51 protein-coding genes and 1 pseudogene are annotated in these 57,038 nt (G+C 67.9%); 27 read left to right on the top strand and 25 right to left on the bottom strand.

Annotated features, from left to right (window positions below; all coding sequences use genetic code 11):
• Positions 1–101: 101 nt before the first annotated feature.
• On the top strand, positions 102–581 hold the full coding sequence (locus ABGB01_RS41625) for a hypothetical protein (protein WP_347779468.1): 480 nt from the start codon (positions 102–104) through the stop codon (positions 579–581).
• Between the two features lie 260 nt (positions 582–841).
• On the opposite strand, the gene ABGB01_RS41630 is transcribed toward ABGB01_RS41625, so the two are convergent.
• On the bottom strand, positions 842–1,336 hold the full coding sequence (locus tag ABGB01_RS41630; protein WP_347779470.1) for a helix-turn-helix domain-containing protein: 495 nt from the start codon (positions 1,334–1,336) through the stop codon (positions 842–844).
• Between the two features lie 106 nt (positions 1,337–1,442).
• Here ABGB01_RS41630 and ABGB01_RS41635 point away from each other — a divergent pair, with 106 nt between their 5' ends.
• A complete protein-coding gene (locus ABGB01_RS41635; protein WP_347779472.1) occupies positions 1,443–2,861 on the top strand; it encodes an MFS transporter in 1,419 nt (472 codons plus the stop codon).
• Positions 2,862–2,877: 16 nt separating this feature from the next.
• On the top strand, positions 2,878–3,363 hold the full coding sequence (locus tag ABGB01_RS41640; RefSeq protein ID WP_347779473.1) for a pyridoxamine 5'-phosphate oxidase family protein: 486 nt from the start codon (positions 2,878–2,880) through the stop codon (positions 3,361–3,363).
• 82 nt (positions 3,364–3,445) lie between these two features.
• Here the strand turns inward: ABGB01_RS41640 and ABGB01_RS41645 are convergent, their stop codons facing one another.
• The gene (locus tag ABGB01_RS41645; RefSeq protein ID WP_347779475.1) at positions 3,446–3,802 is read right to left on the bottom strand and encodes a DUF664 domain-containing protein; all 357 of its coding nucleotides are present in this window, start codon (positions 3,800–3,802) and stop codon (positions 3,446–3,448) included.
• Positions 3,803–3,850: 48 nt separating this feature from the next.
• Positions 3,851–4,939, bottom strand: coding sequence for a serine hydrolase domain-containing protein (locus ABGB01_RS41650; protein WP_347779477.1), 1,089 nt, complete (start codon positions 4,937–4,939; stop codon positions 3,851–3,853).
• A 202-nt stretch (positions 4,940–5,141) separates the two neighbouring features.
• Between ABGB01_RS41650 and dacB the strand changes: the two genes are divergently transcribed.
• Positions 5,142–6,743, top strand: coding sequence for a D-alanyl-D-alanine carboxypeptidase/D-alanyl-D-alanine-endopeptidase (gene dacB, locus ABGB01_RS41655; protein WP_347779478.1), 1,602 nt, complete (start codon positions 5,142–5,144; stop codon positions 6,741–6,743).
• A gap of 461 nt (positions 6,744–7,204) precedes the next feature.
• Here the strand turns inward: dacB and ABGB01_RS41660 are convergent, their stop codons facing one another.
• Positions 7,205–7,873 carry a response regulator gene (locus ABGB01_RS41660; protein ID WP_347779480.1) on the bottom strand — a complete coding sequence of 223 codons (669 nt, stop codon included), beginning with the start codon at positions 7,871–7,873 and terminating at the stop codon, positions 7,205–7,207.
• Positions 7,874–8,452: 579 nt separating this feature from the next.
• On the opposite strand from ABGB01_RS41660, the gene ABGB01_RS41665 reads away from it, so the two are divergent.
• Positions 8,453–9,802 carry a potassium transporter TrkG gene (locus ABGB01_RS41665; protein WP_347779481.1) on the top strand — a complete coding sequence of 450 codons (1,350 nt, stop codon included), beginning with the start codon at positions 8,453–8,455 and terminating at the stop codon, positions 9,800–9,802.
• A 193-nt stretch (positions 9,803–9,995) separates the two neighbouring features.
• On the opposite strand, the gene ABGB01_RS41670 is transcribed toward ABGB01_RS41665, so the two are convergent.
• The gene (locus ABGB01_RS41670) at positions 9,996–10,409 is read right to left on the bottom strand and encodes a RidA family protein (RefSeq protein ID WP_347779483.1); all 414 of its coding nucleotides are present in this window, start codon (positions 10,407–10,409) and stop codon (positions 9,996–9,998) included.
• 72 nt (positions 10,410–10,481) lie between these two features.
• On the opposite strand from ABGB01_RS41670, the gene ABGB01_RS41675 reads away from it, so the two are divergent.
• Positions 10,482–11,375 (top strand): LysR family transcriptional regulator, encoded by an 894-nt coding sequence (locus tag ABGB01_RS41675; RefSeq protein WP_347779484.1) that lies wholly within the window; start codon positions 10,482–10,484, stop codon positions 11,373–11,375.
• Between the two features lie 126 nt (positions 11,376–11,501).
• On the opposite strand, the gene ABGB01_RS41680 is transcribed toward ABGB01_RS41675, so the two are convergent.
• The 5 genes from ABGB01_RS41680 to ABGB01_RS41700 form a co-directional block, all read right to left on the bottom strand.
• On the bottom strand, positions 11,502–12,560 hold the full coding sequence (locus ABGB01_RS41680) for a DUF6461 domain-containing protein (protein ID WP_347779486.1): 1,059 nt from the start codon (positions 12,558–12,560) through the stop codon (positions 11,502–11,504).
• A 59-nt stretch (positions 12,561–12,619) separates the two neighbouring features.
• Complete coding sequence (locus ABGB01_RS41685) at positions 12,620–12,844, bottom strand: hypothetical protein (protein ID WP_347779488.1); 225 nt, start codon at positions 12,842–12,844, stop codon at positions 12,620–12,622.
• Between the two features lie 222 nt (positions 12,845–13,066).
• Entirely contained in the window at positions 13,067–13,819 is a 753-nt protein-coding gene (locus tag ABGB01_RS41690) for an SDR family oxidoreductase (protein ID WP_347779489.1), read from the bottom strand.
• Between the two features lie 26 nt (positions 13,820–13,845).
• Positions 13,846–14,715, bottom strand: a complete 870-nt coding sequence (locus ABGB01_RS41695) for a helix-turn-helix transcriptional regulator (protein ID WP_347779490.1) — start codon at positions 14,713–14,715, stop codon at positions 13,846–13,848.
• A gap of 108 nt (positions 14,716–14,823) precedes the next feature.
• Positions 14,824–15,678 carry an SAM-dependent methyltransferase gene (locus tag ABGB01_RS41700; RefSeq protein ID WP_347779491.1) on the bottom strand — a complete coding sequence of 285 codons (855 nt, stop codon included), beginning with the start codon at positions 15,676–15,678 and terminating at the stop codon, positions 14,824–14,826.
• Between the two features lie 836 nt (positions 15,679–16,514).
• Between ABGB01_RS41700 and ABGB01_RS41705 the strand changes: the two genes are divergently transcribed.
• Both ABGB01_RS41705 and ABGB01_RS41710 read left to right on the top strand, forming a co-directional pair.
• Positions 16,515–17,006 (top strand): hypothetical protein, encoded by a 492-nt coding sequence (locus tag ABGB01_RS41705; protein WP_347779493.1) that lies wholly within the window; start codon positions 16,515–16,517, stop codon positions 17,004–17,006.
• Between the two features lie 78 nt (positions 17,007–17,084).
• On the top strand, positions 17,085–17,741 hold the full coding sequence (locus ABGB01_RS41710) for a hypothetical protein (RefSeq protein ID WP_347779495.1): 657 nt from the start codon (positions 17,085–17,087) through the stop codon (positions 17,739–17,741).
• Between the two features lie 367 nt (positions 17,742–18,108).
• On the opposite strand, the gene ABGB01_RS41715 is transcribed toward ABGB01_RS41710, so the two are convergent.
• Positions 18,109–18,603 carry a nuclear transport factor 2 family protein gene (locus tag ABGB01_RS41715; RefSeq protein ID WP_347779497.1) on the bottom strand — a complete coding sequence of 165 codons (495 nt, stop codon included), beginning with the start codon at positions 18,601–18,603 and terminating at the stop codon, positions 18,109–18,111.
• 725 nt (positions 18,604–19,328) lie between these two features.
• On the opposite strand from ABGB01_RS41715, the pseudogene ABGB01_RS41720 reads away from it, so the two are divergent.
• A pseudogene (locus ABGB01_RS41720) lies at positions 19,329–19,508 on the top strand (transposase family protein); the annotation flags it as partial.
• 138 nt (positions 19,509–19,646) lie between these two features.
• Here ABGB01_RS41720 and ABGB01_RS41725 read toward each other — a convergent pair.
• The 4 genes from ABGB01_RS41725 to ABGB01_RS41740 all read right to left on the bottom strand — a co-directional run bounded on the left by ABGB01_RS41725 (position 19,647) and on the right by ABGB01_RS41740 (position 22,744).
• Entirely contained in the window at positions 19,647–19,787 is a 141-nt protein-coding gene (locus ABGB01_RS41725) for a hypothetical protein (protein ID WP_347779498.1), read from the bottom strand.
• Positions 19,788–19,882: 95 nt separating this feature from the next.
• Positions 19,883–21,097 carry an aminopeptidase gene (locus ABGB01_RS41730; protein WP_347779499.1) on the bottom strand — a complete coding sequence of 405 codons (1,215 nt, stop codon included), beginning with the start codon at positions 21,095–21,097 and terminating at the stop codon, positions 19,883–19,885.
• Positions 21,078–22,232 (bottom strand): MFS transporter, encoded by a 1,155-nt coding sequence (locus tag ABGB01_RS41735; protein ID WP_347779500.1) that lies wholly within the window; start codon positions 22,230–22,232, stop codon positions 21,078–21,080. The genes ABGB01_RS41730 and ABGB01_RS41735 overlap by 20 nt, the downstream gene beginning before the upstream one ends.
• A complete protein-coding gene (locus tag ABGB01_RS41740) occupies positions 22,232–22,744 on the bottom strand; it encodes a helix-turn-helix domain-containing protein (protein WP_347779502.1) in 513 nt (170 codons plus the stop codon). The genes ABGB01_RS41735 and ABGB01_RS41740 overlap by 1 nt, the downstream gene beginning before the upstream one ends.
• Positions 22,745–22,928: 184 nt before the next feature.
• On the opposite strand from ABGB01_RS41740, the gene ABGB01_RS41745 reads away from it, so the two are divergent.
• Positions 22,929–23,672, top strand: coding sequence for an MBL fold metallo-hydrolase (locus ABGB01_RS41745; protein ID WP_347779503.1), 744 nt, complete (start codon positions 22,929–22,931; stop codon positions 23,670–23,672).
• 84 nt (positions 23,673–23,756) lie between these two features.
• On the opposite strand, the gene ABGB01_RS41750 is transcribed toward ABGB01_RS41745, so the two are convergent.
• Both ABGB01_RS41750 and ABGB01_RS41755 read right to left on the bottom strand, forming a co-directional pair.
• Positions 23,757–24,386: a response regulator transcription factor gene (locus tag ABGB01_RS41750; protein ID WP_347779505.1), complete on the bottom strand. Its 630-nt coding sequence runs from the start codon at positions 24,384–24,386 to the stop codon at positions 23,757–23,759.
• Positions 24,326–25,423: a histidine kinase gene (locus ABGB01_RS41755; protein ID WP_347779540.1), complete on the bottom strand. Its 1,098-nt coding sequence runs from the start codon at positions 25,421–25,423 to the stop codon at positions 24,326–24,328. Before ABGB01_RS41755 ends, ABGB01_RS41750 begins: the two co-directional genes overlap by 61 nt.
• Positions 25,424–25,553: 130 nt before the next feature.
• Between ABGB01_RS41755 and ABGB01_RS41760 the strand changes: the two genes are divergently transcribed.
• Positions 25,554–26,531 carry a hypothetical protein gene (locus ABGB01_RS41760; protein WP_347779507.1) on the top strand — a complete coding sequence of 326 codons (978 nt, stop codon included), beginning with the start codon at positions 25,554–25,556 and terminating at the stop codon, positions 26,529–26,531.
• Between the two features lie 997 nt (positions 26,532–27,528).
• Here the strand turns inward: ABGB01_RS41760 and ABGB01_RS41765 are convergent.
• On the bottom strand, positions 27,529–29,373 hold the full coding sequence (locus tag ABGB01_RS41765; RefSeq protein ID WP_347779541.1) for a vWA domain-containing protein: 1,845 nt from the start codon (positions 29,371–29,373) through the stop codon (positions 27,529–27,531).
• A 756-nt stretch (positions 29,374–30,129) separates the two neighbouring features.
• Between ABGB01_RS41765 and ABGB01_RS41770 the strand changes: the two genes are divergently transcribed.
• The 3 genes from ABGB01_RS41770 to ABGB01_RS41780 all read left to right on the top strand — a co-directional run bounded on the left by ABGB01_RS41770 (position 30,130) and on the right by ABGB01_RS41780 (position 33,662).
• Positions 30,130–31,401, top strand: coding sequence for an MFS transporter (locus ABGB01_RS41770; RefSeq protein ID WP_347779509.1), 1,272 nt, complete (start codon positions 30,130–30,132; stop codon positions 31,399–31,401).
• 118 nt (positions 31,402–31,519) lie between these two features.
• Complete coding sequence (locus ABGB01_RS41775; RefSeq protein WP_347779511.1) at positions 31,520–33,055, top strand: MFS transporter; 1,536 nt, start codon at positions 31,520–31,522, stop codon at positions 33,053–33,055.
• A gap of 28 nt (positions 33,056–33,083) precedes the next feature.
• A complete protein-coding gene (locus ABGB01_RS41780; protein WP_347779513.1) occupies positions 33,084–33,662 on the top strand; it encodes a TetR family transcriptional regulator in 579 nt (192 codons plus the stop codon).
• Positions 33,663–33,679: 17 nt separating this feature from the next.
• On the opposite strand, the gene ABGB01_RS41785 is transcribed toward ABGB01_RS41780, so the two are convergent.
• Both ABGB01_RS41785 and ABGB01_RS41790 read right to left on the bottom strand, forming a co-directional pair.
• Positions 33,680–34,429, bottom strand: coding sequence for an acyltransferase family protein (locus tag ABGB01_RS41785; RefSeq protein ID WP_347779543.1), 750 nt, complete (start codon positions 34,427–34,429; stop codon positions 33,680–33,682).
• A 24-nt stretch (positions 34,430–34,453) separates the two neighbouring features.
• Positions 34,454–35,458, bottom strand: coding sequence for a LacI family DNA-binding transcriptional regulator (locus ABGB01_RS41790; protein WP_347779515.1), 1,005 nt, complete (start codon positions 35,456–35,458; stop codon positions 34,454–34,456).
• A gap of 79 nt (positions 35,459–35,537) precedes the next feature.
• Between ABGB01_RS41790 and ABGB01_RS41795 the strand changes: the two genes are divergently transcribed.
• From ABGB01_RS41795 to ABGB01_RS41820, 6 genes are all read left to right on the top strand, one after another.
• Entirely contained in the window at positions 35,538–36,827 is a 1,290-nt protein-coding gene (locus ABGB01_RS41795; protein ID WP_347779517.1) for a polysaccharide pyruvyl transferase family protein, read from the top strand.
• Positions 36,820–37,731, top strand: coding sequence for an ABC transporter permease subunit (locus ABGB01_RS41800; protein WP_347779519.1), 912 nt, complete (start codon positions 36,820–36,822; stop codon positions 37,729–37,731). Before ABGB01_RS41795 ends, ABGB01_RS41800 begins: the two co-directional genes overlap by 8 nt.
• Before the next feature lie 98 nt (positions 37,732–37,829).
• Positions 37,830–38,699 carry a carbohydrate ABC transporter permease gene (locus tag ABGB01_RS41805; protein WP_347779520.1) on the top strand — a complete coding sequence of 290 codons (870 nt, stop codon included), beginning with the start codon at positions 37,830–37,832 and terminating at the stop codon, positions 38,697–38,699.
• A gap of 33 nt (positions 38,700–38,732) precedes the next feature.
• The gene (locus ABGB01_RS41810) at positions 38,733–40,355 is read left to right on the top strand and encodes an extracellular solute-binding protein (RefSeq protein ID WP_347779522.1); all 1,623 of its coding nucleotides are present in this window, start codon (positions 38,733–38,735) and stop codon (positions 40,353–40,355) included.
• A 99-nt stretch (positions 40,356–40,454) separates the two neighbouring features.
• Positions 40,455–43,817 carry an alginate lyase family protein gene (locus tag ABGB01_RS41815; protein ID WP_347779524.1) on the top strand — a complete coding sequence of 1,121 codons (3,363 nt, stop codon included), beginning with the start codon at positions 40,455–40,457 and terminating at the stop codon, positions 43,815–43,817.
• 499 nt (positions 43,818–44,316) lie between these two features.
• The gene (locus ABGB01_RS41820; RefSeq protein WP_347779526.1) at positions 44,317–44,574 is read left to right on the top strand and encodes a response regulator transcription factor; all 258 of its coding nucleotides are present in this window, start codon (positions 44,317–44,319) and stop codon (positions 44,572–44,574) included.
• Between the two features lie 246 nt (positions 44,575–44,820).
• On the opposite strand, the gene ABGB01_RS41825 is transcribed toward ABGB01_RS41820, so the two are convergent.
• The 3 genes from ABGB01_RS41825 to ABGB01_RS41835 all read right to left on the bottom strand — a co-directional run bounded on the left by ABGB01_RS41825 (position 44,821) and on the right by ABGB01_RS41835 (position 47,062).
• On the bottom strand, positions 44,821–45,642 hold the full coding sequence (locus ABGB01_RS41825) for an alpha/beta hydrolase (protein WP_347779527.1): 822 nt from the start codon (positions 45,640–45,642) through the stop codon (positions 44,821–44,823).
• Between the two features lie 19 nt (positions 45,643–45,661).
• Positions 45,662–46,231 (bottom strand): DJ-1/PfpI family protein, encoded by a 570-nt coding sequence (locus tag ABGB01_RS41830; RefSeq protein WP_138666282.1) that lies wholly within the window; start codon positions 46,229–46,231, stop codon positions 45,662–45,664.
• Positions 46,232–46,318: 87 nt separating this feature from the next.
• Positions 46,319–47,062: a GntR family transcriptional regulator gene (locus tag ABGB01_RS41835; protein WP_347779528.1), complete on the bottom strand. Its 744-nt coding sequence runs from the start codon at positions 47,060–47,062 to the stop codon at positions 46,319–46,321.
• Positions 47,063–47,498: 436 nt separating this feature from the next.
• On the opposite strand from ABGB01_RS41835, the gene ABGB01_RS41840 reads away from it, so the two are divergent.
• From ABGB01_RS41840 to ABGB01_RS41870, 7 genes are all read left to right on the top strand, one after another.
• The gene (locus ABGB01_RS41840) at positions 47,499–48,869 is read left to right on the top strand and encodes an extracellular solute-binding protein (protein ID WP_347779530.1); all 1,371 of its coding nucleotides are present in this window, start codon (positions 47,499–47,501) and stop codon (positions 48,867–48,869) included.
• A 101-nt stretch (positions 48,870–48,970) separates the two neighbouring features.
• A complete protein-coding gene (locus tag ABGB01_RS41845; RefSeq protein ID WP_347779532.1) occupies positions 48,971–49,816 on the top strand; it encodes a sugar ABC transporter permease in 846 nt (281 codons plus the stop codon).
• The gene (locus ABGB01_RS41850; RefSeq protein ID WP_347779533.1) at positions 49,816–50,727 is read left to right on the top strand and encodes a carbohydrate ABC transporter permease; all 912 of its coding nucleotides are present in this window, start codon (positions 49,816–49,818) and stop codon (positions 50,725–50,727) included. Before ABGB01_RS41845 ends, ABGB01_RS41850 begins: the two co-directional genes overlap by 1 nt.
• Positions 50,727–51,794, top strand: coding sequence for an ATP-binding cassette domain-containing protein (locus ABGB01_RS41855; RefSeq protein ID WP_347779534.1), 1,068 nt, complete (start codon positions 50,727–50,729; stop codon positions 51,792–51,794). The genes ABGB01_RS41850 and ABGB01_RS41855 overlap by 1 nt, the downstream gene beginning before the upstream one ends.
• Positions 51,794–52,870, top strand: a complete 1,077-nt coding sequence (locus tag ABGB01_RS41860) for an ABC transporter ATP-binding protein (protein ID WP_347779535.1) — start codon at positions 51,794–51,796, stop codon at positions 52,868–52,870. The genes ABGB01_RS41855 and ABGB01_RS41860 overlap by 1 nt, the downstream gene beginning before the upstream one ends.
• A gap of 271 nt (positions 52,871–53,141) precedes the next feature.
• Positions 53,142–54,602 carry an NAD-dependent succinate-semialdehyde dehydrogenase gene (locus ABGB01_RS41865; protein WP_347779536.1) on the top strand — a complete coding sequence of 487 codons (1,461 nt, stop codon included), beginning with the start codon at positions 53,142–53,144 and terminating at the stop codon, positions 54,600–54,602.
• Positions 54,603–54,859: 257 nt separating this feature from the next.
• Complete coding sequence (locus ABGB01_RS41870; RefSeq protein WP_347619561.1) at positions 54,860–56,098, top strand: iron-containing alcohol dehydrogenase; 1,239 nt, start codon at positions 54,860–54,862, stop codon at positions 56,096–56,098.
• Positions 56,099–56,237: 139 nt separating this feature from the next.
• Here ABGB01_RS41870 and ABGB01_RS41875 read toward each other — a convergent pair whose 3' ends face one another.
• Both ABGB01_RS41875 and ABGB01_RS41880 read right to left on the bottom strand, forming a co-directional pair.
• Positions 56,238–56,372 (bottom strand): hypothetical protein, encoded by a 135-nt coding sequence (locus ABGB01_RS41875; protein WP_347779538.1) that lies wholly within the window; start codon positions 56,370–56,372, stop codon positions 56,238–56,240.
• A 161-nt stretch (positions 56,373–56,533) separates the two neighbouring features.
• Positions 56,534–56,779 (bottom strand): hypothetical protein, encoded by a 246-nt coding sequence (locus ABGB01_RS41880; RefSeq protein WP_347779539.1) that lies wholly within the window; start codon positions 56,777–56,779, stop codon positions 56,534–56,536.
• Positions 56,780–57,038: the final 259 nt, after the last annotated feature.

Here is a 57,038-nt window from a genome sequence, read left to right on the forward strand (position 1 = left end):
GACTGAGCACCACCACGACACCATGAGCACCAGACCCCGTCAGGCCATCGCCTGGCGGGGTCGTTCATGTCGTCCACATAGACACCACGAACGCCGCCTACATGCCCATCTTCAGCGTCGCCCTACAACTGTGGGAGAAGCGCTCCGAACGGTTCTTCTCCCGCATGGGGCTCACCGGGGCACAGTTCGCCGCCCACAACCAGAAGGCCCACGCGGACGGGTACGTACCGGTCTCGATTGATGTGTACGGTACGCCGTCGGATCCTCGGTACGTCGCGGTCTGGCGGCAGAGCCAGGGAGGCGGATGGTACTACTCGTACGGAAAGTCGTCCGCCGGGCACAAGAAGTTCTTCGACGAGCGCACCGCCGAGGGGTTTCGCCCGACGGCGGTGGCGGTGGGCCCGGGAGGGGCGCGGTTCGCCGCGATCTACCGCAAGGACGGTGTCCGGCCCTGGTACCACTCCATCGACACCTCCGGCTCCGCCTACCAGCGCAGGTTCGACAGCCTGGTGGCGCGCGGCCTGCGCCCGGTGCAGGTGAACGTCGAGGACGGCGTGCACGCCTCGGTCTGGATCGGCTGACCATTGGGACAAGAACCCGGCTTGTACCGGGGCGGGAGAGGAAACCGCTACCACTGGGACGGCACCAAGCGGGACCGGAAGGACGGCGGTGCCGGTCGCCACGGCCTGAACCCTGGCGACCGGCCGGCCCGGCCGCCCAGCCGGCGGCCGGATCAGCCGGACCCGCGACCACCTTCCGGAGACGCGGGTTGTGCGGGCGTGATCGGCCTGGTGGCCGTCGTCATCCTGATCGTCTGCCGCCGCTCGGGGAGCGGTGGCGGTCAGCCCCTGCCTGATAGGGCCACGTGGGCGATGGCCTGGCGTTCGGCCTCCAGGCGTTCCGCGGTCTCCCGTTCGGCCACGACTTTCCTGTCGTAGGCGGCGCGAGCGGCTGCGATGGCGTTCTGGTGCTCCTCGGTCCAGATGACGAGGGCGTTGATGGTGCTGTGCAGGGTCGCGCCCATCGGGGTCAGCTCGTAGTCCACACGTGGCGGGACGGTGGGATGCACGGTCCGGCTCACCAGCCCGTCGCGTTCCAGATGCCGCAGCGTACGGGTCAGCATGCGCTGGCTGACCCCATCGATCGCGCGGCTCAGCTCGCTGAAGCGCAGGCTCCGCTTGTCGAGCAGCGCGATGATCAGAAGCGACCACTTGTCGGCGATGCGGTCGAGAATATGCCGCACCTCACACTCCGCGCGCTGGTCCCACTGGAGAACGTCCTCGTCGATGCCGGTATCACCGCAGTAACCGAGGGACTTGAAAGTGCCGTCTTCCATGCTCATCGATAGTGCCTGACGATGCTGTCACTTACAAGAAGGAACCAAGAGGCCATTGGGGAACCGTCTGCGGATCGGTTCTCCGATGCAGAGAGGTTGGACTCCGATGTCGGATTCCGTCAGCGGGCCCGCACGCATGACAGCGCGTGCGTGGGGCGTGTTGCTGGTGTTGTGCGCCGCGATCTTCCTGGAGGGGATCGACGTGGCGATGCTGAACGTGGCGCTGCCGTCGATCCGCGCCGACCTGGGGTTGTCCACCGGGATGCTCAGCGGCGTGGTCAGCGCCTACGTGCTCGGCTACGGCGGGTTCATGTTGCTGGGCGGCCGCGCCGCCGACCTGCTGGGACACCGGCGGATGTTCGTGGTGTGGCTGAGTGTCTTCCTGCTCTTCTCCGGGCTCGGCGGGTTCGCCACCGAAGGCTGGATGTTGCTGGCCGCGCGGTTCGTCACGGGGGTGGCAGCCGCGTTCATGGCGCCGGCCGGGCTGGCGCTGATCACCTCCAACTTTCCCGAGGGCCGCCTACGCACCAAGGCGCTGGGCGTGTACGCGGGGACGGCGGCGGGCGGGTTCTCGCTCGGGCTGGTCGCCGGCGGCGTGCTCACCTCGTTCGGCTGGCGGTGGGTGTTCTTCGCGCCGGTCATCCTGTCCGCGCTGATCCTGGTGGCGGCGCTGGCCCTGCTGCGCGACACCGGCGGCAAGCGGGCTCGGGGCAGCTTCGACCTGGCGGGGTCGCTGTCCATCACCGGTGCCATGTTGCTCCTGGTGTACGGCGTGGTCCGGCTGGAGCACCCCAGTGACGGGCCTCTCCTGACTGTTGCGACGTTCGTCGCCGGGCTGGCGCTGCTCGGGCTGTTCGTCGCGATCGAACGGCGATCGTCGTCACCGCTGGTGCGGCTGGGTATCCTGCGCAAGGCGTCGCTCGTGCGCGTCAACGTGGCGGCGCTGCTGTTCCTGGTGGCGTTCGCCGGCTTCCAGTTCCTGGCCACCCTGTACTTCCAGGAGGTGCGCGGCTGGAGCACGATGCAGACCGGCCTGGCCATGCTGGTGATCGGGATCGACACGGTGCTCGCGCCCACGCTGACGCCACGCCTGGTCAACCGCTTCGGAAACGCGCGAGTCCTGTTCGGCGGCATCGTGCTCGCGGCGGTCGCGTACGCGCTGTTTCTGCCCGTCGGCATGGACTGGGCCTACACCGCCATGCTCCCGGCGTTGCTCCTGCTCGGTCTGGCTTTCGCGCTGGCGTACGGCCCGCTGACCATGGCCGCGACCGAGGGCGTCGAGGAGGAGGAGCACGGTCTGGCGGGCGGTCTGCTCTACACGGCCATGCAGTTCGGCATGGCGCTCGGGCTGTCGGCCGTCACCGCGGTCAGCGTTTCCGCCGGAACCGGTCTGGACGCGCTGCGGACCGCACTGGTGGTCCCGCTGGTGGCGGCGCTGCTCGGCGCGGCAGTCATGGCCTTCGGCCTGCGGACCCCCGTTGGCTCCCCCGAACCGGCCCAAGAGTCCACCCCCGCCACCGTTTAGCAGCAGGGAGACGATATTGACCGAACACGTGACGTCGTTCGCCGACATCAAGGATCAGTTCGACGCCTACATCGGCGACATCGTGTACGCGACCATGACCACGGTCGACCAGAAGGGACGACCCCGCGCGCGAGTACTGATCCCCGTCTGGGAGAACGTCGACGGCCGGCCGCTAGGCTGGCTCGCCACCTACAGGACACCGGTCAAGGCCGCCCACCTGGCGGGCAACCCGCACAGCACGTTCTCCTACTGGACGCCCCGGCAGAACGCGGTGAGCGTCGACACCGTCGCCACCTGGGCCGACGACCTGGAGACCAAGTACCACGTGTGGGACCTCTATCGGCGTACGAGCCCGCAGGGGGCCGGCTACAACCTGGGCAACTTCTGGACCGACCCGGGCGACCCCAAGCTGCACGTACTGCGGCTGGAGCCGTGGCGCGTACAAGTGATCAGGGGCAGCGACCTGCACAGCAGAATCTGGTACGCGCCGGGGAAACGCTGAGCGACCTGGGGACATCGCCGAGCCGTCCTGTTCCGGAATCCGGGACAGGGCAGCTGGTCTGCAGCTGTGGTCGGTACAGCGGCTAATTGCGGAGGTGTGGCCGGTTGCACTTCGCGTGCCATTCAGCCGGAGGGTCCTCACCGACCAGCCCGTCCACGGCCTCGCGGAGCAGGTCGGCATGCCCGGTGTGCCGCCCGTACTCCTCGATCAGGTCGCAGAGCAGCCGGCGCAGGCTCACATGGCGCCCGTCGGCGTGGGAGAGGTGGACGAGCTGGTCGAGTCCGCCGGTGGCCAGGGCCGCGTCGAGCCTCGCCCGGGACCGTTCGACGGTGGCGTCCCAGAGCGCGTAGAGGTCCTCGGGAGTGTCGTCGGCGGCCGAGTTGAAGTCCCAGCCGGGGTCGGCGTTCCAGTCTGCGGTGTCCCACGGCGCCGGGACCACAACGTGCTCCCGCTCAAACGTGTACGCATGGGTTGCTCCCTGCTTCCCTCACTTGCCAGGACAGAGCACCGCTTCGGCGGCCTTCTGCAAAGCCGGGCGCACCTGGCCCTGGCCCGCGATGCTGGTCGTCGCCGACACCGCGAACTGCAGGCGGCCGTCGGCGGAGGTGAAGGTCATGGCCAGCCCGCCGGGCCCGGAACCCCGGTACAGGCCGATCGAGCCGCCGCACACGGGTTGCTCCTCCACCGGGTACCTCATCACCTCCCGGAGCGCGGCAGGCAGCAGCCGCCCCTCGGCGAGCGCACGGTAGAACGTGGTCAGGTCGCGCGAGGTCGAGATCAGGCCGCTGGCCGCCCACAGGCTGGTGGTGTTCATCCGGTCCACGTCGCGCGGCGTGCCGTCCGGCCCGGGGTAGTAGCCGTGCCCGTGGGGCCCCTTGATGCCCTGCCCTGGCCCGACGGGCAGGTAGGAGCGGTTCATCCCGAGCGGCTTGAGCAGCCGCCGCTGGAACTCCACGGCCAGCGTATGGCCGCTCAGCCTCTCGATGATGGCCCCGAGCAGGATGTAGTTGGTGTTGGAGTAGCTGAACCGCTCACCCGGCTCCTGCTGCCTGGGCTGTCCGCGGGACATCTTCACCAGGTCGAGCGGCGAGTGACGGGTGGTGAGGTCGTCGAAGGGCCTCAGGTCCGGGTGCCCGGTGTAGTCGGGGATGCCGGAGGTGTGCTGGAGGAGGTGCCGTACGGTGATCTCGCCGGCCCGCTCGACCAGGTCCTGTTCGGCCGTCACCGGCAGGACCGCGCTCAGCTTGTCGTCCACGCCCAGCTCGCCCTCCTTGACGAGTTGCAGCAGCACGGTGGCGGTGAACTGTTTGGTCAGGGACCAGGCGCGGTAGCGGGCGCCGGTGGGGATCCTGCCGCCCTTGCCGTCGATCAGGCGCGAGCCGGCCGTGCCGCCATCGATGCGCCTGCCGTCGTAGTACGCCTCCCCGATGGCTCCCACCACCCCCGGCGTCTTCGCCAAGGCGTCCATCGCCTGCTGCACGTCGCCGGTCCGCGGCCGGGCGGCGGCGGTCGCCGGAGCGGCCAGGCCCAGGGCCAGGACCGAGCACGCCAGCCCGATCGCCGTTCTTCGGTTCACTGCACAGGCCCTTCCTCTGGCGCGGACGTTCGCCGTCCTGTTATGGCCGTTCCGCTGTTTCCTCCTCGTTTCCGCCCCCGGTGCCGGCAGGAAACGGCCGGGAAACAAGCCGCCACGTTTCAATGCGTCGGCGAAGTGCGCCTCGCCGAAGAGCCCGAGCGGGTCCTTCGGATCGGGGTTCCCAACGAACAAGGAGAAACCGGTGGCCACGAACCCGACACAGCTGGACACCTGGCAACCGTCGCGGCGGTCCGTCCTCGGCTTACTGGGCACCGTTCCGCTGGCCGGCACCCTCACCGCCGCCCCGCGGCCCGTCCAGGCCGCTCCCGATACCGACCTGGCGCGCAGGATCGAGGAGATCATGGCGCGGCCCGCTTTCGGCGGCGCCCGTTGGGGGGCGCAGTTCTACGCGCCGGACACCGGAGAGTCGATCTACGCGCTCAACACCGGCGAGCCGTTCGTCGCCGGGTCCTCATCGAAAGTCTTCGTCGGCGGCACGGCGTTCCTGACACTGGGGTACGACCGGCGCCTGCCCACCCGCGTCCACCGGACCGGACCCGTGCGCGGCGGTGTGCTGCACGGTGACCTCGTGCTGGTGGCGGGGGGCGACCTGCTGCTGGCGGGACGGCTGCGCCCCGACGGGAGCCTGGCCCTGCCCGACCCGGACCACACCTACCACACCACTCCTGGGGCGGGGCCTGTCAGCGGTGACCCGGTGCGGGAGCTCCGCCGGCTCGCGGCCAAGGTGGCGACCCGGATCAGGCGGGTCGAGGGGCGGGTGCTGGTGGACGGCACCCTCTACCGCGAAGGCACCGAGAACCTGGCCAACGGCGTGACGGCCACCATTTCCCCGGTCATGCTCAACGACAATCTCGTGGACGTCTCCGTCGGACCCGGCAGCCGCCCGGGGATGCCCGCCGTCCTGGACATCTCCCCGCGCTCCTCCTACGTCCGCATAGTGAACGAGGTACGCACGATCGCCGCCGCCGAGGCGGCCTCCGCGCGCCCGCTCGCCTTCGCCGACGACGTACGACACCCCGACGGCACCCGTACGGTGAGCCTGACCGGCGACATCCCCGACGACAGCCCCGGCCTGTTCCGCGCGTACTTCGTCCCGGAACCGGCGGCCTTCGCCCAGACGATCTTCGCGCGGTTGTTGCGGGACAAGGGCGTGCACGTCGGCGCGCGGCGGGGAGCCACGACCGGGTCCGGTGCCCGGCGCCTGGTCGCCGAGCATCTCTCTCCGGCCCTGCACGACCAGCTCAAGCCCATGCTCAAGGTCAGCAGCAACTTGCATACGGAGGTGTTCCCGTACCTGATCGGGGCCATCGCCGGGCGGGACCCGGACGATCCGAAGGCGGCGGGGCAGCGGGTACGGCGTGAGCTGTTCGAGAAGGCCGGGTTCGACCCGGCACCCCCGGGGTCGGCGCAGAACCGCTACACGCCGCAGTATTTCGTGGAATTCCTGGCCTACATGGCGCGGCAACCGCACTTCCATCTCTACCGCGACGCGCTCCCGATCCTCGGCCGGGACGGGACCCTCAAGAACATCCAGCCCGACTCGCCGGCGGCGGGCCACGTCTACGCCAAGACCGGCACGAGCCTGGGAAACGAAGACGGCACGTGGATGAACCGCCAGGCCCTGGCCGGGTACGTCGAGCTCCCCGGTGGCCGGCGGCTGACCTTCGCGGCCTTCGTGGGCATCCAGACCGCGTCGGCCGATGCGGCCAGGGAGATGTCCAAGATGACCGGGCAGGCGTTGGGGGAGATCGCCGCGGCGGCGTACATCACCCAGAGCGGCTAGTGTCCCGGGTGTGCAACCGCGGTCAGCGCAAGGGCCGTGCCGTTCGACGGGCTGGTGGAAGGGTCACCGCGGCACCAGCCCGTCCGCCTACCGGCCGGTCGCCTCGCCGGTCACTCGGCCATGAGGCCCGCGTCGTTGTGTCGCTTGATGAGGGCTTCCGCCGCCGAACTCGCGCAGCAGCTCCCACCGAACCTTCGCGCCGTCTTCCTCGACTACCGCAGCAGCAGCGCGTCCTTGCGCTTGGCGGGCAGAGCGCCGACCCAGGCGGCCAGGGCCTTTCGGTCGTGCTGTACGGATTGCACCGGCGGGCTGGCTTCGGGGGCTGCCGCGAGGAGGTCGTCGTCCAGGCGCAGGAAGCCGGCCAGGGCCCGTTGCGGTGCGCTGAGCGAGCCCAGCCCAGCCCAGGCGGGACGGGCGGCTCCAGGCCGAACCGGCGACGGTGACCGGCCGCCCCGGCGCGGCTAGGGGATGTAGCGGTAGCCCATGCCCGGTTCGGTGATCAGATGGGCCGGGCGGGAGGGGTCGCGTTCGAGTTTCTTGCGGAGCTGGGCCATGTACTGGCGCAGGTAGTGGGTTTCCGTGGCGTAGTTGCTGCCCCATACCTCGTTGAGCAGGTAGCGCTGCGGGATGAGCTTGCCTGGGTTGCGCAGGAGGATCTCCAGGATGTGCCATTCCGTGGGCGTAAGCCGGATGCCGTGGGAAATGCTCTTGCCGGCCAGGTCGACCGTGTGGTCTCCGACCTGGATCTGAGCGAGGTCGGCATCGTGGGCCGCAGCGCGCCGGGAGACGGCCCGGATGCGGGCCAGCAGCTCACCGATGCTGAACGGCTTGGTGACGTAGTCGTCGGCACCCGCGTCCAGGGCGTCGATCTTGTCCTGGTTTCCCGCCCGGCCGGACAGGACGACGATGGGGATCTCGGTCCAGCAGCGGAGGCCGTGAATGACCTCCACGCCGTCGATGTCGGGCAGACCGAGGTCGAGGACGATCAGGTCGGGATGCCAGTCGGCGGCCTGGCGCAGCGCCTGGCCGCCGTCGGCGGCGACCGCGACCTCGTAGTGGCGGGCGGTCAGGTTGATGCGGAGCGTGCGCAGAATCTGGGCATCGTCGTCGACGACGAGGATCTTGGTCATGCCGTCACCGCTCGGGCCTCATCCGGATAATCATGGAGTCTCCCCCTGGCCTCTCGCGACTGCACCCAAGCCAACACTGACATTTGAGGGGTTTTGCCGCTCTTGACGGATTCCATACGGCTGCAACCCCAGTATTGACGCCATTTCTACGCCCCGGCTCGTCGACATCGCGCCATCGCTCGCCTGCGAACCGTCTGGACGCAGTCAAGATCGGGACCGGCGATGCGGCTGGAGAAACAGTCGTGAGCGACCTTGGAAGACTCTCCACCGGTACTGGCCAGTCTCCGATTCATACGTTTTCTTGACGCCCTCACCTCGTCCGCCGCCCTTACAGCCTGGGTAGCGTGCGATGCGTCTTCAAGGGTCTTGATGAAGGGTGACCTTTATGGTGCTGGCGAAACGGTCGGCCGCAGGAGGCCCCGTTCGAAGCCGGTGGGTGCACGATCGAGCCCGCGTGCTCGGCATGTTCCCGATCAGAGTCGCAATGCCCTTGCCAACCCTTCTGAGCTGTGGCCTGTCCGTCCACGGGCACACTGCGGCGGCGTGCCTTGGTCGGCTCCGCGTACGTGAGCGTGCGGCATGAGACGGCGTCACGGGATCCTTGATCGGTTTCAGCACCCGGCCCAGGTGATCGTTACCGGGTTCGGGGCGGCAGTTCTGATCGGCACTGCCTTGCTCACCCTGCCGATCGCCACCGAGTCGGGGGAGTCGGCGGGTTGGCTGGCCGCTCTGTTCACCTCGACATCAGCGGTATGCGTCACCGGGTTGGTGGTCGTGGACACCGCATCGCACTGGTCGGTGTTCGGCGAGATCGTGATCGCCGGGCTGATCCAGGTCGGCGGGCTGGGGATCATGACCCTGGCGACACTGTTCACCGTCCTGGTGGCCGGCCGCCTCGGCCTGCGCGTAAGGATCTTCGCACAGGCCGAGACCAAGACGCTGAACATGACCGACGTGCGGCACGTGGTCCGCCGCGTGGTCGTCTTCAGCCTGGTCTGCGAGGCCATCGCTGCGGTGATCCTCACTGGCCGGTTCCTCCTCGGCTATGGCGAGCCGTTTGGCCGAGCCGTCTACCTGGGCATCTTTCACGCAATCTCGGCCTTCAACAACGCCGGGTTCGCCTTGTGGCCCGACAGCCTGATGCGCTTCGTCGCCGACCCCTGGATCTGCTTGACCATCGCGATCGCCGTGATCGTCGGCGGGCTCGGCTTCCCGGTCGTGTTCGAGTTACTGCGCACCTGGCGCCGACCCCGCCACTGGTCGGTCCTGACCAGGGTCACCGTCGGCGTCACTGCGGTCCTGCTGGTCGCCGGCATGCTGGTGTTCCTGGGCACCGAATGGCGAAATCCGGAGACGCTGGGCGCACTCGACGACCCCGGCAAGCTGCTGGCCGCCTTCTTCACCGCCGTCATGCCACGCACCGCGGGCTTCAACAGCATCGACGTCGCCGAGATGTATCCCACCAGTTGGCTGGCCACCGACCTGCTGATGTTCATCGGCGGTGGCAGCGCGGGCACGGCGGGCGGCATCAAGGTCACCACGTTCGGCATGCTCGCCTTCGTCATCTGGGCCGAGCTGCGCGGCGAGCGCGAGGTCAACATCGGCCATCGCCGCCTGCCGGAGGCGGCGCAGCGTCAAGCCGTCTCGATCAGCCTTGTGAGTGTGGCGCTGGTCGCAGCGTCCACGTACGTGCTGCTGGCCCTGACTCCGCACACCCTGGATCAGGTGCTGTTCGAGGTGGTGTCGGCGTTCGGCACAGTGGGCCTGTCGACCGGCATCACCGCCGATGCCACACCGGCTGGTCACGTTCTGCTGACGCTGTTGATGTTCATCGGCAGGATCGGCCCGCTCACCCTGGGCTCCGCCCTCGCGTTGAAGGACCGCGCACGCCGCTACCAACTCCCCGAGGAGAGGGTCATCGTCGGCTGACAAGAACCCTGAGGCAGTGGCCATGATCGGATTGCGCCAAGGCACCGCCGGTCTCGCCTCGGCCTGCGGCTCCGACCCGCGGGCCCCGTCCTGCGGCCGTCGAGGGGAGGGTCACGGCACGCAGACGCCAGTGCCACTTTGAACTCGGAAGTCGCCCGGCGTGTCAGCTACGCGACATGACCGGCGTTGCCGGTCAGGAAGCAGCGGGCGCGGGCCTTGGCTCTGCGGGCTGTCGTGCGTACACCTCGATCTCGAACTTCATGCGGGGATCGGCCAGGCCGCACACGAGCATCGTCGCGGCGGGGCGGATGTCGCCGAAGCAGCGGCGCAGGGTCGGCCAGCACGGCTGGAAGTCCTCACGGTCGGTTAGCAGGTATCTGACCCGGACGACGTCGGCGAACGAGCAGCCCGCTTCGTCCAGTGCCGATCCAACGTTGCGCAGGGCCTGCTCGGCCTGCTCGACCACGTTGGCGGAGATTGTCATGGTCGTGTAGTCGAACCCGGTCGTCCCGGATACGTGCACCCAGTCGCCGTCGATCACCGCCCGCGCGTAGCCGATCTCCTCTTCGAAGGTGGATCCACTCAAGATCACGCGTCGCTCTGTCATGTGGCGAAAGGTAGGCAACCAGCAGCGATATGTCCAATACCTCTCCGAGACTCGTCTGATATCTCTAAAGGTATGGATCGTCCCGAGCTCAGCCTTCAGCAGCTTCACGCCTTTGTGGTCCTCTCCGAGGAACTCCACTTCGGGCGCGCAGCGGATCGGCTGGGCATCGCGCAACCGCCGCTCAGCCAGCAGATCCGCCGCCTGGAAGCGAAGGTCGGGCACCCGCTGTTCACCCGAGGACCCGGCGCGGTCACCCTCACCGCGGCAGGACACCAACTCCTGCCCGTCGCTCGGCGTGCACTCGACGAGATTGCCGTCGGCCTGGACGCGGCCCGGCGCACTGGCAGTGGTGAGGCCGGTCGTATCCGGATCGGCTTCTCCGCATCGCTCGCGCTCACCGTCCTGCCAGGCTTGTTGCGCGCCTACCGCGACCGGTTTCCCCAGGTGGATATGGAGATCCGTGAGATGACCACAGCGCCGCAGGTGACCGCTCTGCACGAGCATGTGATCGACGTCGGGCTCCTGCGCGAGCCGCCGGGTGAGCCGGGGCTGGCGACCGAGACGATCTTGTCCGAGGAGTTCATCGCGGTCCTGCCGGCCGCCCACTTCCTTGCGGCCCAGCGCGTCCTCCCGATCGAAGCACTCGCGGACGAACCGTTCGTGTTGCTGCCCCGTAGTGCCGGACCGATGTTTCACGATCGGATTCTCGACTTGTGCCGCAGTGCGGGTTTCGAACCTCGCCTTGGCCAGCAGGCGGTCGAATGGCAGACGGTCTGCGCGCTCGTCGAGGCAGGACTGGGCGTGTCACTCGCCCCGGCGAGCATCCGCCGGATCCGCCTCAACGGTGTCGCATACCGCCGGATCGAACCGAACAGCGCACGCACCACCGTCGCAGTGGCCTGGCGTCGCGACGACCAGAACCCCCTGGTCACACGATTCCTTGAGGCCGCCCGCGGCCAACCCTGACTTCCTTCCTCCCCCTCCGCACATCGACCAACACATCGGAGCCATGCGTCTGGCGGTCGAGGAACGCATCTGTGATCGGTCCGTCTTGAAGCTGCTGCGCGCGATCTTGTGGGCGGGTGCGACTTCCTACACCTCGACACGATCTTCTTCAGACGCCTGTAACGCTGTGCGGCTGATTCGACGTAGGCACCGCTTCATGATGACGATGATGGTCTTTTGATCGTCGGTGAGATGTCCCATGTAGGCGTGGCCCGCGACCGCGTCCGCGGATTCGGTGAGGTCGTCTCCCAGTGCGTCCAGCAGCACCTTCACGGCCGCCTGGCGCGGTGTCCAGTCCGGGCCAGGTTCTCGTGTGATGTCGTCGCGCAGTGATGCGACCTGGCGGCGGACCTCCCGGCGGCGGGCGGCGTCGTCGTCGCCACGCAGGAACTCCAGCGCCTCATCCACGGCGGGGTGCGACAGTTGCGAACCCTGTACCACTGCCTCCGCCATCAAACAGCGGATGCGAGCTGTCTTGTCGGGCGACAGATCGTCGAGGATCGCCCGTACTTCGGACCGGTTCAGTACGCGGTGGTCGCGTAACTGATCCGGGACGATGTCGTCGGGGAGCGGATCCTCGACGAGCAGGCGCGTGAGGCCGCTGTCCAGTAGCCACTCTTCCGTGAGGCGGGCACCAGTGATGTGCTCCGCCGCCAGGAGCGTGGCGGCTTGGAGCCCGGTGACGTCATCGGTGCCGACCGAATCGATGACCGCGTCGGCGTCACCCGGAAGGCGGCCGGGGCGGGCGGGGGAGGATGTCAGCCGGACGGCGAGCAACCGCCCGGCGGCGGCGTAGCTGAGCCGGTCGTGTTGCCCTCCGTTGAGCAGAACGTTCACCGCTCGCCCGCGGGCCGACAACGCCTTCAGCACTTCGGGTCTTGCGCCCTCGCCCCCGTTCGGTTCGACGACCAGCGTCCAGTCGCCGATCGTCCCAGCGACCACACTGGGCAGGATGCCGGGGATGTCCGCGTTGTACTGCTCGATCTGGGCGTCCTCGAAGCTCAAAGACTCGGCCGCGGCGAGGTCGGCACCGAACGCCCGCGCCACGACGTCCAGCCCCGATGCCTCGCACCAGGTCAGGCAGGCCGGATCTGAGAACCACGCAGAAACGAGTCCCTCGTAATGAGTGAAATCGTCTTCCTTCATGCCTCGGTCTCCGTCATGAGGAGCCGGCGGACGTCCTGGAACGCCCGCAGGCTCAGCGTTCACTGAGCGGGTGGCTGCCCGTCATGGATCTTCACATGGAACGTGTCTCCAGGGAGCACCCTGCACCGCATCCCGAATACGCTCTGGGTTGAGCCGGCCGCGCAGTTCGCGCATTCCAGGAGCAACTTGACCGAGAAGTCGAAGTCGTCATCAGCCATGTATGTCCCGTCAGGCGTGTAGCTGTCGATGGTCATTATTCTCTCGACGTTCAGCAGCCCGCTCACTTCGATCCGGGCCTTGGCGGCGATGTCTCCGGTGGCTGTCGGCCCGTTCGTACCGACGGCGGCCGATCGGCCACGAGCCGGTGACCTTCATCCGGACGAGGTAGGCGTCCCCACGCGAGCGCAGTTCGACCGCGAGCGGGACCACCCGGGAGAGGGTGTCCTGCTTCACCACTCTGTCGGAGGCGGCGTGGCGGTGGGCCTGCTACGACCGTTGTATGGCTGTCAAAGGCGCAGCCCGAGGGGCGCCGCTGCCACGAGGCCGCCGTCGATGATGAGGTCTTGACCGGTGATGTACGACGCGTCGTCCGAGGCCAGGAAGGCGACGCTGGCGGCGACGTCGTCCGGGTGGCCGAGCGAGCCGAGCGGCACCTCCGCCGTGATACGGGTCTCCGCGTCGGGGTCGATGGCGGACCGGTACATCTCGGTCTCGATGTAGCCGGGGCTGACGGAGTTGACACGGATACCACGCGGCGCGAGCTCGGTGCCGAGTGTGCGGGCGAGATTGTGCACGGCGGCCTTGCTGGCGGCGTAGATCGAGGCTGCGGGCAGGGCGCGGTGCAGGGTCCAGGAGGCGTTGATGACGACCGCGCCTCCGTCGCCCATCAGTGGCAACGCCTTTTGGATCGTGAAGAACACTCCCTTGAAGTTGATTCCGATGGTGTGGTCGAAGTCCTTCGGGGTGAACTCTGGCCTGAAGTCCGCAATTCCGGCATTGGCGAAGACCGAGTGGAGAGCGCCGCGCCAGGTCTCGACACGCCGTACGAGGAGGTCGAGGTCGGTGTCAACGCTGACGTCCGCGCGGACGGGCAGGACCCGCTCTGAGCCCAGGCGTTCCGCCGCGGTGTCGAGGCGGGCCTGGTCACGGCCGGTGATGACGACGTACGCGCCCTCGTCGAGGAACCTGCGCGCGGTCGCGAACCCGATGCCGCTGGTGCCGCCGGTGATCAAAACCGTTTTGTTCGTGAATCGCTTCATGCCGCCGATCCTCGAACAGCGCGAGCCTACGCGGCAGTGTCGGCTGAACCTGGGTCTGACACCACCACCAAGCGCTCCAGCAAGGCCTCTGTTCCCGTCCCGGGTGCGGGAGTGTGCAGCCACAGGCGGTGGCCGGGCAGTTCGGGCAGCGGCAGGGTGGTGGCCTCGAAGGTCAGCGTCCCCAGGCCGGGAATCTCCAGGGCCTTGGTGCCGTGAGTGGGACCACCTACGGGGAGTTCCGCCCAGATTTCGGCGAAGGCGGGGCTCGCGGCGCACATGTCCGCGGCCAGGCGGCCGAATTCGGGATCGTCCGGGTAGCGGGCGGCGTCCGCCCGGAACAGGCCGACCATCGCTCGCGCCGCGTCATGCCAGTCCACGACCGCCGCACGGTAGCGGGCGTTGGTGAAGAAGCTGACCAGGCAGTTGTGGTCGTGCTCGTTGCACTGGAAGACGATCTCCGCCGCGAGGTTGATCGCGAGGACGTTCCAGTGCCGGTCGATGACGTACGCGGGCCGCGGCAGCCAGCCCTCCAGCAGTCGCCGCACGGCATCGGGGACCCGTCCTTCGGACGGTGCCGCCTGCGGCGGGTTGAGGCCGGCGAGGAGGTATAGGTGCTCGCGCTCTGCGGGCTCCAGGAGCAGCACCCTGGCGATGGCGTCCAGGACGTCAGCGGAGACGTTGATGTCGCGTCCCTGCTCGAGCCAGGTGTACCAGGACACTCCTACGCCGGCGAGCACCGCCACCTCCTCCCGCCGCAGCCCGGGCGTACGGCGGCCCTCGCCTGCCGGCATACCCACGTCAACGGGCGTCACCCGGGCTCGCCGCGACCGGAGGAATGCGCGCATCTCAGAACTGCGCCGCTGCCGCGCATCGGTGGAGAGTCGGGAACCGCCCATCACATCATGCTATGTCGTGATTAACAGACCGCGTCTGTACGGCGCGCTCACGCGTGTCGCTGCCCCAAGATGCTGCCGACCGGGCCGCCTCGTGTGCGAGCGCGGTGCTCAAGGCTTGATCGCGAGGCCACCGTAGGCCCAGGCGTGGCCGCCGGGAATCTGTTCCTGATATTCGACCGGGTCCGGCCGCCACGTCACCACCTCGACGAGGCCCGGGTCCACCAGGTCCCAGCCCTCGAAGAAGCGCAGCGTCTCGTCGTGGGTGCGCGGCACCATGGGAGCGGAGCTCTTGTCGTACGGCTTGGTGGCCTCCTCGCGGCTCAGGTGGTCGGCGAAATCGAGCGTGATGTGCGACAGCAGCAGGTGGCTGCCACTGGGCACCGCGGCCTTGAGCTGCTCGACCACTCCGTACGGGTTCTCCTCGTCGGTGATGAAGTGCAGGACCCCGGCCAGGATGACGGCCACGGGACGGGTGAAGTCGAGCACGTCCTGGACGGCGGGATCGGACAGGATCTTCTCCGGCTGCCGCAGGTCCGCCTCGATCATTGCGGTCGAACCTGCCGGGTCACCGGTCAGCAGGGCGCGGCCGTGCACCAGAACGATCGGGTCGTTGTCCACATAGGCCACACGGGCCTCGGGTACGGCCTGTTGGGCGATCGTGTGGGTGGGGTCCTGGGTCGGGATCCCGGTGCCGATGTCCAGAAACTGGGTGATGCCCGCCTCGGCTGCCAGATACCGCACGGCCCGGCCCACGAAGGCACGATGGGCGCGCACGCCCTCACGTGTGCCCGGCGACATCTCGATGAGCGCCTCGGCGGCCTTACGGTCGGAGGCGAAGTTGTCCTTGCCACCCAGTAAGTAGTCATATATCCGAGCGGGATGAGGAATGTGAGGATTGATCCTCGTAGCCGGGACGTCGGCGTACGCGGGGTCCAGCGGGTCCGTCTCTCTGTCGCTGTGCATCATCTTCTCTTCCTGGTGGATCGGCGATGACCGCCGGGCCTTACGGGGCCGGGGGTGGGCCTCGCCGAGGGCTTGCCTGCGTGCTTCTCACCGTGCTTTCACGGTGCTTCCTCACCGCCCGGTCCGGCGTTACGGCGTAGACCGCTCGGGAAGCCGCGTAGCCGGGCCGCCAGGTCGAGCGTCGGCGCGCATCCGGCGTGCGGTCGCACCCGCGCCGGGTGACGTTCGTACGCATGCGGTGACCGGAGGCTCCGGGCCAGGCTCGCGTGCTCAGGTCCGGATCTGCGAGGGTGACGGCCGCCGGGCCCCCGCGCCGGCCGTACTCCAGTAATCGCTCCCGGCTATCGCCCGCCCCCCTTATCGAGCCCGGATATGAAATGTCTTTCTACGGCCAAACTCGTGTCATGTCCATACATTCGGGGACTTTCGCTGGACAAAGGGTTCACGAGTGGCTGTGGAGTTTCCGTCACTCCTTGAGGCGGGGGTGGAGGAAGAGGGTGCCGAATGGGGGGACGGTCCCCGCGGACTGGTTTGCCCGCTCGAACACCCGGCGCTGAGCATGGCCCCGGCAAGTACGAGCATCAGCCCGGTGTTTCGGTGAGTGAACCCGCTCCAGGGGTGCCGATCAAGATCGAAACGCGGCATATCGGCAGGGTGGCGGCGTCCTTCCGGGACCGGTCCCGGCTCACCGCCCTCGGCTCTTGGGCCGGTGAGCGCAGTCCGGTCTGAGGGCCGAGGTCCGAAAGTTTCCCGATAGATGATCTTTCGCTCGCTTTTACGGATGGGTTGATGGGATGACCGCGACCATGATCCTGATCGCCGATCTGAGGAGTGACATGGGAGTCGAGCGAACGGATTCCGGCGTGTCGCGGCGCCAGGCGTTGCGCGCCTCACTGACCGCGGCCTCCGCCCTGGCGGCGACCCAGACGGTCGCGACACCGGCCCGGGCAGGTACGGAGGTGGCCCACGCGGGCGCGGACTCCGGGATCAGTGCGGTTGTCCCCGGTCCGCGTGGCCAGTTCGCCCGCAACGTGGAGGTCGTCGGCTACACCGACATGGATCATCGGCCGGCCTTCAAGCTCGCCATCCGCCGCGTGGGCGATCGGTGGTATCTCTACACCGGTCACTTCTGGCACTCGGGCTGGAGCGTCGTGGACGTCACCGATCTGCGGCGGCCGGAGGTGGTGGCGTTCGTGCCGGGGCCTGAGGACACCTGGACCCTGCAGGTCGATCTGCACGGCGACATCATGGTGACCGCACTGGAGCAGATCTTCCCCAATTTCGGCGGTGACCCGGAGGCCTCCTTCGAGGAGGGCATCTACATCTGACAGCGGGACGGCGAGAAGGGCACGCCCGCTCCCGAACTGCCGCACACACACGGCTTCTGCTGCGCGAACGGCACGGACGTGTCCCTGCACGGGCCCCCGTACGTCATCGGCGACCTGGCCTACCTGCCCTACGGCGCGGCCGGGCTGGTCGTGCTGGACATCTCTGACGTGACCGAGCCGAAGCCGGTCGGCGGGCTGAACTTCAGCCCGCCCTTCCACTCCCGTTTCGGTGTGCACGGCGTGCTCCCGATCCCGGACAGGAAGATCGCCTTCGCGAACTCCGAGGACGTCTCCTACGGCAAGGGCGCCGCCCCGCACGCCTCCATCGTGGATATCTCCGACCCGGCCAACCCCTGGCTGCTGTCCCTGCTGCCCACCCCAGAACCGCCACCCGGAGCGCCGTACGAGGACTTCTCCGGCAGGGGCGGCTGGAGCGGGCCGCACAACATCAACCACCACCAGCACCACCCTGACGTGCAGAAACAAAACGACCTGTTCTATGTCGCGCACTTCAACGCCGGGCTGCGGATCTATGACGTCTCCAACACACGCCTGCCGCGCGAGGTCGGCTACTTCGTGCCCCCAGACCCCGTCCGCAGGTACGGCCCGATGCCCGAGGGGGAGTTGGTGGCCCAGACGGAGGACGTCGTGGTGGACACCCGCGGCAACATCTACGTCTCCGACAAGAACCAGGGCATCTACATCCTGCGCTATACCGGCCGCGGCAAGGGCTGACGGAGCAGGCCGAGGAAGGGGCGGGCGAGCGGACCGGCTGCTTCGGGCTCGGTAGCGGCTCGGGGATCCATTCGCCCACGTACGTCTCGCGCCGGACGGTGGCGAGGAGCAGGGCCAGGCAGATACGACCGGCGACCGTGGCCAACCAGCCGCCGGGAATGCGATGACGTCCCGCTGCTGCCGGGACATGGCACACCAGCGGGCAGTTCGACAGGACAGCGAAGTGAACCTGTGAGGCTGGCCCGTCGCCCCACAGGTCGCCTCACCTTCCGAGATGTTGCGTTGGCGGATCAGCCGGCATGACCACATCCCTGATGTGGCTCGTCCAGATGCGGAGGAGCCTCGGGAGATGTCGGTTCAACCGCGGTTATCGGGCTCCTTCCGCGGATGAGGTGTTTCCGGCCTCTGGGCCGGCGGGGTCCCAGGTCACATGAGGCGAACCCGTCAGCGCAGTGGTGTCGAGGTACCTGGGCTCGAGGACGCGTTCGGTGAACTTCCAGCCATCCGGGGTGCGCTGGTAGCGGTCGTGGAACAGGCCGTACATGACGACCGACCTGCCGTCGCGCTGGCGACCGATCTCGAAGATGGATTCCCGGCCGGTCGCGGTGTCGCCATCGAGTTGGATCGTGCCCGGGTGCACGTTCTGCACCCAGAATTCCCATGCACCCTGCAGCCGTTCGATGCCGGCGCGGATCTCCCGCCGCCCGGTGAACTCGACGTTGGCGGGGGGGATCCGCCACACCGCGTCCTGGGTGAACAGCGACGCGAAACGGTCGTAGTCGCCGATCATTGCCGCGTCGACGTGTTCGCCCCGCAGCGCCTCGATCTCGACGCGGTCGGCGATAGTCTGCAGATCTCTCATCGGTTTCCTCTCTCCTGCGAACGTGATGGATGACGGCATCGGGCTCCTGCCGGAGGGTGCTGCAGGGTGCGTCCGCACCAGCAGCGCTTCACTGAACGTCTGGGCTGACACTGCCCACGACGACGTCGGGGCTGGCGAGCAGCCGCCGGATGTCGCGTCGCCTTCTGCGGCGCGGTCCATGGCGGCAGGCGCGGCTTGAGGGCCTGGTAGAGGTCGCTGGTGTTGATGTCCTTGTCGATGCCGGACAGGCGGAGAGTCTCGCTGGAAGCGGTCAGCACGCTGGCGCCGGTGGGGATCAGATCTTTGATGCGGGCGCGCGCGGCGGCGGCGTCGTCGTCGAGGATCCCGACGGTGAAACGGTCGGCTGTCAGCGCGGCGGCCGCCTTCTCCAGGCGCTCGGCGGAAGCCGGGGTGGTGAACTGTGTTGCCGGACACGGGGTGGTCTTGGTGTCTTGTAGGCGGGTGATGGTGTGCCGACGTAGCGGGAGCGATCGTCCATGGTGGCCTTCTTGCCGCAGTGGCGGTTACAGATCATCGACGAATGAGTCCGGCGCCTCGGGACGGCCGGCGAACGTGATGGGGCTCACACTGCAGTGGCGAGGCTTGCCGCCCGCGCCCCAGCCGCTGCCCATCGGCTGAAAGATCCGCGCCGACATCCACGGAGCCTTCCCCAGCCTGGCCTGTCCCCTCAGCTGCGGCGGCGTCTCAGCTCATTGCGTGAGGACCACCGTAAGTCGATGAGGTCGGTCCGGCGGCGGCTGAACCCCGACCAGCAGGCCCTGCTGGTGCTGGTCTACCTGCGTAAAGGCGAGACCTACACCGAACTCGGGGCCGGCTTCGGCGTCTCGACGGCGACTGCGTGGCGGTACGTGGAAGAGACGGTGAAGCTGTTGTCGGCGCGCTCAGCAAGGCACGGGCGAGGCGGCGGGTCATGCCGGAGATGGCGGCCCAGCGGATGATCGACTCGGAGACGGCGGGTCGCGTTCGTAATCAGGAGCCAGCCTGCGACAGGCAGTCAGCCACGCGAGCGTCCTCTCTACCACTCACCTGCGGGAGATGACGTTGAAGCCGCGCTGGTCAGCGGGCTTGCGTACGATCTCCAACGTGGTTCGCAGGGTGTCGCGGGCCCAGGCCACCAGGCGTCCGGCGGCGTTCAAGGGCGCCTTCCAGCGCATGGTGTCCATCTCATGCGGCCCTTGCCGGCCGGATCCATCAGGCTGCGCAAGCGGCTTAGCGAGAAGCCGCTCCCTTCAGGGAGCGGAGGGGTCACGGCAGGGCGTCAGAACTCCCAGGCGTCGTCGCGCAGGAGCACCACCTTCCCGCCGGGCCCCAGCCCGGTGACCGTGACGTCCGGGCCGCCGACCATGAAGTCGACGTGCACGCGCGAGGTGTTCACGCCCGCCGCGTCCAGCCGTGCGGGATCGTCCGTACGCAGGTGGGCGGGCGCGCCAGGAGGCAGCCCGGCGCCCCAGGCCAGGTGGCAGGTGGCGTTCTCGTCCAGAAGGGTCTCCAGGTAGGTGATGCCGCTTTCGCCCACCCGCGAGGAACGGTCGACCAGAGCGAGTTCGCCCAGCCGGGCCGCTCCCGCGTCGGTGGCCTGGTGCGCGCGAACGACGTCAGCTCCGGTGCTCGCCCTGACACCGGTCACGACGCCATCGGCGAAGGTCAGCTCCAGGTCGCGAATGACGGTGCCGTCGAGGGACAGCGGCCGGGTGGCGCGGACCGTGCCGTCGACGCGCCGGTAGTCGGGGGTGGTGAACACCTCCTCGGTCGGCAGGTTGGCCTGGAACGGGCGGCCCGTGACGTCCTCCAGGCGGGCGGCGGTCCAGTGGGCGTCCGGGAGCAGGCCGATGGTCAGGTCGGTGCCGGGGCCCTCGAACCGCACGGAGTCCAGGCGCATCTCGGTGAGCCGTCGAGCGCGATCGAGCAGTTCGGCGATGCGCTGCCGCCACGCCGCGCGCGGATCTGGCTCGTCGAGACGGAGGATGCGGCGCAGGTGCCGCCACAGCCTGGCCTGGTCGGGTTCGCCGAAGACGGCACGGGCCCACTCGGGGGTGGCGTAGGGGATGATCGTCCAGCGGACCAGGTTGTCGAGCTGGAGCCGCTGCCGTGAGGTCAGCGACGGCATGCGGTCCAGCCCGACGCGTGCCGGATCCAGCCCGGCCAGGAGGTCGGGGGCGGCGGCGCCGCGGATGTTGACGATGATGCCGCCGTGCCGTCCCAGCTCGTGGTTGCGGGCGTCGAGCCACGAGGGCACCTCGGCCAGGCTCGCGGTGTCGGCGTGCCGCAGGCGTGATCGTTTGGCGTGCGGGTCGAAGTACCAGATGTCGGCGTAGCGGGCGCCTCTGGCGTAGGCGGCCTCGGCCAGGGCGCGGGCGAGCGGGGCGTGCTCGATCTCGGCGTTGATCAGCACCCGGTCGTCCGCCAGCAGGGGCACGGCCACGTCGAACACGACGTCGGCATAGCCGGACAGATCAGTGGGGGGAATGGTCAAGGGGGGCTCCTTCGTGTTCGTTGTGACGCATAGGCAGGAACAGCAGCGCTCCGGCGGCGGACACGGCGCCCGCGAGGGCGAAGCCGCCGGCCAGGCCGAACCGGTCGGCGAGGGCGCCGAGGGCCAGGGCGGCGCTGAGGAATCCGACGTCGAAGAAGGCCGTCGTGGTGGCGACGGCGGATCCGCGTTCGCCGGCGGGCAGGCCGTGCACCGCCATCCTGAGGAAGGCGGGCAGCCCGAGGCCCTGCCCTGCGCCGATCAGCGCGATCGCGCACCATGTCCCGGCCGGCGAGGGCCAGGCGGCGAGCAGGATCGATCCCGTCCCGGTCAGCAGGAGGGAGGCGACGGCCAGGCGCGCCGGGGCGGCCGTGGCGAGCAGGCGATGTCCGGCCAGCCGGATGGCGACGAGGACGCCGCCGTAGACCAGGAAATGGAGGCCGCCGGAGCCGCCGCCGAGCGCGGCGAGGTGCAGCGGCAGGAAGGCGCTGATGGCGGTGTAGCCCCACACGGAGGCCAGGTAGCCGAAGCCGGGTCGCAGAGCGGACGTGTGGTAGAGCCGGGTCCGCCCGGTTCCCTGATCCGGGCTCGCGCTCTCCGTGTCCGGGCTCATGGTCTTCGGCAGGGTGAGGCCGAGCGCCGCCGACCCCAGCGCCGCGCCCGCGGCCGTGATCCAGACGGCGGCGAACCCGGACGCGGCGTACAGCGTCTCGGCGATGACGGGCCCCGTGAGCAGGCCGGCGTTGACGGCGACGGAGAAGTGGTTGATCGCCGCGCCGGGCCGCCGGTGGTCGCTGGCCAGAGTGGCGAGGCCGACGTAGGCCAGCGCCTCACCGACGCCGGCGACGCCCCGCAGGACGAAGAAGAGCGGTACCTGCCCGGCGGCGAGCAGCGCGAGGGACGTGCCGGACAGCAGCAGCGCGCCCGCGCACAGGGCCGTGCGGCGTCCGGCCCTGTCGGCCACCCGTCCGGCCAGCGGGCGGGCGAGCACCCCGGCCGCCGCGGTGACGGCCAGCGAGACGCCCACCATGCCCGCCTGCTGGCCCAGCGGGCCGGTGAGGTATCGCGGGATCGCCGGGATGAGCAGCCCGATCGACAGGAACGCTCCGGCCGCGCAGACGAACAGGCGGCCGGTCATCATTCGTCACGCAGTTCGAGCAGGAGCGCGGTCATGCTGACCTTGACGCCGTCGTGCGGCGGTCCGGCCTTGTCGTGCAGGAGCGCCACGGCCTGGTCGATCAGGCCGACGATCTCCTCCCAGACGGGCCTGGCCAGCCATACCTCGGCGTCCATGGACGTGCGCCGGCGATCAGTCTCAGCCAGGCGCCTGGCCAGGTCAGTGCTCAGCGCCTGGTGGAGGAGTTGCCGTCCTTCGGAGCGGTCGAGGCGCTCGCCGCTGGACGGGTCGTACCGGTAGCGCAGTCGCGGGCGGCCCTTGCCTGCCCGCGGCCGCTCGTCCGTCTGCTGGAGGAAGCCCGCTTTGGCCAACTGGCGCAGGTGGTAGCTGGCCGAGGCGTGCGCGATGCCGAGTTCGTCGGCGACCTCGGTGGCCGACATCGACGCGCCGGTGAGCAGTGACACGATGCGGATGCGCAGCGGGTTGGCCAGGGCGCGAAGGGGAACAAGGTCATCTCGACTTTCCAAAGACACCTTGGGATAATAAGTTATCCAACAACTGTTGGGAAAGAGGTGGCTCTGCGACGCGTCCTCAGGCCTGGACGGCGGTGTCGGACGATCGCGGTGTTCATCCCGGAGAGCGATGAGGAGGCGGCTGCGGCGTGGCGGGCCGAAGAGACCGCGACCTGGAACGAGCGACGTCCGTTGGGTTTCACGGATGCTGCTGACGATCCTTGGCGGATGCGGTGCGTGGCCGGCGGCGGGGCAGGCCTGCAGTGGTTACCTCGTGGAGCACGACGGGTTCAGGCTGCTCGTCGACCTTGGATACGCGACGGTGCCGCGGCTGCTGGAACGGGTCAGCGCCGATCAGATCGATGCGGTGTTCATCAGTCACGGACATCCCGACCACTGCGCCGATCTGAGCCCGCTGTTGCGGGCGCGCACAATGCGTGATGACCCGCCGGCGCCGTTGCCGGTGTACTCGCTGCCCGGCGCCCTTGATGCGGTGCTCGCGCTGGACCGCCCAGGGATGTTGACCGACGCCTATGTCCTGCACGAGTTCACCGTCGGCAGCAGATTCGACATCGGCCCGTTCCGCGCACAGACTCGTCTGCTGCCGCACTCCGTACCCAATGCCGGCATACGGCTGACAGCGGGCGGACGGGTGCTCGCGTACACGGGCGACAGCGGCCCGAGTCCCGACAAGGTGGAACTGGCGCGTGGCGCTGACCTGCTACTGGCCGAGGCTACCTATGTGAACCAGGTCCCGGAGGATTCCCGACGTTACCTGACAAGCGCCCGTCAGGCAGGCCGGCAAGCCCTGGAAGCCGATGCCCGGCACCTGTTACTGACGCACCTGCAGCCAGGCACGGACACCCCAGCCGCGCGAGCCGCCGCTGGCGCCAGATACGACGGTGAGATCGACATCGCCACGTCCGGTCTCATCTTCGACCTTTCGTGAGCCAAGGTTTCAGGGACGGCGAGGAGTTCTATAACGAGCACCGAGCCCGTCAAGGCCTTGCTGAGAGGGCTCCGGTGTACGCGATCAGGGCTTGACTCTGCCGGTCGCCCATGCCCAGGCCGCGATGGCGACGCGGTTTCTGGCGCCGGTCTTGCGCTGGATGGCCGCGATGTGGTTCTTCACCGTGCCCGGGGAGAGGAAGAGTTCCGCGGCGATCTCGGCGTTGGTCTTGCCGTGCGCAAGCAGTGCCACGATGTCGTCTTCCCGCTCGGTGAGGACGACGTTCGGCGTCTGGTGTGGCAGGCCGTGCCGGCGCAGCAGCCGGACGGTGAGTTGCGGGCTGATGAGCATGTCGCCGTTCATCGCGGCCCTGATGGCCTCGATGAGCAGAGTGGGGCCGGAGCGTTTGAGGATGAACCCGGCGGCGCCGTGCCGCAGTGCCGCGTGGACGTACTCGTCGAGACCGAAAGTGGTGACGATCACCACGTGGATGCCGGTGTCGGCAAGGGCACGAGCCACCTCGATGCCGTCGGCTCCGGGCATCCGGATGTCGGCGAGCACGACGTCGGGTTTGATCGCCTTGGCGGTGTCGATCGCGGTGCGGCCGTCGGCGGCCTCGGCCACGACGGTCATGTCGGGCTGGGCATCGAGGATCATGCGGAAGGCGCTTCGGATGCCTTCCTGATCGTCGGCGATGAGGATGCGGGTGGACACTCCGGCGATTGTGCCAGCGGCAGGTACGCGGTCAGCGACCACCCGTCCGGTACGGCCTGCGTGACCAGTTCCCCGCCCTGTTCCTCCACGAGTGCGGTCAGGCCGGGCAGGCCGGATCCGCCGCGCCGGCCGCTTCCCGCTCGGGTCACGCCGTCGTTGGTCATGGTGATCTTCAGGAGGCCGGTTCCGGTGCTGATGCCCAGGTCGACGCGGCCGGCCTGGGGAGCGTGCCGCCGGACGTTCGTGAGTCCTTCGATCACGATTCGGTAGGCCAGGGCCGCGGTCTCCGCCGGGACCGCCACCTGCGGGTCCATGCGCAGGCGGACCGGTGCGGGTCCGGCGGCGGAGAAACGTTCGGCTGCCTTGCGAATGCCGCTGAGGTCACCGGTGGAGGTGAGAGGCCGGTCGCGGTGGAGCATGTCCAGCGTACGGTCCAGCATCGACATGGCGCGCTGGCCTGCGGCTTCGACGCGTTCGAGCGCCTGTAGCGGATCGCCGGCGATCCTGCCCGCCTGGGCGTGCGCCACCATTTCGCTGATGTCGTGGGCGACGAAGTCGTGCAGGTCTCTGGCCAGCTGGAGTCGCAATGCGGTGCCCGTGCCGGCCACGGCGCGGGCCTGTCGTACATCGAGAAAACGCAGATAGCCGCCCACAGCGGCGGCCAGGAGCGCGCCCGATCCCCAGAACACGCACGCGCCCAGTCCTTCCAGCGGCGAGGCGGGGGTGAAAGAGCGCAGCAGCCAGGTGGCCGCGGCCAGGCTCGCCGCGGGCGCGGCCACCGCCGCCCGCCGTGCCGGTGCGTACCGGATGACCAGGCCGACCAGCGTCATGAGCGCCAGGCTCTCGATCATCCCCAATGCGGCGGCGCCCGGTGCGGACTGCGCCATGCCGATGACGTGAGCCAGCGTGACGGCCAGCGAGCCGACGGCCGCCACGCACGTCAGCGCGGGCAGATGCGACCTGAGCGATGACCGCCACAGCGCCGCCGCCGTCACTGCGACGGGAACCAGCAGCGATATTGACACGGCAATCCACATCAAGCTCACCGGACCGACGATACGACCACCCTGACATCCGGCCACGGGTGCCGTTCGGCACCTGTACCGGCGGCCGGAGGTGCCGTTCGGCATCTGGGCCGCTGGGCTCCACCCGGCGATGCTGATCAACATGACAACCATCACTTCTGCCTGGCGAGGCTATGCGACGGCACTGTGGGCGCTGGTCTATGGACTGCTCGGCTCGGCGTGGGCGCTCGGGCTGCCCGGCTTCCCCTGGGGTGCCTCCGACCCGGACCCGGACGGGGCACTGTCCATCCTGGCCGGCACGACACAACGTTTCGGCTGGTGGATCGCCGCCTTCAGCCTGCTCACCGCGGTGACCGCGTTGGCGCTCACGCGCAGGAGCGAGCGTCGAGCTCCGTTGTTTTTGGCCTGGCCGATCGCCGCGATCCTCGTCCTGGTGATTCCCGACTCGCGGCTGATGATGGGCGTCGCCTACACGCCGCTCCTGCTGGTGGCGCCGGTCTTCGGCTGGGGCCTGGGCGGCGCCACGTTCGCCGACGCCTGGCCATGGCCCGTCCGCAACCAGCTCGTCTGCGTGCTGGGCGGACTGCTGCTGGCCGCCGCGGCGCTGGCATATGGCCGTAGCCAGGCCCGCACGCGCTGGTTCACCCCGCAGCGGGGCCGCACGGCCGTGTACGTGGCCGTCGTCGTGCCTCTCGTGTACTGCGCCACCCGGTGGGCCTGGGCACTGGGCATCCCCCTCGGTGTGAGCCCGGAGTTCCTGGCCGAAGGTGAGGACGGCCTGTGGCTGGCGGGCGCCTATCTGGCGACCTTCGGCGCATTCGGCGGCGTACTCACCCTCGGGCTGACCCAGCGGTGGGGGGAGATCTTCCCGCGCTGGATTCCCGGCCTGCGCGGCAGGCGGGTACCGCCTCTGCCGGCGGTCATCCCGGCTGGATTCGTCTCGATCATCGTGACTGTGGCCGGGCTGACCTACATCCGGTGGACGATCGCCGGCCGGTTCGCCCTGTCCGAATGGGGTGCCTGGCTACCGGAGTGCTTCTGGCCGATTTGGGGCGCCGCGCTGGCCATCGCCACCGTCTCCTACCACCTGCGCCGCAAGGACGACGCCGGCCGGGGATAGCACCGCCGGCACGCCCGACAGCTCCAGGGCTGCTGGAACCTGGCCGAACACGCCGGGCTGGCCGGTCCGCAGATCGGGGTGTTCCTCGCCTACGCCACCACGCGCGGCCGAGCACTGCTGGACCGGCGGCTCTACCTGCCTGAGCACACCTGGTTGGCCGACCCCGTGAGCGCGGTCGAGGTCCCAGCGTGGACGGCGCGCGGATGCTGTCGAACAGCTTGTCCATGCCGCCGTGCCGCAGCGCCGGAGCCCGGCCAGCGTAGGAGATCAGATGCTCTTCATCGAAGATTGCGTGAGTGTTGCTCGCGGCGTGGAGAATCGCACTTACGAGGTGCCTTCCTGAACCGGCTGATTGAAGCGTGAAGAACTCCAATCATCCCAGGGCAGAGGGCACCTCGCCTCATTTCACAGCACATGCATCGGCTTTCAAGCCGTGGATTCAGGCTCAGGACCTTGGCGTGCGATTTCTTCCAGTGAGACTCCGTGCTATTGAATGTCTGTACTGCCTGGTCGTCATGGGGATCTGCGGTGGATGGCATGATGGAGCGCGACGATACGGCCCGGGAGTGGAACACTTGACAGTGGACTTTTCCGTGGTTGATGAAGTCTGCACCACGTTCACCACCCACGACGACATTGGGGTTGTCGTGTCGCTGATCGGCGCAGTCCCTCTCGCGGTGGACTACCGTTCGCCGGAGGCTCTCACCTCTGGGCCAGGCCATATGGATCCATAAGGGTGAGCGCGAGTATCGGCGCGGCACGGGCCGTATCATCCGGGCGATGGCGGGTCCGCGGCCCCTCCTCCTACAGGCGTTGCTGCAGGCGTTCGGTTGACGCACGGTCTGGGTGGACGCGGTTTTCGGCCCGGCCGGTGGCCGGCAGTGGCGAGACTGCCTATGTGGAGCAGAAACAGCCACGGGGGCGCCTCGAAGACTGAATGAGGCCGGGCGGAGCTATGGTGTTCCGCCCGGTCCCGGGGTTTGGTCAGGTGGGTTGGTTATGGGCAGTTGCCGATATCGCTTTCGGAGGAGGCCAGGACGACGTTGGTCTTGGCCAGGCCGAGGGCGTTGACGGTGATGTGGACGGCGTTGACGGTCAGGCCTGTGTCGGGGGTGGTGAAGGGGGTCTGCTCGTTGAGGACGAGCTTGACGACGCCGACGTTGACGGTGGTGTTGGGTTCGATCTTGGTAGGTTCTGCGATGACCACCGTGTTGCCGACCTTGAGGAAGGCGATCGTGGTGGTTCCACTGGATCCAGCGCAGGTGGTGGTGGAGCTGGATTTGATGGTCTTCACGGTGATCACGGGGATGCCGGTGATCCCGATGGTGGTGTCGTCGATGGAGGCGGTGGCCACGGATTTGCCGGGGAATGCGGTGGTGGCGACCTGGGCGCACAGGGCGTGCCCGGTGATCAGTCCGCTGAGGGTGGCGGTGCAGGGCACCGAGGTGGTTTCGGTTGAGGTGGTGGTGATGTGGCCGGTGTCGGGGGTGGGTGCGATGTTGACCAGTTGGATGCCGGCCAGAGAGGCGTCAGCGGTCAGGCCGTAGGCCCGTCCGGTGAGCTGCTGCGGCGTGACGGTGACTTCTTCGTCGCCGCACGGTGAGGTGACGGAGTTGTTGTGGGCGTCGCCGCTGTAGGTGGCGGTCCACCGGTAGGTGCCGGCCGCGCCGATGGTCACGTTGCCGGATGCGGCGGTGCCGGTGCCGGACACCGTCCCGGTACGAGTCTCGATCGGCTTCGCACAGTCGGTGTCACCGGGCGCGAACAGCTGGAACGTGACGGTGCCTGTCGGGTGGTACCCGCCGGACAGGGTCGCTGTATCGGAGACCTTCCCGCCCGCGGGCACCGTGTCCGATGGCGTCGTGGCGATCGATGGGGTCGCCTTCGGGACGTGTTCGGTGATCGTTTCAGTGAAGCCTGGTGACAGGGCGCCGTTGAGCAGGAAGTCCACCTTGCAGGTGATGGTGCTTCCCGGTACGGCTCCGGCGCCGACGGAGACGGTCTCAGTGAAGGCGGCATCATCGCCGCTGGTCACCGTCCGGCTGTCCGGGGTCAAGGACACCGACAGGTTCGGGTCGCAGTCGCGCAACTGGTGGGTGACCGTGACCGGCAGGTTGCTCAGGGCAGCCAGGATGGTGTCGCTGACCTCCGAGGAGTCGATGCCGGAGAACAGCTGTCCACCCGTGGCGTTGGTGATCGCGGTCGCTTGCCCGGTCGAGTCCATCCCGAACAGGTCGAACGCGAGCACGGTGATGTCGGCTGCCTGCAGGGCGCTGATCGCGTCCGCCAGCGTATGGCCGTTGCTGGGATCATGGCTGGGGGCGTCCCCGATCAGCAGCACGATCCGAGAGCTGTTCGGCCTGAAGTCGACAGCCCCGGACGCGACCTCGAACAGGCCGTTGATGCCGTCCTCGGGGAAGTCGCCGCCGCCCGACGCGACCAGCGAGTTGAGACCGTTGGTGACGTCGGTGTCGTTGGCGGTGAGGTCCTGCGCCACCCGGAACGACGTCGCGTCCGCCACGTCCTTATACTCGGCGACCGCGAACTGCGCGTCCGGCTGCGCCGAAGCTACGTTGGACAGGATCGCGTTCGCATTGGTCTGCACGTTCGAGATGACCCCGCCCATGCTCCCTGTCGTGTCGATCAGGAAGGTGATATCCGGTTTGGGCGGGATCGCCGGAGTGGAGACGGTCTTGGCGATCGTCGTCGATCCGCCCGGGTCCAGGTTCAGCGTCACGTCCGCCGGGGTGACCCCGGGCTCGGCGGACGCCGTCCCTACCCCGGCCACCAGCATTGCACCGGCCATCGCCACGCACACGGCAGCCTTTAATCGTCGCGTCATTCTCACGGTGTGATTCCTTCTGTGTGGCGTTATGCCATAACGAATTTGGGATCCTTGGCCGTGCAGAATTTCTATGATTACGCCATCCGGAACGCCCTCTCCCCACGTGTTGGCGCGACCGGATACGATGTCGCATTGGTTGACAACCTCGGTGACTTTTCAGCGCCGGCCGTTGGTCGACGAGGCGAGGTGTGGCCACGGTCATAGGGTGACTGGTCGGCGAATCGATGTAAATAGGACACTTGCGGAAAGTTCCCCGAGTGGCCGCAGTCGGCCACTCCTTGCCGATGGGAGACGCCCGCGAGAAGCGAGCTTTTCCAAGATCTTTTTGGGTGTGCCCGATGAAATGAGTGATTCTCAGATTATCGCCTTCAAAGGGCGGTGGTTTCCGGTCCTCCGGACCGTGTCCCGTTCGAAAATACGGTATCGTGCTCTGAACTGCGGTTTTTGCTGCATGAATCGGGGCAGCGGCTGCGACCATCGCGGGGTTTTGTCGCTGGTCTATCGGTTGGTGAGGTGCTTGTTCGGCTTGCCGGCGGTGCTGGTTCGCTCTGACCTGTCGGAGGATGTCGAGCTGCTGGTGCTCCGTCACGAGGATCAGGTGCACCGCCGTGACCCCGGTGGCCGGCCACGATGGGAGCCCGCCAACCGGGTCTTGCTGGCGGCGTTGTCCCAACTGATCAACCGCCCTCGGTGGGCGAAGGTGTTCCCCCGGAACCCAGCCGTCCGGCGACGCGGTACTGGTTCAGCTCCCGCATGACCACCCAATGGCGGCGTAACGTCGCCCTGTTCCTGACCGGGCAGACCATATCGTTGTTCGGCTCGATGATCGTGCAGTACGCGGTGATGTGGTGGGTGACGCTGCAGACCCGCTCCGGGCTGGCGGTGGCCCTCTACGCGGTGGCCGCGTTCCTGCCCCAGGGCCTGATGTCGATCTTCGGAGGCGTACTCGCCGACCGGATGAACCGCCGGGTCCTGGTGATGATCGCCGACGGCGCCATCGCCACGGCGACGCTGGCGCTCGCGCTGCTGATGGCCAGCGGCGTGAACGACCTGTGGATCGTCCTGCTGGCCGTGGCGGTCAGGTCGCTGGGCGCCGGGGTCCAGACCCCCGCCGTTCAGGCGATGATCCCGCAGATCGTGCCGGGTGAGCACCTGATGCGCGTCAACGGAATCTTCCAGACCATCCAGTCGGCGATGATGCTGATCGCCCCCGCCGCCGCGGGTGCGATCTTCGCCGTCTCCGGCCTCGTTCCCGTCTTCTTCCTGGACGTGGGCACGGCGGTGATCGGGATCGGGCTGCTGGCCCTGGTCACCGTCCCGACCCTGGATCGGGCGGCCGAGGCCCGCGCCTCCTACCGGCAGGACCTGTCGGAGGGGATGCGCTACATCCGCACCCAGCCGATCGTGCGCTGGCTGCTCGTCGTGTACGCGGTCATCTTCCTGCTCACCGTGGCGCCCTCGTTCGTCACGCCGCTGATGGTCGCGCGCACGTTCGGCAGTGAGGAGTGGATGCTGGCGGTGCTGGAGATCGCCTTCGGCCTGGGCATGCTGCTCGGCGGCGTCCTGATGTCCACGGTGCTGGCCAAGCGCAGCCGGATCGGGCTGATCCTCGTCGCCGTCTACGGTTTCGGGCTGGTGACCGTGGTGCTCGGGCTGAGTGGCAACCTGTGGGTCTTCTACGGCTTCATGTTCATGTTCGGACTGCTGGTGCCGCTGTTCTCGACGCCGTTCATGACGCTGATCCAGGAGACCGTCGAACCTGCCATGCACGGGCGCGTGTTCAGTTACGTCGGCATCGTGATGGCGCTGGCCACTCCGATCGGCATGGTCGTGTTCGGGCCACTGGCCGACGTGGTCAGCGTGCAGGTCCTGCTCATGGGTGCCGGGCTGGCCGCCATCGTCGTGATCGCGATTGCGGCCCGTGTGCCCTCCGGCCGGGCCACCATCGCCGCCGCCCGTGCCCACACCACGTCCCGCCCCGATGTCGACACTCTCCCTGGGGAGGAGACCGTCAACTGCCGGTGAGCACCGATCGAGCCGGCCCGCGCGGTGCCGCCGCGAGCGCTGGACATCCGGCTCGGCGGTCGAGGCACAGCGATCCCATCATTTTGAACGAACGTACAAGTTGTACTATGGTTCAAATATGTCGATGGAGAAAGACGTCTTGACGCATGCCGGGAGGCCACGTGCCGGGGTGCGGGAGTGGTTCGGCCTGGGGCTGCTGGCGCTGCCGACCGTGCTGCTGGGACTGGACGTCACGGTCCTGTACCTGGTGTCGCCGAGCATAGCCGCCGAGCTGAAGCCCACCCCGGCACAAACGTTGTGGATCATGGACGCCTACGGCTTCTTCATTGCTGGCTTCCTCATCACGATGGGAACGCTGGGAGATCGGATCGGCAGGCGGCGCCTGCTGATGATCGGCGTAGCAGCGTTCGCAGCCGTTTCGGTCGTCGCCGCATTCGCTCCGAATGCCGGCCTGCTGATCCTGTCGCGAGCGCTGCTCGGCATCGCCGGCGCCACGCTCATGCCCTCAACGCTGTCGCTGATCAGCAACATGTTCACCGACGTCCGCCAGCGGGCCGTGGCCATCGGCGTGTGGGCCACCATGTTCGCCCTCGGCATGGCCGCCGGTCCGATCGTGGGCGGTGCCCTGGTCGACCGATTCTGGTGGGGGGCGGCCTTCCTGCTCGCGGTGCCGGTGGCGATGATCGTCCTGGCCGGCGCGCGTACGCTGCTGCCCGAGTACGCGGCGCCCGGCGAAGGTCGGCTCGACCTCATCAGCGTCACCCTGTCGCTGGTCGCCATCCTGCCGGTGGTCTACGCCGTGAAGAACTTCGCCACGCACGGGGTCGACGTGTTGACGCTGCTGCTCCTGCTGATCGGCCTGGCAGCGGGGATCGCCTTCGTCCGCAGGCAACTCCGGCTCGCCTCCCCGCTGCTGGACGTGACGTTGTTCGCCGACCGTGCCTTCTCCGCCGCCCTGGCGGTCCTGCTGATCGGGCTCGTCGGCGTGGGAGGCACCATGTACCTCGTCACCCAGTTCCTGCAACTGGTCGAAGGGCTCTCACCGGCCGAGGCCGGCCTGTGGATGGGCCCGCCGGCGCTGGCGATGTTCGCCGCCGCCATCGGCGCCCCCATCGTGGCCGCGCGGATCCGGCCAGGGAAGGTCATGGCGGCGACCCAGGGGCTCTCCCTGATCGGATACGCACTCCTCGCCACGGCGGACACCGGCAGCGTGGTGAGCGTCGTGATCGGGTTCACGTTCGTCTACTTCGGCTTGGGGGCCATCGCCGCGCTGGGCACCGACATCGTCGTCGGGGCCGCCCCGGCCACGAAGTCCGGATCGGCGGCGGCGATGTCCGAAACCGTGCAGGAACTCGGGCTCGCCGTAGGGGTCGCCCTGCTCGGCAGCCTCACCACGGCCGTCTTCCGTTACCAGGTCCAGCCTCCATCGCAGCAGGTGGCGCCCGAAATCGCCGCCCGCGCCACCGCCAGCCTGGACGGAGCCGTGGCCGTCTCCGACCGGCTCCCACCAGGCACCGTCCAAGGCGCGCAGGAAGCGTTCATCACCGGGCTGAACGTCGCCTCCCTCACCGCAGGAGCCGCGATAGTGGCAGTGACCATGCTGTGCCTGCTCAGGCTGGGGCACATCCGCCCCATCGGGGAGACGACGCCGTGATCGTCTAACCTTGTGCGCAGGAGGGGGCATGGGCGACGACAGATCCACCGACGCACGCAGAGCCAGGGGGCAGAAGCGCCGCGCTGAGATCATCGAGGCGACCTTGGCCGTCGTCCAGCGTGACGGCGCGGCCGGCGTCACCCACCGCACCGTAGCCAAGGAAGCCGGCATACCCGTCAGCCTGAGCACCTATTACTTCGCCACCATCGACGACCTGCTGGTCGCCGCCCTGACCAGCATCGTCGAGATCTACACCGCGCGCATCCGCCACATCATCGACCACCGCGACGACAAACTTCGCGGCCTCGCCGAGCTCATCGCCGAATCCGCGGGCCCCGGACGTGACCGCGCCCTGGCCGAACGCGAACTGTCCACGCTCGCCGCCCGAAGACCCGCCCTGCGTCCCATCGCCCGGCGCTGGCGCGAGAGCGTCGCCGACCTCGCCCAGCACTGCACCGACGCCCCCGATGCCGTAACCGCACTCGTCGCGACCTCGGACGGTCTCTGTGCCGCCATCCTGATCGACAACGCACCCGCCGACCCCGACTATGTGCATGCCGTCCTGCAACAGGCACTCGGCGTCCAGTCCGAGGCCACCAGGCAGTGACCGGATCTCAACCCGTCTTATGGGTTTGTGGCCCAACGGATCTGCCGGCCCAGGCCGAGGATGAATCTGGTGAGGCCCCAGCGCCGCACGACCTCGTAGGTGATCAAACTCAGCGCGAACGATACGATCATGATCAGTACGTACGACAAGGGCCCGGCGTCGGCGTGCTGCAGAACGTAGAAGCCCGCGGCGACCAGGAACGTCTGGTGCAGGACGTACATGGGGAAGGCCGCCTCGTTGCAGTACGTCACGGCCTTGGACCCGCCGTTGAGGTGTCGCCTGCCGTACCCGAGCATGGACAGCAACGCCGTCCAGCAGGCAAGGTCGCGCACGGCCGTGGCCGGCAGGGTCTCCTGGCCGCCGAGCAGAAGAACCCCCGCAGCCCCGCCCACTGCCAGCGCCAGGAACATCGGCCGCCACCGCTCGACCATGTCCATGATCGAGTCGTCGGTGGCGACAAGGAAGCCCAGCATGAAGTAGGCCGCGGAGACGAAGATGTTCTTCCCGCCCACCTCCGGCAGGTACGACAGCGCGGTCAGCAGCGCGACGGGCAACAGGGCGGGCAGGGGCCGCCGCAACCACCTCGGCGTGTATCCCCGCCTGGCCAGAGCCAACATCGGCTGAACGAGGGCGGCCGAGATGAGGAAGAGGAACAGGATGAACCACAGGTGCGCCGGTGAGATCCCGCCCTCGTACTCTGACCAGTCGGAGAAGTCGGTGAAGTACCTCCACAGAAAGGCGGCGTAGGAGTCCTCGTAGCGGCCGATCTGGGGTCCGGGGCGGTCGGCCCGCTAATCGCGGATCCGGGTCAGAGCAGTCGCTGAGTCACGGATCACCAGCTCGGGTTCGGGGTCGGTGATGACACCGCCTGCGCTTGGCCGCCCCGCGATCAGGTCGTATAGCGCCTCGACGCCGGCCCGGCCGAGTTGGTACATGGGCATCCGGACTGCGGTGACGGCCGGGCGCAGGTGTTGCATCAGGTCGACGTCGTGGATGCCGACCACTGACAGCTGGTCGGGGATGGCGATGCCGAGGTCGCGTGCGGCGGCCAGGACCCCGACCGCGCTCATGATGTTGTTGACGACGATGGCGGTCGGCGCGGTTGCCGCCTGCATGGCCTGCCGGAGCCCGTCGGCGCCGGCCTGCTCACCGAACCCGGTGGCCAGGTGTGGAGCCGGTGTCAGGCCGGCGGCGTCCATCGCCTGCTGGTAGCCCAGGTAGCGCTGCTGGGAAAGGTATCCCGAACCCCCGACGAAGACGATGTGGCGGTGGCTGAGGTTGACCAGGAACCGCGTCGCGATCTCGCCCGCGCGGCGATCGTCTACGTCGATCCAGGGATGGTCCCGTGCATGTTCCAGGATGAGGATCGGCTTGGGGTGGGAGCGGAGTTCAGCCATCACATCGTCGTCCAGCAGCCCTTCGCCGCGGATCAAGATACCGTCGACCGTGCCCTGGCTGAGCAGCCGGGTCAGGAACTGGCTGCCGGAGCGCATCGTCTCGGCATCGCCCAGCAGGACCGTCGCGCCGTGCTCCGCCGCCGCCTCGTAGATCCCATGCCGCAGCGGTCCGTAAACCGGGTTGTCGATCTTGTTGAGGATCATCGCGATCATGTCGGTTTGGTTGAGCCGCAGCGAGCGCGCCGTCTGGTTCGGCTGGTAGCCCAATTGCTGCATCGCCTGGAGCACCCGGGTGCGGGTGGATTCCTTCATCCGGGTGTGGCTCGTGCCGTTGACCACCGCCGACACCACGGCGAGTGACACCCCAGCCGCCCGTGCGACGTCACGTTGCGTTGCCATGGTGGAAGCCTCCTCGGTTCTTGACGTAACGTCTCACCATCCCTATTTTGAATTAACGTTACGTCAACAAGGAGTATATATGACATCGACACGTCGCACCGTCCTCCTGCGGTCCTCCTGGGCGACGGTGAACATCGGCGACGTGGCTCACTCCCCTGGCGTGGTGCGGGCGTTTCAGCGGTTCGCCCCCGAGGTCGAGGTCATCCTCTGGCCGGTGCGGCTGGAGGAGCGCGAACGATCCATGCTGCGGCACGCGTTTCCCGACGTGCGCGTCGTCGATGGCGCTCTCGGCGCGGACGGGCCGAGCACCCCGGAGCTGGCCGCCGCCATCGACGGCGCGGACGTCCTGATGCACGGATCGGGCGCCGACGCCTTCCAGAGCACCGAGATCGATTGGTGGCGCGAGCACGTGGGCCGCCCGTATGGGTACTTCGGGATCACCGTGGATCCGCTGTGCCCACCGACCATGGCGACGCTGCCGGAGCTGGCACAGATGGTCGATCTGCTCCCACCGTCCTATCTCGAGGACGACGTCAAGGACCGTTTCGACAGCGCCGACTTCGTCTACTGCCGCGAAACGCTGACCCTGGCCACCCTGCGCGGCCAGAAGATAACCGGGCCCGACCTCGCCTTCGGGCCGGATGGCACGTTCGCGTTCGACCACACTGACCCCGTCGCCGCCGCTCGCCTGCTGGAGGGTTTCGGCCTGCGGCCCGGTCGGTTCGCCTGCTTCGTTCCGCGGCTGCGCTACGCCCCCTATGCGAAGATCTACGGCACGGAACCGACCCGCGAGCAGATGCGGCGCGACGCGGTCAACCGGGCCACCGTGACGCACGACCTGGCGGTGCTGGCGGCGGCGATCGAGACCTGGGTACGCGTCAGCGGCCTGCCGGCCGTCGTGGTGCCCGAGATGAGCTATGCCGTCGAGCTCGCTCACGAGCAGCTTCCCAGCCTGCTCAGTCCACAGACGCTCGCTCAGGTCCGGCTCCTGGACCGGTACTGGCCGCTGGAGGAGGCGACCGGGGTCTACGCCGTCTCGTCGCTGGTGGTCAGCATGGAGTGTCATTCGCCGATCCTGGCCGCACGACATGCGATCCCGACCGTCTACCTTCGGCAGCCGACCGAGACCACGAAATCTCAGATGTTCGCCGACCTCGGCGCCCCAGACCTGGTGATCGAGCTCGACCATCGTGCCGCGGCGACGGTCGTCGCGGCGGTCACCGACATCGCGACCGACCCGGCGCCCGCGGTCGCCCGGAGCAGGAGGGTCGCGGCCAATGCCGACGACCGGCTGCGGGCGGCGGTGCAAGCCTGCGTCGCGGGCCGGCCCATCGGCCGGCCTGCACCGGTGGAGACCGGCGATGCGTAGCCTGCGCGACCGCTGGCGGCGCGACCGGGTCCTGCTGCTGCTGGCGCTTCCCGGGGTCACGGCGCTGCTGCTGTTCCACTACCTGCCGCTCGGCGGGAACATCATCGCGTTCCAGGACTTCCAGCCGTTCCTCGGAATCTGGCACAGCCCGTACGTCGGGCTGGACAACTTCGAGCCGGTGCTCACCGGCGACCCGGTGTTCCTCAACGCACTCGTCAACACGCTGATCATCACGCTGATCCAGGTGGTCTTCGTGTTCCCGCTGCCGATCTGCCTCGCGTTGATCCTGAACGCGACCATCAGCGAACGGCTCAAACGCCTCACCCAGTCGATCCTCTACATGCCGCACTTCCTGTCCTGGGTCATCGTGGTCGCCCTGTTCCAGCAGATGTTCGGCAACGGCGGGATGCTCAACGCCTGGCTGCGCTCGGCCGACCTGTCCACGTTCCACATCGTCGGCGTACCCGAGTTGTTCAAACTCATGATCACATCACAGGTGATCTGGAAGGACACCGGCTGGTCGACGATCATCTTCCTCGCCGCACTGTCCAGAGTGGATCCGGCGCAGATGGAGGCCGCGGTGGTGGACGGCGCCTCGGCAGCTCGCCGCCTGTGGCACGTGACCCTGCCCTACATCCGCCCGGTGATCGTCCTGCTGCTGATTCTGCGGCTCGGTGACTCGCTGTCCGTCGGGTTCGAGCAGATCATCCTGCAGCAGGCACAGGTCGGTGCCGGTGCCAGCGAAGTGCTCGACACATACGTCTACAACCACGGGATCGTCGGCGGCGACTGGGGCACCGCGGCCGCGGTGGGGCTGATCAAAGGCATTGTCGGTGTCGCGCTCGTGCTCGGCGCCAACCGGTTGGCCCACGCCCTGGGCGAGCAGGGGGTGTACGCCAAGTGACGAGCCGACCTGTGCCGACTGCGGTGTCCGTGGCGCGTCCCGCCGCGGGCACAGGGCCGCGGCGGCCACGCTCGGGCCGCAGCCAGCGTCCGGTCTGGATGGGCGAGCCCAGCAAGCTGGGGGTCGGTGCGCGGGGACTCGTGCTCGGCCTGGGCTGCCTGGCGGTTTTGGTTCCGTTCTGGGCAGTGCTCATGACCAGCATCGCCTCCCCGGAGGAGGTCAACAGGGCGGGCGGCTTCGTTCTGTGGACGAACGAACCGACGCTGGACTCCTACCGGGCCGTCCTGTCCGGAGGAATCGTCACCCGTGCGCTGCTGGTGAGCGCCGGCATCACCGTGGTCGGCACGGCACTCAGCCTCGTCTCCACGATCGCTCTGGCGTACGCGCTGTCGCGGCCAGGTTCGTTGCTGCAAAAGCCGATCCTGCTGATGACGGTGTTCACCCTGCTGTTCAACCCGGGCATCATCCCGATGTACCTGACGGTCAAACAGCTTGGCCTGCTGGACAGCTACCTGGCACTGATCCTGCCGGTGCTGGTGAACGCGTTCAACGTCATCGTCATGCGCGCGTTCTTCCAGGAAATCCCCGGCGAGCTGCGGGAAAGCGCTTATATCGACGGTGCCGGGGAGATGCGCATCCTGCTGCGGATCGTACTGCCACTGTCGAAGGCGGTCGTCTCCGTGATCGGGCTGTTCTACGCAGTGGCGTACTGGAACGCCTTCTTCTCCGCGATGTTGTACCTCCAGTCGTCGGAAAAGTGGCCGCTGCAACTGGTGCTGCGCACCTACGTCGTCAACAACACCCCGATCGGGTCGGACCAGCTCAGCTCGAACCTGGAGAACCTGCCACCACAGATCTCCGTCCAGATGGCGATTCTTGTCATCTCCGTCCTGCCCATCCTGTTCATCTACCCCTTCATCCAAAAGCACTTCGCCAAGGGACTCATGGTCGGCGCCGTCAAGGGTTGACCGGTCGTCCACGCCATGTGGAAAGGAGACGTCATGGCACCCACCTTCAGCCGCCGCCACGTCCTGGCACTCGGCGCGGCAACGGGGCTGGCCCCGCTGCTCGGGGCCTGCGGCGACGGCAGCCCCAGTTCGCCGAACAGCTCGACCGGGTCGGTCAAGCTGCCCACCTACAAGCCCGTCACCGCGGCCACGCCCGCCCTGGCCGCCGAGCCGGCCGGGGTGTCGCCGGGATACTTCACCTACCCGACCGCCTCCAGCGCCGCATCACAACCGGTGCAGGGCGAAGCCGTCACGGCACTGACGTACACCTACGACCCGATCGCCCCCGCGCTCGGCTCGAACCCCTACTGGCAGAACCTCAACAGCAAACTCGGCACCGAACTGAAGATCACGTACGTCGCCTCGACTGACTACAAGAGCAAGGTCGCCACGACCATTGCCGGTGGCGATCTGCCCGACATGGTGGCTATCCAGGGCGTTGTCCAGCAGATGCCGGCCATGCTGAAGGCGACATTCACCGACCTCACCGAGTACCTGTCCGGGGACGCGGTCCTCGCCTACCCGAACCTCGCCGCCCTGCCCACCGATGCCTGGCGCAGCACCGTCTACGACCAGCGGATCTGGGGCATCCCCGTGCCGCGGGCACGGATCGGCACCGTGCTGTACACCCGGGCCGACCTGCTGGCCGAGGCAGGACTCAGCCTCCAGCCCAATTCGTGGGCCGAGTTCAAGGAGATGGCGGGTGCGCTGACCGACGAGCGGGCCGGTCGGTGGGCGTTCGGACAGATCCCCTTCAACACGATCCTTGAGATGAACGGGATCACCGGCAACTGGCCCGGCGGCGCCGGCGTCTGGCAGGCCGAAGGTGGCGTCTTCACCCACTCCGGGACGACACCGCAGTTCATGCAGGCCCTCGAGGACACCGTCGAGCTGGTGAAGTCGGGGGTGGTGCATCCCGACCACGCGGGCGCGCCCAACACGAAGCGCAACGGGTGGATGCTGGCCGGCACGACCTCGTTCACCATCGGCGGGTACGCCGGGTGGGGCAAGTTTTACGGCCAGGCGAAAGACGTGCCCGGCTTCCGCCTGACCGGCATGCTCTCGCCCACCCGCGACGGCACAGGGACGCAGGTACGCACGCCCGGCCCGACCCTGTCCAGCTTCACCGCCATAGCCAAGACCGACAACGCCAACCGGATCAAGCAGATCCTCCAGGTCCTCGACTGGTTGTGCGCACCCTTCGGCAGCAGCGAGTACCTGGCCCTCCGGTACGGCGTCGAGGGGCAGACGTTCAACCGCAACGGCTCCGACCCGACCCTCACCGAGGCCGGGCGCAGCCAGCTGTTCCTGCCGGTGCGGTACCTCGCCGAAGCATCGCCCGTCATCTACGAGCCGGGCAACCGCCAGGCCGTACAGGACCAGCACGACCACCAGGTCGCCGGCGTCCCGCTCGCCGTCGCGGACCCGACCCTCGGGCTGTACTCGGAGACCGCCGCCAGCAAGGCTGCCAGCGAACAGCAGGAACTGGACTCGGTGCTGCTGGAGATCCAACTGGGGAACAAGCCCGTCTCGGCGTGGCAGCCGGCCATCACGAAGTTCATGGACCGGGTGGGCAACAAGATCAAGGCCGAGTACGAGGAGCAGGCGGGTGGTTGACGTGGACTCAGCTGACACTTTCACGGGGTTAGGGAGAAGACAGTGGTGAGACGGAGCAAGTTACGTTGGTACACGCGTCGTCGGGTCCGCGCGGCGGTCGTGCTGGCTCTGGTGGCGGCGTTTCTGTCGCCGGGCAGTGCCGCCGTCGCCGACATGTCGGATCTCGGCCGGCTGCTCGACCTGACGCGCCCGGGGCTCGGCGCGGTGGCGGCCAAGCTGGCCGCCGGTGATGAAGCGGGCGCCGCGAGCGAGCTCAAGGTGTATTACGCGGGCCGCGCCGACGTCCAGTACCCGCCTCCGGCCGAGGGCCTGGGCGGTGGCGACGCGGGCCCCGACGAGCTCGCGGCGGGGATCTTCCGGTTCGGCTCCGAGACCCGCAACTTCTACAACAGCGCCGAGCAGCGGATCGACGTCGACTGGCAGGACCTTTGGGGTGGGACGCAGACCACCCCGGGCAGCGCGCAGACCTTGATGAGCGACTTCACGTTCATGCCCAAACTGACATTCGCTTACGTGTCCGAGAGTGACCCGGCAAAGCGTGCGGCGTACGCGGCGGCGTGGATGGACATCTCGCTGGACTTCTTCGCCGACAATCAGAGCTGGCCGCAGGGCCGCAACCTGTCGGCAGCCAAGCGGCTCGCCCAGCTGGTCAGCGCGTTCTCCGTGTTCCGGACCGATCCTGGCATCGACGCGAGCGATCTCGTGGCGTACCTGTCCGGCGTGCACGCCACGACGGACTACCTCGTCGGCGTGATGCAGATACACGTCGGAAACAACTGGTACTTGTCGATGGCCCGCTCCGTCCACGCGGCAGCCGTGTTTCTGCCCGAGTTCTCGTCATCGCCTGGCTGGGAGTGGTTCGCGGTGCGCTCGGCCGAGCGGTTCCTGCGCGCGCACGTGAAGGGCGACGGTGTGTACCGCGAGCCGGCGTTCAACTATCAGGCATACGTGGCGGATATGCTCAACTCCGTCATAGCAGTCGCGGATGCCAACGGGCGAACCGTTCCTGAGTCGCTCGTCCAGGGGGCGGACTGGATCGCGGATTCGCTGTTCGCGACCCGTCAGCCGAATCTTGAACCCGCGGCGATCGGCGACACGCCGAACAACTACGCGGGTACGTCGGCCATTCGCAGGAGCGGTGTACGCAACTCCTGGCCCGATTTCACCTGGGTCGCCTCCGGCCGAACGCAGGGGACCGCCCCGACGCTGTCGTCCACGGTGTTTCCGATCAGCTTCGCGGTTCAGCGTTCCGGGTGGGACGCCGATGCCCGGTACATGCTGATCAACAACCAGAATTCCAGTTACACCGCCTCGCATCGGCATCCGGACGACCTCAGCCTGGTGATGGCGGCGTACGGGCGTCCGCTGATCGTCGACTCCGGGGTGGGGGACTACAGCGCGACTCCGACGAACGACTGGATGCGCCGTACCACCGAGGCGCACAACACCATCGAGGTCGACGGACGTCCGCAGACCGCCGGCGTCCCCCGCACAACGTCGCTGTGGCGCTCGAACGCGGGCCTCGACATCTACCGTGGTGCGGCGATGGGCTACCGGCCGGTCGCGCACGATCGCGCGGTCTACTTCGTCAAGCCCGGCTTCTGGGTGGTCTCCGACGACCTCACCGGTGACACCGCCGCGCACAAGTACCGGCAGCTCTGGCACTTCCCCGGTGATCCGGTAACCGTCAACCGCACGACGAAGGTCGCCACGGTCGGGTTCGACACCGTGCCCGGAGCCGCACCCGTTGCCGGCGTGCAGCTCATCCCGGTGGCAACGGCCGGCGCCGCGGTAACCCCCAGGGTCCACAAGAATGGCGCCGTACGCGTCGGCGAGCAGGTACTCACCGACGTCGACTACCTGTCGTACGACTGGTCCTCCACCGGGCCGACGGGACTGGACACGGTCGTGGTTCCCGGCGAGGCCGGCGCGGCGCCCTCGGTGACGGCGAAGCGCATCGCCATGCCCGGGGTGAGTCACTCCGTGGCGACGGCGATGGAGATCGCCCTGCCGGACGCGACCGGACGCTTCTACCTTTCGCGCGAGGCGACTCCCTCGTCGAGGGTGTTCGGGGCCGCCACGACCAACGCCGAGACCGCGTACCTCGAGCGTGCTTCGGGCGGCGGGCTTACCAGATACGCGCTGACCAGAGGGTCGTCGCTGATCGACCACGACAACACCGTTATCAGCGCATCCGCACCGGTGTCCGATATCAGTGTGGAACTGCGCGGCACGACCGCCCGGATCTCGCTTGGGGACCCGTTCACCGGCACGCTCTCCATCAACGCGCCGAACGCGAACGCGGTGACGGTGAACGACACCCCGATCGCGTTCACCCGCACGGGCAACCTCATCACCGTGTCACTCGACGAACACTTTGCCCCGGCACCCGTGCTCAACGACGAGTTCGACGATGCCGCCCTGGACCGCACCGTCCATGACTTCAACGGATCCTTTGGCGGCTGGACGCCGGTCCAGGGGACCTGGGCGCTGACCGGCGCACAGCCTGACACGCAACTGGCACAGACCTCGACTGCGGACATGGTGTCGTTCGCGGCGCTGCAGGACGTACCCGATGACGTGGTCATGGCCGCGGACATCGTTCCCGGGGTACGCGGCCAGACGACCGCCCGTACCGGTCTCGCGTTCCGCTACCACGATTCCCGCAACTACTACCGGGCCGAAGTGCTCAACTCCACGTCGGGAGCGACGCTGAAGCTCGTGAAGATATACAACTCGACGACCACGGTTCTCGCGGAGACCGCACTGCCGATCGGCGCCAACGTCCCGCACAAGCTGGTCGTATCCGCGATCGGGAAGCATCTGAGCGCCAAAGCCGGCGATACGTCGATCTCCGCGGACGACGGACAGTTGCCGACGGGTGGTGCCGCCGCCTTCACGCATCGGCGGGCCGCGACCTTCGACAACATCGTGATCAGGGAAGGGCTCGATCAGGCCAGTTGGCGAGGAATGACAGGGTCCGTGTCCGTCGCCTCGGGCAAGTTGCGCCTCACGCCTGCCGGTGGCCGGGCGCACGTACTGGCCGACTCGACACTGCCGACGCGCTTCTCCGAGGCGTGCGACTATGTCGTGGAGACCACGGTCACGATCGACGGATCCGTCGGTAACGCGGGAATCTCGCTGCGAGACACCACGGACGCGTACGGGTATCGGATCCACGTCGGCAAGACGAGCAACGGAACCCAGTACGCGAGCATCATCCGCGAGGCTCACGCGTCGGGTCCCGTCACAGTGGCCACGGCATCCATCAGCAACCCGTTGACAGGTCCCGTGCGACTGGGTGCGGCGATTCACGGCGACCGCATCACCGTGACGTTGAACGGCGTTCAGATCCTGAAGGGTCGCGACACCGTTGTGCGCAGCGGCGGCGTCGGGCTTTACGCATCCACGGAGAGCTCGTTCGAGAACGTCACTGTCGCTCGGTCCTGCGGGGGGCGGTAGCGCCTGCGGCCACGTTGCCCCCGGCGCCGGCAACCGCTGGGACCACCACGACTAAGTGGTCTCGCTCGTACATCCGTCGGGGGTCACGCGGCCGTCGCCCGCTCCTACCATCTCTACTACGCCGAGGGAGAGCCGGAGCCCGCGCTCTTCGGCGTCGGCACGCCCGGCGACGTCGAGTCGCAGATGACGTACTCCTACGACGGGCTCAACCGGGAAACCGTGCGCCGCTTCCTCACGGGCAGCAACGACGCCCAGGAGAAGCGGCGCGTCACCACCAGCTACGGCGGCGACTGGGTGGCCGTGGACCCGCCCGACGGCGCAACCCCCACGGTCACCGTCACTGACGCCCGAGGTCGCAGGACGGCGCTGCGGCAGCACGACGGCTTCACCGTCGCCGGCTGGGTGACCGCCCAAGGACACACCGCCCCAGCGGCTCATCGCCGCCATCCACACCGTCGCCTCCGGCGACGTCCTGCTCTCACCCACGGCCACCAAACGGTTGATCGAGGCGTTCACCGACCCGCCGACGACCGCGTTCCTTCCGGAACTCGACCGCCTGACCACCCGCGAGACCGAGGTGCTACGCCTGGTCGGCCACGCCCTGTCCAACAGAGAGATCGCCGAACGGCTGTCGGTCAGCGAGGGTACCGTCAAGACACACCTCAACAGGATCATGGGCAAGCTGGGGCTGAGGAGCCGCGCCCAGGTGGTGGTCCTGTCCTACAACGCCGGCCTGGTGAAACCGTCCGTCCGGTAACGGTTCCCGCCGCCGTGGCGGAGACACTGCAGGGCGATATCGGCACCGGTCGCCCAGCAAGGCGCGATGCCCATGCGCGGTCTGTTCTGAAAGTTGTGAATGCCCCTGAGAGGCAAGCGTCAACGGCCCCGCTGAGGGCTGCTGTGGCATAGGACCGTCTCTACGCCTTGAGGGGATTGACAGACCGACTGCTCCCCAATTTATGAGTCCGTAGCTTGAGCACGGGCTGCGGACCTGTCGCAGCAATTAGGGACCTCGTTCCCGGCCGAGGAAGCACGACAGGAGTTGCCTGAAGTCGTGCGGGTGTTCGAGCGCCGGCACGTGCCCGCATCGGCCGAGCACGTACAGACGGACATCGGCCAGGTGTTCGAGCAGGGGCAGGGCTGCCGTCCCGAGCGGGGTGACTCGGTCCTCGGCGCCGTGGACGAGCAGCACGGGCGCGCGGACCCCTGCCAGCGTTTGCGCCGAGAGGGTGAGGTCGTCGGCCCAACGTGCCCTAGGCGGAGGGAACAACGACGCGAATGCGGCCGCTCCCGCTCGCATCGCAGCTGCACGGGCGGCGACGGCCGACTCGGTCACGAGCGCTTGGTCGAGGACGAGACGACTCAACATGTCTCGTGCCCCGATCGGGTCGGCGGGGGCGGCCCAGACCGCGTCGAGTTCGGCGGACAGCGGCGCCCCGGGGGCGCCCATCGTCGAGACCGCCACGACACGGGTGACCTGCTGGGGACGCGCGGCCGCCAACGCCAGCGCCACGGCACCGCCCATGGAGTGGCCCACCACGGCGTAGTGCTCGACACCGAGAGCATCCATCAGGCCCGCGGCCTGCTCCGTCCACAGCCGGAGCCCACCCCTGGAGCCCGTCGGGATTGGTGTACGGCCGAACCCCGCCTGATCAGGAGCCACCAGGTGCCAGGACGTGCCCAGCGCCTGTGCCGTCGTCGCCCAGGCGCCGGATCCGGTCGTACCAGGTCCGGAGCCGTGCAGCATCAGCACCGCGGGCCCGGTGCCGCTCTCCAGGACGTGGACGGGGGAGCCGTCGACTGTGACGGTCCGAAGTGCCGTCACCGGGACAGGCCAGGCGTGCTCATGCCGATGCGGAGTTGATGGACTTCGAGAAGACCTCCATCATCGCCCTGCCGAATTGCGGCATGTCGGGCCACCCCCGGCAGGAGACGAGGTTGCCGTCCACGACGTCGGGAGCGTCGATGACCGTCGCGCCCGCGTTCTCCATGTCACCGGTGATGGGGGGGAAGCACGCCGTCTTCCGCCCTTTCAGCAGCCCGTACACGGCCGGCACCTGCGCGCCGTGGCACACCAGTGCGATCGGGAGATTGCGCGCGAAGAAGTGCTCGGTGATGCGCCTGACGTCGGCGTCGACCCGGATCCACTCGGGAGCACGTCCCCCAGGGATGATGAGGGCGTCATAGCGCTCGACGTCGACCTCGGCCCAGGGCACGTCCACCGGCAGCTTTCGGCCGTTCTTCTCCACGTAGGCGTCGGAGTTGGGGTCGAACTCGTGGATGACCAGCTGAACGTCACGCATCGTCCGTGACGAGACGTCAACGTCCCAGCCGCCCTCCTGCACGCGATAGTAGGGATACATGGTGTCGAGCTCCTCGGCGGCGTCGCCGGTCAGGAGCAGCGCTCTGGGCACCTACTTCTCCTCGCATCTGGGACGGATGAGGTGGATCCAATCCGATCCGATCGGATTGAGTTAGCATTCCTCGACCCGGCCCGCCCGTCAAGCCTCTGCCGCCATTCCGTCCGCGCCCTCGGCCTCGTCGAACAACCGCCGGAACCGCTCGCCGGACAGCAGGATGTGCCGACGCATGGCGTAGGCGGCGGCGTCGGGGTCACGCGCGGCGATCGCGGCCAGAACTTCTTCGTGCTCGGCCATGGCCAGGTGAGTGACCTGGGCGTCGCGGTGAAGCCGGAAAAGGTGCACGTGCGTGTGCAGGCGAGCGAGTGCTTCGCGGATGACCTGGTTCTCCGCGCTCAGGGCGACGAGATCGTGAAAAGCGGCGTCGCGCAGCCCGAAGGCGCCATAGGCCATGGGCCCCTTGCCCCCCTCCAGCTCCGCCATGTCCTCCAGCATTCGTCGCATGCCGGCCACCTGCTCCGAGGATGCGCGTTCAGCGGATCTGCGCGCCGCTGCCGGCTCGAGGAGCAGGCGGACCTCAAGCATGTCCTCGAATCGGTGACGGGTGATCTGGGAGGGAATGCGATAGCCGGCATGGGGCACACGCACGACCAGGCCCTCGGCCTCCATGCGGTTCAGAGCGTCTCGGATCGGCGTCTGTGAGACCCCCAGCTCTCGCGCCAGGACATCGATCGTGACGCGGGAGCCAGGCTCTATCCGTAGCGACATCATCTGTCCGAGCAGCGTGTCGTACACCTCGTCGGCAAGCCGGCCGCGAGATCTTCGCGGCGGCGTTCCGTCCGTCATGGCCTCACGGCGCCGCGCGATCACGGCTTCGTCGTCCATCGTGACGTGAGGTCCTTTCTTGCGTCTTCGGGAACCTGTTGTCATCGGTCGCCATACTGCGGGATGTTGACGCTCCCCATCGGATCGTATAGGAAAGGTGGCGGATGCCAGCCATCCCTCATCCATCGGGGAACCGTCCGCCATCGCTCCGCTTCGATCAGTTGGAGCTTCCATGAGCATGCTCGACGTCCTGCTCGGTTCGCCACCGGGCCGCACAAGGACCGAATTTTCGACTGCTTGAAGCCCCATCACGTCGCGGCGTACTCGTGACTCCGGTCTGCGGGTCAGCCCCTGCGACAGCCGGCGATCCGCCTGAACAAGCCGGCAACCGCTCGGCGAAGCACGCAGCAAGGCTCCAGAAGTCCCCGCCCAGAAAGCAGGCAAGAAGATGCGGTATCCCAAGCGAAGAGGACGACTGTCCGTTCCCGGGCGAAAGGTGCGGCTGGCGACGGCGGCCATGTTGGTGGCCACGGCCGTGGCGGCTTGCGGCGGCGGCCAGGACGACAGCGCCCCCAAGGCACCGGCGACCATCCCGGAGCTCACCAAGGATCCGCTGACCCTCAGCTTCATCTGGTTTGACTGGCCCCCCGCCCACGCGCTGGAAGCCTTCGCGAACGCGGAGTACACCAAGGAGCGGCCGAACGTGACCGTCAAGGTCAAGACCGTGCCGAACGCGAACTGGCACGACGCGATGTTCACCCAGTTCGCCGCGCACAAGACCGACTTCGACATCCCGATCCTGGACTCGCAACACATCGGCGAGGCCGTGACGAACGGCAACATCCTGGACATCACCGACTTCGTCAAGAAGAACATCGACGTCAATGCCTACGACCCGTATCTCCTGGCGGCCTACGGCCAGTTCCCCCAGGCGGAGACCGGGAAACGCGACGAGAACGCCAGCCTGTACGGACTGCCGCTGCTCGGCGACACCTGGACGATGATCTACCGTAAGGACCTGATCGGTGACAAGCCACCGCAGAGCTGGGACGAGATGATCTCAGTCGCCGAGAAGTGCCAGGCGGACAACCCCGGCGTCAGCGGGCTGGCTTTCCACCAGGCCAACGGCTCCGACGCCGCGGCCGTAACCTACAACACGGTCAACGGCGTCTACGGCGGCAACCTCTGGGACCCCAAGACGCGCAAGATCGACGGCGTCCTCAACGACGCTGCGGGCCAGGAGGCGATGGACGTCCTGGTCAACAAGATGAAGCCGCTGACCGCCAAGGGCTCAGGCAACTGGTTCATCGACGAGGTGAACGCGGCGGTCGCCCAGGGCAAGGCATGCATCGCGTTCAACTGGATCGCCGCGAGCGGCGGCCTGCTCGACCCGAAGCAGTCGACCCTCGGCACCACGCGGGAGCAGATCCTCGACAAGCTGGGTTTCGCCACCCTGCCGAGTCAGAAGACGAACCTGGTGCCTCTCGGCGGCATGGGGATGCACGTGTCGGCCTACTCTCCCGAGGCGAACCAGGCGGAGGCCCTGAACTTCATGAAGTGGTTCGAGCAGGCTGACATCCAGAAGCAGTGGGCCGCGGCCGGTGGCGTGCCATCGCGTACGGACGCCCTGGAGTCGCCCGAGTTCCTCGATGCCGCGCCGTTCAACCAGGTGTACACCGACTCGGTTCCGCGGATGCGGGACATGTGGAACATGCCCGAGTACGCGCGCCTCGTCGACATCGAGAACACCAACGTGAACGCGGCTCTCAACGGCGCGAAGACGCCCAAGGAGGCGCTCGACGACATCGCCAAGGAGCAGCAGAGCGTGCTTGACTCCAGCGGCGGCAAGGGCGGCGGCGGACTGTGAGTGACTCCGCCCCCTTGACGACCGACCACCCCGGGCAGGCGGCGTCCGCGACACCGCCTGCACGGGGTCGGTCCCGCCGCCTGAGCGATCGCGGGCTCGCCGTGGCCTTCACCTCGCCCGCGCTGCTGCTGTTGCTCGCGATGTCGGTGTTCCCGTTGCTGTGGGCGTTGTACCTGTCCTTCACCGACTACTCGGCCACTCGCGGAGGGCCCGCCCATTTCGTCTGGTTCGGGAACTACACCGCCATCCTGGCTTCGGAGCAGGTCCACCAGAGGGCCTTGACGACGTTGATCTACGTGGTCGGCGCGGTCGCCCTGCAGACCGTGCTCGGTTTCGCCATCGCCTACCTGATCTCACGGCGCACGCACGGGCGGGGACTGCTGACCACTCTGTTCCTGGTTCCGATGATGTTGTCGCCGGTCGTGGTCGGGTTGTTCTGGCGATTCATGCTCGACGCGCAATTCGGCGTGATCAACAGCATGCTCGGCTCGCTCGGCCTGGGGCAGGTGGAGTGGCTCACCGGGCAGCGAACGGCACTGATCTCCCTGATCCTGGTCGACACCTGGCAGTGGACACCGTTCATCATGCTCATCGCACTTGCGGGCCTGACCGCGGTTCCCAAGTACTTGTACGAGGCCGCCTCGATCGATCGGGCGTCCGAGTGGTTCCGGTTCCGCACCATCACTCTTCCGCTGGTGTGGCCGCTGCTCCTCATCGCCGTGTTGTTCAGAGCCATCGAGGCCTTCCGGCTGTTCGACCTCGTCTACATCCTCACCAGCGGAGGTCCGGGGGTCTCCACCGAGACGTTGTCGTTCCACGTCTACAAGGTCGCGTTCCTGGGCTTCAACACCGGAACCGCCTCGGCGTACGGGATCCTGATGATCCTCGTCGTCATCGTCCTTACGCAGCTCTACCTGCGCTACTTGAACAAGCTCAAGGAGGACTGATGGCAGTCTCCGTCGACGAGGCCGTGTCCGCACGTCCTGCCCGGGATCGCACGTCCCCCGCGCGCCGCTACAGCGGCCGGGGCCGCTCCGCGCTGGAGGTCGCGCTGCTGACCGTGCTGGCCGTCGTGATGCTCTTCCCGGTGCTGTGGATGATCGAGACGTCCATCAAGGAGAACCGGGACGTCTACGCCATCCCGGCCAAGTTCTTCGACTTCAAGGTCACCATGGACCATTTCAAGGACGTGTTCGTCGCCTCCGGCGGCGGCCGTTCGACCTTGTCCGTCTCGTTTCTCAACTCCGTCATGGTCGCCGGGGCCTCCACGGCGCTGGCCACCGTGCTGGGAGTCCCGGCGGCCTGGGCCTACTCACGCTTCGCCATGAAGGCCAAGAAGGACCAACTGTTCTTCATCCTGTCCACGCGCTTCATGCCGCCCGTGGTGGTCGTGATCCCGATCTTCCTCATGTATCGCCAAGTCGGACTCATCGACACCAAGCTCGGCCTGATCCTCATCTACGCCGCGTTCAACGTCCCGTTCACGATCTGGATGATGAAGGGGTTCGTCGACGAGGTGCCCGCGGAGTACGAGGATGCCGCCATGCTCGACGGCTACACCCGCTTGCAGGCGTTCTGGCGATTCACCCTTCCCCTCCTCCTGCCCGGCATCGCCGCGACGGCGGTCTTCGCACTCATCTTCTCGTGGAACGAGTTCGTGTTCGCCATCTTCCTGACCTCCAGCGACAACGTGCGGACGGCCCCACCCGCCATCGCCGGCCTCATCGGTGGAACCACCGTGGACTGGGGTCTCGTGGCCGCCGCCTCCGTGGTGTTCGCCCTACCGGTGCTCGTCTTCGCCTACCTGGTGCGCAAGCACCTCGTCGCCGGTGTGACACTCGGGGCGGTGCGACGCTGATGGCGGGGATCGAGGTGACCGCCCTGCACAAGCGCTACCCGGACGGGACGGTCGCAGTTGACCACGTGGACCTGTCCATCAACGACGGCGAGCTGTTCGTGATGCTCGGCCCTTCGGGTTGCGGCAAGACGACCACGCTGCGGGCCATAGCCGGCCTGGAGAGGCAGACGACGGGCGACATCCGCATCGGCGACACGCTGGTCAACGACCTGCCGCCCGCCGAGCGCGACATCGCCATGGTGTTCCAGTTCTACGCTCTCTACCCGCATCTGAGAACCCGCGACAACCTGGCGTTCCCACTGCGGGCCGAGGGACTGCCCAAGGCGGAGGTGCGCGAGCGGGTCGACGAGGCCGCCCGGCTGATGCGGCTCGGTCCGCTCCTGGACCGGCGGCCGCGCCGGCTGTCCGGCGGGGAGCAGCAGCGCGTCGCGCTTGCTCGCGCCCTGGTACGACGACCGCGCGCATTCCTCATGGACGAACCTCTCACCAATCTGGACGCGGAGCTGAGGGCGGACATGCGCACGGAGATCAAGCACCTGCAGGGGGAGCTGGGGACGACGATGGTCTACGTCACCCACGACCAAGTCGAGGCCATGTCGCTCGGTCACAGAATCGCCATCCTCAACAAGGGCCGCGTCGAGCAGATCGGCACGCCGCTGGAAGTCTACGACCGCCCGGCGAGTCTCTTCTGCGCCGCATTCATCGGCTCCCCGCCGATGAACCTGATCGAGGTGGAGGTGGCCGACGGGAAGCTGCGCAGTCAGGGCGGACTGGTCCTCACGCCACCGCCAGGCCTGCCGCGCGACCGTCGCATGGTCGCAGGCGTCCGGCCGGAGGCGCTGGAAGTCACAGAACCAGGGGCGGAACGTTCGGTCCCGGCCCGCGTGGTCTCGGCGGAGTGGCTGGGCGACGAAATCATCTACGTGGTCGACCACGGAGGCCGGCGCGACGTACGGGTTCGGATGCCGCCGACTGTCCGTTTCGCCGCTGACGCACCGGTCGGGCTGCGGCACACCGGCGGGACCCCGGCGGTCTACGACGTGAGCACGGAAGAGCTGGTGGCCTGATGGGAACCGTGGCAGTGCATGGGCTGTGCAAGTCCTTCGGTAATGTCCAGGCCCTGGACGGGGTGACGCTGGACGTGCCGGACGGATCGTTTTTCGTCGTGCTCGGACCCTCCGGGGCAGGCAAGACGACGACCCTGCGAGCGATCGCCGGCCTTGAGAAGCTTGACGCCGGGTCGGTGCATCTGGACGGGAGGGACGCGACCGGTGACGCCCCGGCCGCCCGCGACCTGGCCATGGTCTTCCAGAACTACGCCCTCTACCCGCGACACACGGCGTACGAGAACATCGCTTCGCCGCTGCGGGCACGCCGCTGTTCTTCGAGCGAGATCGCCGCTGCCGTCGAGCAGATGTCGAGCCTGCTGCACATCGAACGTCTGCTGCAGCGTCGTCCGGCGCAGTTGTCGGGCGGTGAGATGCAGCGTGTCGCCCTGGCCCGGGCGCTGGTCCGTCGCCCACGCGCGTTTCTCATGGACGAGCCGCTGACGAACCTCGACCTCAAGCTCCGCGTCGAGATGCGCACCGAGCTCACCCGCATCCATCGCAGCCTCGGAGCAACCTTCGTCTACGTGACCAACGACCAGGTCGAGGCCCTGTCCATGGCCGACCAGGTCGCGGTCCTCAAGGAGGGGAAGGTGCAACAGGTCGGAACGCCGACCGAGGTGTACGAGCGTCCAGCCAACCAGTGGGTCGCGGGATTCGTCGGGAGCCCGCCGATCAGCCTGCTCGCCTGCCACGCCGAGGGAGATCGTCTGGTCGGGGCGGAAGGCTGGACCCTGCCGCGGCCCCGCTGGACCACGGCTGAGGACGGTCGTCCGCTGCTGCTGGGCCTGCGCGCGGAGGACCTGTCCGTCGAGCAGCGTGGGGACGCGTCGTTGTCGGGTGAGCTCTACGGCCTTGAGCCGCTCGGTGACCGAACGGTGGTCGACGTCCGAGTGGGGACGGAGATCCTCAAGGTCAAGGCACGAACCACCGTTACCGGTACGCCGGGCGAGCGGCTGCTTGTCACGGTCGACCTGGACCGTGCGCACCTGTTCGATGCGGGCACCGGGCTGGCACTGTCCGAGGCCGGGAGGTAACCGCGCAGGGCGGCTACGTCAACATGCGCCGGCACGTGGCAAGCGAGCCTCGGCGGACCGTCACCGGTGAGCACGGCCTGACGACGCTGAAGCAGCCATGGCCGCGAGAAGGCGATCGGTGGCGCGGGGCGTCGCCCTGCAGCCAAGGCCACGTTCGACCCGCTCGGCAACCTCGAGCCCGACGAGGTCGAGTGACCCGTTCGTCAACGCGCGAGGCGCGATCGCTGAGGTCACGCCGGACATCACCAAGAACATCACAGGAGGCGACGCAATGAGTGACCCGATGAACGTCCTGGCCCCCGAGCACCGGCGGCTCCGGATTGGCGACGCCTGGCGCGAGGCCGCCGGCGCAGCCACCTTTGTCGTCGAGGACCCGGCCACCGGCAAGACCATCGCCGAGGTGGCGGACGCCGACGTCGTTGACGGGCTTGCCGCTCTGGACGTGGCGAGCAAGGCAATGGCGGAGTGGGCGGCGACCCCGCCGCGAAAACGGTCAGAGTTGTTGACCGCGACATACCGGGCACTGACCGAGCGTTCCGAGGAGGTCGCCCGGCTGATAACGCTCGAGATGGGCAAGCCGCTCGCCGAGGCTCGGGGAGAGGTGGCCTACGGCGCCGAGTTCTTCCGTTGGTTCGCCGAGGAGGCGGTGCGCGTCGAGGGGCGCTACAACACCGCTCCCGCTGGTGGATATCGCATCCTCACCGTGCCGAAGCCGGTCGGACCGTGCGTCTTCGTGACGCCCTGGAACTTCCCGTTGGCCATGGGTGCCCGCAAGATCGCTCCTGCGCTGGCGGCGGGCTGCACGACCATCACCAAGCCGGCCGCCCAGACGCCACTCACCATGCTGTTCCTGGCCCGCATCATGGAGGAGGTCGGCGTTCCCCCGGGCGCCGTCAACGTCGTGACAACCAAGCGTGCCGGCGAGGTGGTCTCAGCACTGCTGGCCGACCGTCGGACCCGCAAGCTTTCGTTCACCGGGTCGACCGAAGTCGGGCGCGTGCTGCTACGACAGGCGGCGGACAACGTGCTGCGCACCTCCATGGAACTGGGCGGCAACGCGGCCTTGATCGTGTGTGCCGACGCGGACCTGGACGTCGCGCTCGACGGTGCCATGGTGGCCAAGATGCGCAACATCGGGGAATCCTGCATCGCGGCCAACCGAATCTACGTCGAGGAGCCGGTGCGCGAGGAGTTCACGGCGCGCTTCGCCAAGCGGATGGGCGCGCTCTCGGTGGGTCATGGTCTCGACGACGGCGTGGACGTCGGGGCGTTGATCGACGAGGCCTCGGTCACGAAGATCGACGAGCTCGTCGCCGACGCGGTCAATCGCGGCGCCCGTGTCTTGGTGGGCGGCGAGCGTCCAGATGGGCCAGGCTACTTCTACCCGCCCACGGTCCTCGTCGACGTGCCCGAAGACGCGCGGATGCTGGAGGCGGAAATCTTCGGCCCGGTGGCGCCGATCATCTCGTTCACGTCCGACGACGAGGTAATGGCGAAGGCCAACGACACCGAGCACGGTCTGGTCGGATACGTCTTCACCCGTGACCTCCAGCGGGCGCTCCGGTTCACCGAAGGGCTGGAGACGGGGATGGTCGGCATCAACCGTGGTCTGATCTCGGACCCGTCAGCTCCGTTCGGAGGCGTGAAGCAGTCCGGGATCGGCAAGGAGGGATCGCACGAGGGCATCCTTGAGTACCTCGACGTCACCTACGCGGCGATCGACCTACCGTGACCGGCCTGCTGCTCCTGGTGCCCGCCGAGGATCACCGCGCCCTGTGCACACATGACCTGACCGGCCTCCACCCGTGGGGCGGGACCCGGGCCATGGCCGGTACGGATCCGCCGGCACCCGGGCACGACCGAGTCTGGGAGCCCGGCGCGCGCGCCTGCGCCACCCGGCAGCCAACCTTGCCGACGCCGTCCCGGTCTCGCAGGTGACCTGGACGTCCGCCCAGCAAATCACCGCCGACGTTCCAGAGAGGCACTGACATGCTTGAGACCGTCCGCGGACCACGCCAGCTGATAGTGGGCGAAGGGGTCGCGCAGAACATCCCACGAGTGGTGGCCGAGTGTGGCTCGCGAGTCCTCATCGTGACCGACCGGGTTATTCTGGGGCAGCCGGGCGTGGCCGAGATCGTGGCCGCCGTGCGGGAGAAGGTCGAAGTCGTCGGGGTGTTCGCCGACGCGACTCCGGACGTGCCACTCGCCGATGTCGCCCTGGCCGTCTCGGCCGCCGCAGAGGTGGACGCCGACGTAATCCTCGCCATCGGGGGTGGCACGGTGATCGACCTCGCCAAAATCGTCGGCGTCATCCGGTGCCACGGTGGGACGCCGCGCGACTTCTACGGCGAGTCGAAGGTGCCGGGGCCGACGATTCCTCTCGTCGCGGTCCCGACGACGTCAGGCACCGGCTCCGAGCTCACGCCCGTCTCGGTGCTGACCGACCCGGACCGCGAGCTGAAGGTGGGGGTCTCCAGCGTCCACATCGTGCCCGACTTCGCCATCGTCGACCCCGAGCTCACCTACACCTGCCCTGCGACCGTCACTGCCCACTCAGGCATCGACGCGTTCTGTCACGCGGTGGAGAGCTACACCGCGCGACCCCGGGCCCACGGACCACGCGATCCGGTGGAGCAGGTCTTCCTCGGCCGCAACCCGATCACCGATCACTACGCGCTCCTGGCCGCGGAGCGGATCGCCCGCAGCTTGCCCCATGTCGTCAGGGACGGAGGCGACAAGGACGCGCGCGCGGACATGTCCTATGGGTCCATGCTGGCCGGGCTCGCATTTTCCCACGCAGGAAACGCGGCTCCGCACGCCCTCCAGTACCCCATCGGCGCAGCCACCCACACACCGCACGGCCTGGGCGTCGGGCTGCTGCTGCCCTACGCGCTGGACGCGGCCAGGGATGCCATCGGTGACCGGTTGGCCATCCTCGCCGGGGTGTGCGGGCTCGACGTGACCGACGCCTCGGATGCCGAGGCCGCGGATACGTTCCTCACCTGGCTCGACGGGCTCCTTGCCGACATCGGCATCCCTACTACCTTGGCGGACATTGGCGTGGCACGCGCCGACCTCCCACGCTTCGCGGAGATGGCCAGTGGTGTCACCCGCTTGATCCAGAACCATCCAGGCCCGACCGACACCGCCAGCCTGACCGCGATCCTCGAAGCGGCCTGGCTCGGGGACCGGACCCGACACGTCCTGACTCCGGAGCAGAGACAGTGAGGGACCTTTCACATGACGACGAGTTCGGGTATCGGAATTGTCGGCTACGCCTTAATGGGAGCCGCCCATTCCCAGGCCTGGCGCACGGCTGCGCGCCCACCAGGCCGGCTGCGGCCACAACAGCCACAACCCCACCGGTTCAGTCGATGGCCAGGAACTCGTAGTACTGGTATTCGCTCGTGCTCTCATCCGGCCCAGCGGCGGAACGCGTGGATCCATTCGGCTCCGGCGGGTGGTGGGTCGGGCAGCGCCAGCTCATCCAGATGATCGTCATGGGGGCGGCGAGTCACAGCAGGACACGATACTCCCGGAGAGAATTCCAGTGATCACACTCGGGGCAAGGGGATTGCTGGCTGTCAGGGCTGTGCGGGGGTGATGTCGGTGTGAGGGAAGTCCTCACCTTTGAAGAGCAGGGGCTTGCGCTGGAATCGATGATCATACGGGAAGGCCGGTGTCCGGGTCGTACAGATCCTCAACGGACAGTCGGTCTCGACCGAGGTGAGTTCGCATGCCGGCGGCGATGCTCAGGATGCGTTCGGCTCTGCCAGCGGCTTCGGAGCGGCGTTCCAGCGCTTCCAGACGGCGTTCGAGCACTTGAGCGGCGTGCTGGGTTTCCTCGGCCAACCGGATGACCCGGCGGGCGAGGTCATGAATGGGCTCGTGTTCGAGGTCCACGCTCACCGTCGCTCAACTCCCTCCGTCGCAGGCGCCTGTGTTGCACCTTCAGCGTAACTGGTAGCCGAGCCTTACTCGCGCCGATGGGCAGCATCCGTCCGCGTCACAAGGCTCTCGTCGAGTCAGAGGTTCTCTCAGGCCTGGATCCACGGTTTGAAATCTGATGCTGGTGTTGTGAAATGCGGCGAGGTGCCCTCTGAACTGGGAAGATTGGAGTTCTCTACGCTTCAATCAGCCAGCCCAGGAAGGCACCTCGTAAGTGCGA

The sequence above is a fragment of the Nonomuraea sp. B5E05 genome (assembly GCF_039880665.1).
Taxonomy (GTDB): domain Bacteria; phylum Actinomycetota; class Actinomycetes; order Streptosporangiales; family Streptosporangiaceae; genus Nonomuraea.

Coding starts and splice junctions, on each gene's coding strand:
- ABGB01_RS41625 (WP_347779468.1), top strand. CDS start 102: ATGCCCATCTTCAGCGTCGCCCTACAACTGTGGGAGAAGCGCTCCGAA.
- ABGB01_RS41630 (WP_347779470.1), bottom strand. CDS start 1,336: ATGGAAGACGGCACTTTCAAGTCCCTCGGTTACTGCGGTGATACCGGC.
- ABGB01_RS41635 (WP_347779472.1), top strand. CDS start 1,443: ATGTCGGATTCCGTCAGCGGGCCCGCACGCATGACAGCGCGTGCGTGG.
- ABGB01_RS41660 (WP_347779480.1), bottom strand. CDS start 7,873: ATGACCAAGATCCTCGTCGTCGACGACGATGCCCAGATTCTGCGCACG.
- ABGB01_RS41665 (WP_347779481.1), top strand. CDS start 8,453: ATGAGACGGCGTCACGGGATCCTTGATCGGTTTCAGCACCCGGCCCAG.
- ABGB01_RS41670 (WP_347779483.1), bottom strand. CDS start 10,409: ATGACAGAGCGACGCGTGATCTTGAGTGGATCCACCTTCGAAGAGGAG.
- ABGB01_RS41675 (WP_347779484.1), top strand. CDS start 10,482: ATGGATCGTCCCGAGCTCAGCCTTCAGCAGCTTCACGCCTTTGTGGTC.
- ABGB01_RS41680 (WP_347779486.1), bottom strand. CDS start 12,560: ATGAAGGAAGACGATTTCACTCATTACGAGGGACTCGTTTCTGCGTGG.
- ABGB01_RS41690 (WP_347779489.1), bottom strand. CDS start 13,819: ATGAAGCGATTCACGAACAAAACGGTTTTGATCACCGGCGGCACCAGC.
- ABGB01_RS41695 (WP_347779490.1), bottom strand. CDS start 14,715: ATGGGCGGTTCCCGACTCTCCACCGATGCGCGGCAGCGGCGCAGTTCT.
- ABGB01_RS41700 (WP_347779491.1), bottom strand. CDS start 15,678: ATGCACAGCGACAGAGAGACGGACCCGCTGGACCCCGCGTACGCCGAC.
- ABGB01_RS41705 (WP_347779493.1), top strand. CDS start 16,515: ATGGGAGTCGAGCGAACGGATTCCGGCGTGTCGCGGCGCCAGGCGTTG.
- ABGB01_RS41715 (WP_347779497.1), bottom strand. CDS start 18,603: ATGAGAGATCTGCAGACTATCGCCGACCGCGTCGAGATCGAGGCGCTG.
- ABGB01_RS41725 (WP_347779498.1), bottom strand. CDS start 19,787: ATGGACACCATGCGCTGGAAGGCGCCCTTGAACGCCGCCGGACGCCTG.
- ABGB01_RS41735 (WP_347779500.1), bottom strand. CDS start 22,232: ATGACCGGCCGCCTGTTCGTCTGCGCGGCCGGAGCGTTCCTGTCGATC.
- ABGB01_RS41745 (WP_347779503.1), top strand. CDS start 22,929: ATGCTGCTGACGATCCTTGGCGGATGCGGTGCGTGGCCGGCGGCGGGG.
- ABGB01_RS41755 (WP_347779540.1), bottom strand. CDS start 25,423: ATGTGGATTGCCGTGTCAATATCGCTGCTGGTTCCCGTCGCAGTGACG.
- ABGB01_RS41760 (WP_347779507.1), top strand. CDS start 25,554: ATGACAACCATCACTTCTGCCTGGCGAGGCTATGCGACGGCACTGTGG.
- ABGB01_RS41765 (WP_347779541.1), bottom strand. CDS start 29,373: ATGACGCGACGATTAAAGGCTGCCGTGTGCGTGGCGATGGCCGGTGCA.
- ABGB01_RS41770 (WP_347779509.1), top strand. CDS start 30,130: ATGACCACCCAATGGCGGCGTAACGTCGCCCTGTTCCTGACCGGGCAG.
- ABGB01_RS41775 (WP_347779511.1), top strand. CDS start 31,520: ATGTCGATGGAGAAAGACGTCTTGACGCATGCCGGGAGGCCACGTGCC.
- ABGB01_RS41780 (WP_347779513.1), top strand. CDS start 33,084: ATGGGCGACGACAGATCCACCGACGCACGCAGAGCCAGGGGGCAGAAG.
- ABGB01_RS41790 (WP_347779515.1), bottom strand. CDS start 35,458: ATGGCAACGCAACGTGACGTCGCACGGGCGGCTGGGGTGTCACTCGCC.
- ABGB01_RS41795 (WP_347779517.1), top strand. CDS start 35,538: ATGACATCGACACGTCGCACCGTCCTCCTGCGGTCCTCCTGGGCGACG.
- ABGB01_RS41800 (WP_347779519.1), top strand. CDS start 36,820: ATGCGTAGCCTGCGCGACCGCTGGCGGCGCGACCGGGTCCTGCTGCTG.
- ABGB01_RS41805 (WP_347779520.1), top strand. CDS start 37,830: ATGGGCGAGCCCAGCAAGCTGGGGGTCGGTGCGCGGGGACTCGTGCTC.
- ABGB01_RS41810 (WP_347779522.1), top strand. CDS start 38,733: ATGGCACCCACCTTCAGCCGCCGCCACGTCCTGGCACTCGGCGCGGCA.
- ABGB01_RS41835 (WP_347779528.1), bottom strand. CDS start 47,062: ATGGACGACGAAGCCGTGATCGCGCGGCGCCGTGAGGCCATGACGGAC.
- ABGB01_RS41850 (WP_347779533.1), top strand. CDS start 49,816: ATGGCAGTCTCCGTCGACGAGGCCGTGTCCGCACGTCCTGCCCGGGAT.
- ABGB01_RS41855 (WP_347779534.1), top strand. CDS start 50,727: ATGGCGGGGATCGAGGTGACCGCCCTGCACAAGCGCTACCCGGACGGG.
- ABGB01_RS41860 (WP_347779535.1), top strand. CDS start 51,794: ATGGGAACCGTGGCAGTGCATGGGCTGTGCAAGTCCTTCGGTAATGTC.
- ABGB01_RS41865 (WP_347779536.1), top strand. CDS start 53,142: ATGAGTGACCCGATGAACGTCCTGGCCCCCGAGCACCGGCGGCTCCGG.
- ABGB01_RS41870 (WP_347619561.1), top strand. CDS start 54,860: ATGCTTGAGACCGTCCGCGGACCACGCCAGCTGATAGTGGGCGAAGGG.
- ABGB01_RS41875 (WP_347779538.1), bottom strand. CDS start 56,372: ATGACGATCATCTGGATGAGCTGGCGCTGCCCGACCCACCACCCGCCG.